We start from the raw sequence: 45,929 nt of genomic DNA on the forward strand, positions 1-45,929 counted from the left end.
ATTCGACAAATCGATCCATCTTCGCCTCCACGGGACATCTCCATGGATGCTTCCAGAATCAATCAGAGCCAAAACCGCAAGCCCGATCAGCTTCAAATCACCGCCGGCCATATGCGATTCGCCTGCCTCAAGGGGGGAGATCGATGCGTCGCCGGCATCGCCTCGCAGCCGCATGAGCGACGCTCACTCGCCCTGCGTGCGGCCGGATACGGGCGGCAAGCCGGCTTCCTCCGCACCGAATTCCGGCGTTTTCCGCGCCGCGACGACCCGTTGCGCCCGGCGGCGGCGCCAGGCGCGGCGCAGCGCCCGCCCCCTCACCTTGAGCCAGAAGCCGAGATCCTCGACGGTCTCGACCTGCCCCTCATAGATCTCGGCGAGCGCCGTGCGGAATTCCTGATAGCCGAAGCGCGCCTCGCCCTCGAGGCGACGCGTCACCACCATCCAGGCCGGCGAGATCAACAGCGTGATCGCCGTTACCGCAAGGGCGAGGCGATAGACGTCGCCGCCGATCGCCCGGGAGGCATAGGCCGCGGCCGCCAGCACGAAGGAGAATTCGCCGATCTGCGCCATCGAAAGGCCCGCCTCAACGGCGGTCTTGTGGGAAAGTCCGGCAAAGCGGATCAGCATGACGTTGAGGATGGTCTTTGCCAGCACCACGAAGATCGCCGCGATCAGCACCAGTTGCCAGTTCTCGGCGATATAGCCGAGATCGATCAGGAGGCCGATCGACAGGAAGAAGACGACGAGCAGGATCGACTGGATCGGCTCGACGACGTGGATCACCGGCGAGCGCAGCGTCGAGGCGCCGACGACGAGGCCGGCGATGAAGGCGCCATAGGCGGGCGACAGGCCGACAAGGCCGGAAATCGAGGCTGCCGCGAAGCAGAAGGCGATCGAGCCGAGGGCGAGGATCTCGACATTGCCCTCGACGGCCGCTGCAAAGGCCGGCTTCAGCTTCGGCCGGCGGCCGAGATACCAGAGCAGCCCGGCCAGCACCGCAACGGCCACCGCGATCTTCAGGATGAGGCTTGCCCAGGCGATCTCCTCGCTGCCACCGAGCGAGGTCGAGACCAGCAGCATCGGCACCACGGCGAGATCCTGGGCGATCAGCACGCCGACGGCGATCCGGCCGGGCTCGCCGCGCAATTCGCCGATCTCCTCCAGCATCTTCATGGCGACGACCGTCGAGGAAAGCGCGATGATGAAGCCGAGGATGATCGCCTCGGCATAGGTCGCGTCGGAGATCAGCTTCAGACCGAAGGTGATGACGAGGGCCGCCGCCAGCTGGCCGCCGGCGATTAGCAGCGCCGGCCGCAGCGTCGCGACGAAGGCCTTCAGCGACAGCTCCATGCCGATGAAGAACAGAAGCAGCAGCACGCCCATCTCGGCCAGCATCGTGACGTTCTCGTCGGAGGTCGAGACGAGACCGGCGCCTGAGGGGCCGAGCAGCACGCCGGCGAGGATGAAGCCGACCAGCGGCGGCTGCTTCAGCCGCATCAGCCCGAGCCCCGCCACGACGGCGACGAGGATGACGAAGGCAACGACGGTGAGGTCGCCGGCATGGCCGGCAGCGGTCTCTTCCACGGCAGCTCCAGACGGGGCGGGCATTGGCGATTCGCCATCACAGGCGACAACCTTGGTCGCGGTTTGTCGAGACCGGCGGCGGAATGATTTTTTGCGGCGTGCTGTCGAGGGCGATGCTCGCGGCAAGTCGCCGGGCCCGACGGAAAAACTTGCCCGCGGCACCGATCGTCAGACGCGCCGGATCCTTTTACCCGCGAAATTGCTTCACCATATGAAGTCTCAAGACGTTACGCCTCGTGACGGCCAGGTGAAGGAGGAGATAGTCAAGACATGAGCGCAACCTACGCCCATGCGGATGCTTTCAGGGAAGTCGATCACATTCGCCGCCTGCGGCGCGTGGCGCGGGTCGCGCGGCTGATGGATACGGCCATCCGCATCCCCGGCACCGGCATCAGTTTCGGTGGTGATTCGATCGTCGGCCTCGTTCCCGGCATCGGCGATGCCGCGACGGCGGCGGTATCGCTGTGGATCGTCAACGAAGCGCGGCGCCTCGGCATGCCGGCCCACAAGCTCGCCAAGATGCTGGCGAATGTCGGCGTGGACGTCTTCGGCGGCGCCGTCCCGCTGGTCGGCGACATTTTCGACGTGTTCTTCAAGGCCAATCGCCGCAACCTCGCGATGATCCTCGATCATTTCGGCGAGGACGGCCTCATCGACGATCGGGGCGACATCCACGAGATGAAGGACATCACGCCGAAGCGGAAGGCAGCGCGGTAGGCCTCAATCCGCCATCGTCTCGAGGCTGGCATAGCCCTCGGCCGCGTCGCCTTCGTCGAAGGGCGTCGTCACCTCGACGAAGGTGTCCGGATAAAAGCCGTTGAACCGCGTGCGCAGCGACAGCGAATAGGCGCCGATATGGCCGATCTCGATCCAGTCGCCGGTGTCGACGGTCTCCGGCAGCCAGAACGGCCGCGACAGGATGTCGACGGAATCGCAGGTGGCGCCGCAGACCTTGAAGGCGCCGATCTTCGACGGATCGCCATTGCGGTTCACCCGCGCCGGATCGGGAATGAAGCGTGCCGGCAGGGTGATCTTGCCGGTCCATGAATCCGACAGCGACGCCCAGATGCCGTCGTTGATGTAGAGCCTGCGGCCCTTGCGCAGGAGCACCCTGACGATCAGCGAGAAGGCCCTTGCGACGATCACCCGGCCGGGTTCGGCGACGAGCGGCAGATCGCCGAAGCCCCACTCGCCGATATCCGAGCGCAGCCGCGTCATGATTTCGGCAAAGCCCGGCATCTCCTTCTTCTTGCGCCGCGGGTCGTGGCCGTATTCGGCCGGAAAGCCGCCGCCGACATCGAGCCCGGCAAGCGGCACGTCGGCGCGGTTGCGCACCCAGTCGGCGGAGGCGAGCGCCCGCTCGTAGGTGTCCGGATCCTCGATCTGCGAGCCGACATGGAAGCAGAGGCCGACCTTGAATCCGATCTTGTGGCAGCGCTGCAGAAGTTCGACCGCATGGGCGGGCGCCGCACCGAACTTCTTCGACAATTCGTAGGCCGCGTGGCCCTTGGTCTGAATGCGGACGAACAGCGTCACCGTGCCCGGATCGATGTCGAGCGCCCGGACGATCCTCAAGATCTTCGCCACCTCGTCCTCGTGGTCGAGGGACAGCACGCGGATGCCATAGGTCTCGAGCGCCAGGCGGATGTCGGACTGGGCTTTTACCGGATGCATGTAGAGCATCTCGGCGTCGGGCCGGGCTTCCTTGACCGCGGCGAATTCCCCCGGCGAAGCGACGTCGAAGGTCGAGATACCCGCCTGCGCAAGGGTCTTCAGCACCATCGGCTCGCCATTGGTCTTCACCGCATAGGCCGTGCCGCCGGGAAAGGCCGAGACGAAGGCCTGCGCATCCCCGGCCAGAACGGCCGGCCGGAAGCAATAGACCGGCACGTCGGGGCGAAGGGTCAGGGCGGCGTCCTTCGCCGTCGGAAAGCTCTGCAATTCCGCGTCTCCCGCTGTTCTTGCGCGGCAGAACATGGTGCGCCGGGCGCGAAGGTCGAACCCTCGCCTCGTCAGCCGGGCTGACCGTTTCCGCTTGCCGGGGCAAAGCCGATGCGGCTACCCATGGATCGCAGCCTCGACCCCGCGCCTTCCGCAGCCAAGGACATCTTTTCATGCTCGACCGCCACCCGATCGCCGCCGCGTCGCTGAGAGACATCGTCGCCGCCGTATCCTCCGGGCGCTCGACGCCGGAGAGGGAGATCGCCGCGGCGAAGGAGCGGGTGGCGGCGGCGGACGGCGAGATCGGCGCCTTCCTGCGGCTCGCACCGGAGGCGAGCCTTGCGGCGGCGAGCGCCGCGAGCGGCCCGCTCGCCGGCGTCACCATCGGCGTCAAGGACATCTACGACACGCGGGACATGGCGACCGAACACGGCTCGCCGGTCTATCGCGGCTACCGGCCGGTGGCCGACGCCGCGCTGGTCTCGATGGCACGGCTCGCCGGGGCGGCCATCCTCGGCAAGACGACGACCACCGAATTTGCCAGCCTCGACCCGACCCCGACGCGCAACCCGCGCAATCTCTCCCATACGCCGGGCGGTTCGTCCTCCGGCTCGGCAGCCGCGGTCGCGGCCGGCATGGTGCCGCTCGCCTTCGGCTCGCAGACCGGCGGCTCGGTGATCCGTCCGGCCTCGTTCTGCGGCGTCGCCGGCTACAAGCCGAGCTTTCGGCTGTTGCCGACGGTCGGCATGAAGACGTTTTCCTATACGCTCGACACCGCCGGGCTCTTCGCCGCAACAGCCGGCGACCTTGCTGTCGCGGCGAAAGCGATCACCGGGCGGGACCTTGCGGCCCCGGTCCCCGCGGATGCGGCCGGGCTCACCGTCGGGCTCTACCGGTCCAGCGTCGACTTCGAGGTGCGCCCGGAGATGCTCGCCGCCGTCGAGGAGGCCGCACGGCTGATGGAGGGCGCCGGCGCCCGCATCGTCGAACTGGAGGAGCCCGCCGCCCTCGCCGAGGCCCGCGCCTCGCACGGCATCGTCCAGGGCTTCGAGGCGGTGATGGCGCTGTCGGACGAATATCGCAATCACCACGACGAGATCGGCCCGATGGTGGCAGCGATCCTCGACGACGCGGCAAGGCTCGAGCCGGCCGCCTATGACGCCGCCCGCCGCGCCGCCAGGGTCGGCCGCAAGGCGGCTTCGGCGCTGTTCGAGAGCGTCGATGTCATCCTCGCTCCCTCGGCGCTCGGCGCGGCACCCGTGACGCTCGCCTCGACCGGCGACGCGATGATGAACAAGCTGTGGACACTGACCGGCAACCCAGTCGTCAACGTCCCGGGTTTTGCCGGTGAAGAAGGATTGCCGCTCGGTGTCTCGGTGATTGCACGGTTCGGCCGCGACGCGCGGGCCCTCGCCATCGCCGCCCTGCTCCAAAATCTCGTAACGCCCCAATAATTTCTGGTTCTTGATGAATTGTCAGCGGTTTCGATCGGTGCTTCCTGTGCCAGATCGAGACCGCGGCCAGAAGAAATATTGTTGCGACTTCGCGGTTGCATCGCCTGTTATTCAGGCAATTCGGCACGCGGGCGGGCATTCGTGCCGCGCTGCAGCAACGATTGTGCTTGATGGCACGACGCCTTTCGCTAACCTGTCACAATCGATGCAACAGGGAGCCTGGAGCCTATGCAACTCACGCGTCCTCTCAACCTCATCATGGCCTGTGCAGCGTTTGCCTTCGTTGCAGCCCTGGTGGCCGGCTATCTGCCCTGAGACCGCGCAAATGCATTGGACCGGGTGATGGAACTCGCGGTCGTCGCGTCAGAATGCGACAGGAAGTGACATCGCCCGCAAACGGTTCTTGAAGACGGGACCGGGAGGATACGCAAAAGGCCGGGGGAGACCCGGCCTTTTGCTTGTCTGTGGTCGCGAGGCGCCGCCCGCTCTTTCGAATAGGCGCGACAGCGCTGGCGGCAGCGCCGCTCAGGCGGCTGCGGCGGGCGCGGCATCGCTCTGCGGCGCGGCGGCGCGCAGGCCGAGGATGTGGCAGATCGAATAGACGAGATCGGCCCGGTTCATCGTGTAGAAGTGGAAGTCCGAGAAGCCCCGCTTGGTCAGATCGAGGACCTGGTCGGCACAGAAGGCGGCGGCGACATGCGAGCGGGTCTGCTCGTCGGTCTCGAGCCCCTCGAAGCGCGCCGCAAGCCAGGCTGGAATGCTGGCGCCGGTGGCGCCGGCAAAGCGGGCGATCTTGGTGAAATCATGGATCGGCGCGATACCCGGGACGATGGGAATGTAGATTCCCGCCCTGCGGACGCGCTCGACATAGCGCTCGAAGACGTCGTTGTCGAAGAAGAACTGGGTGATGGCGCGGGTGGCGCCATTGTCGACCTTGCGCTTCAGAAGGTCGATGTCGGTGGCGAAATCCGGGCTCTCGGGATGCTTTTCCGGATAGGCCGAGACGGAAATCTCGAAATCGTCGATGGCCTTCAGGCCGGCGACCAGCTCGACCGCGTTGCGATAGCCGTCGGGCCGGGCGACATACTCGCCGCCGACGCCCGCCTGGCTGTCGCCGCGCAGCGCCACGAAATGCTTTACCCCGGTGTCGCGATACTGGCGGACCACCTCGTCCACCTCATCGCGGGAAGCATCGACGCAGGTCAGATGCGCCGCCGGAACGAGGCTGGTCTCCTTGAGCATCCGCTCGATGGTGTGGTGAGTGCGCTCGCGGGTGGAGCCACCGGCACCATAGGTCACCGACACGAAGGTCGGCTGCATGGGCGCGAGTCGCTCGATCGAGCGCCACAGCGTCTCCTCCATCTTCTCGGTCTTCGGCGGGAAGAATTCGAACGAGACCCCGATGCCCGAATTCGACAGGGCGTTGATCTGGCTCATGGCGGTGTTTCCTCAGCTGGTCATGGTATCGTGTGACGCCTCGGCGACGAGGACGCGCTGGTCCTCGGCGACGAGCATGGTGACGGTCAGTTCGCCGGCCTCCCCGGCCTTCGACTTCAGATGGACGAGCGAGCGGACCTCGAGCCCCGCCGCCTCGACATAGGAGGTCAGCGACGGGTCCGAGAAGCCGAGCCGCAGATGGGCGTATTCGCTTCTCAAGAATTCCAGCTCGTGCGGCGCAAAATCGATGATGACCAGCCGCCCGCCCGGGCTGAGAGCCGCCGCGGCCTCGCGCACGGCCCGGGCCGGATCGTCGAGATAATGCAGCACCTGATGGATGAGCACGAGGTCGAAGCCTCCCCGCTCGACCGGCAGATGATAGACGCTGCCGAGCCTGACGAGGGCGTTGGTCACCTTCGCCTCGTCGAGCTTGGCTCTTGCGACCGCCAGCATCTCCCGCGAAGAGTCGATCCCCACCGCCTTGACGCAGCGCGGGGCGAGCACCTCCAGCATCCGTCCGGTCCCGGTGCCGACATCGAGGAGCGTGTCGAAGCGGCGGCGGCCGAGCGCCTCGGCGAGCGCCGCCTCGACCTCGGCGTCGGAGACGTGCAGCGAGCGGATGCGGTCCCACTCCTCGGCATTGCGGGCGAAATAGTCGGCCGCCCGCGCGGCGCGCCTGGTGCGGACCTCTTCGAGGCGCTCGGCATCGCGGCTGAGCACCGGATCCTGCGGGTCGACCCAGCCGACCAGGGCGCGCATCACCGGCAGCGCCACCGGGTCGTCCGATGCCCGGAAGAACGCCCAGGAGCCCTCCTGGTAGCGGGCAATCAGCCCGGCCTCGGCGAGAAGCTTCAGATGGCGGGAAATCCGCGGCTGCGACTGGCCGAGAATCGTCGTAAGCTCGCTGACGGTCAGGTCGGCCGCCGCGAGGAGCACGAGGAGCCTCAGGCGCGTCGGTTCGGCGGCTGCGCGAAGCAGCTCGACGAAGCTCTCGAAGGGAAACTTGCTGACGTCCAACATGGCAAACTCAATCACGATATAAAGATATGTTTATGTCAGGTCGCCAGATTTTGCAAGGCAAATTCGCCGTCCCCGTCACTCAATTCGTCGGCTGGCGTTTCAGCACCGTCGGCATGGGCGACGCGGCATGGGCGAAAGGCTGCGGCTCCTGCCGCAGCGACACCGGCCAGGGAGCAATGTCCTGACCTCTCCCCTTTCGCGGCCGCCCCGCTCTGGAGAACAGAGCTTTTCCGGCCCCCTGCCCGGCCATGACGATGCCGGCCTCGTCTTCATCGGGCGGTTCCGCTCGGCCTTTTCGACGCGCGACGACTGTCCGAAGAACCGGCGCGCCGCCCTCGAGGCCGGATCGCCGGGCCGGCTCGAGGTCGACCGGCCCTGGCGCGAGGCGCTCGAAGGTCTGAACGCAGGCGACCACATCTTCTGCCTCAGCTGGCTGCATGGCGCGGCCCGCGATCTCGCCCTGCAGAAGCCGCGTCACGCCGAGACGGCCCGCGGCACCTTCTCGCTGCGCTCGCCGGTCCGGCCCAATCCGATCGGGCTGCATCTAGCCCGCATCGAATCCCTCGATGTCGAGGCGGGCATCGTGCTCCTCGACGCGATCGATGTCGTCGACGGAACACCGCTCCTCGACATCAAGCCCTATTTCGCTTCGGTCGACCGGCCGGAGGAAGGCTGAGCGGCAGGGATGGCGACGGAACGGCAGAGACGCATCGCCCGGGCGGTGACGGCGGCGATCCCGCGGGCCCCTTTTCTCGACGCCGAGGCGATCCGGGAGGCGGCGCGCTCGCGGCACATGCGCAGCCTGGCGCCGGAAGCCGCCGTCTGGCTCGCCGCCATCGCCCGCATCCGCCACGAATACACCGACTACGACGTGCTGATGGACGACGGCTACGACCGCGACGCCGCCCGCTTCTTCGTCATCGACGAGATCAACGCCGTGCTCGATCGCTGGGGCGCCCGCCGCCGGCTCGATCCCGACGTACCGGAGGCCGAGCTTGCGCATGGACCGGTGTCCGGCACCGATGACGAGGATGACGGGGACATCGAAGGGAGTGCCGGTTTCGGCGAATGAACTCGGTCGCGGCCGGTTCGCCTCCCGGTAAGAGAACAAGGGCCGACGGCGCTGTCAGGCGACGTTGGCCGCCATCGCCTGAACCATCTGGCGCGCCGGTTCGTGGCGCAGCGACACATGCCCGTGGAAACGGGCAAGATTGCCGCGGGATTTTTCGAGAAATGCGACGAAAGCCGAGATCTCCAGCGGGCGCGAGATGAAGAAGCCCTGGACATATTCGATGGCCGGCGACTTCTGCCGAAGCTGCTCGAGCCGTTCTTCGGTTTCGATCCCTTCGACGACGATGGCGCGGCCGGCTGCCTGGACCATCTCGATGGCGAGATCGAGCATCCGCGCCGCCACCGTCCCGTCGGGTGCCATGGCAAAGGCGCGATCGAGCTTGACGCCGTCGACAGAGAGATCGACGAGGTTCTTGATGTTGGAATAGCCGGTGCCGAAGTCGTCGATCAGCACGCGGATACCTGCCGCGCGGAGATGGTCGACCCGAGCCTGCATGCATCTGACGTCGATCTCCTCGCTCTCGACCAGTTCGGCCACGAGGATGAAGCGGTCCTCGCTTCCGTCGAAGACGCGGAACACCGTCGGCAGCCGCGGATCGTTGAGGTCGCTGGGAAAGATGTTGAAGGTCACGACCAGCGGAACGCCCTTCGGCACCGCTTCGGAGAGTTCGCGATAGGCGCGCTCGACCACCATGCGGGTGAATTCGAGCGTCATGGCGTTTTTCTCGACGATCGGAATGAAGGCATCGGGAAAGACGGTGCTTCCGTCGACGTCGCGCCACCTGGCGAGCACTTCGCAGGCGCCGATCTGGCCGGTCTTGAGGTCCATGATGGGCTGGTAGACGCAGCGCACGGTATCGGGACCGAGCGTGCGCAGGAAGCGCGCCTCGAACGACCAGCGGCGGGCGAGGCTCGACCGGGTCTGCGCCGATGCACCGATCGCCGCCAGCAAGGCGACGAACAGGATGCCCGGCACATAGTACCAATTGTCCGTGAAAAGCACCGTCAGCGAGGCGGTGCTGGCGACACAGACGACGCCGCCTTCGTAGCAGTCGATGGTCCTCAGCACGGGCGCCGTCGACCATAAGTCCACGTTCGGGGAAACGAGGTTCTCGCGATAGATGCCCTCGACCCCCTTGCGGTGCCAGTGACGACCCGCCCCGACCAGGACGAGCTCGCTTTCCAGCCAGTTGCGTTCGGTAAGGACGTCGTCCGACGGCGGCCAGAAGACCACGGCGAACTGGCCACGCCGGGCGATGGAGGCGGTGAAATCCCAAAAGCCGGCGATGTCGAGACTGCGATCGACCCAGACGTCGATCGGGGCCCCCTTCGGAGTAAAAGCCAGATCCGGTTTGCCGAGAGCGACGGGCCTGTCCAGCCGCCCACGGCTGACCGAACAGATGATCTTGTTGTTGCCATCAATGGCCATGAATTCGTTGAGGCCGTCGGGCAGCAGCGCCACCCGCCGCATCTCCGCCTGGAACTGCGGGCCGCAGAACCGCCCCGATGCCGCAGCGTTGAGTTGGCCGAAGGCTTTGACGATGGCAGTTTCCAGGGAAACGAACGGAGCCGTGGCCTGCTGGCTCTCGTCCTTCATCCGCGACTCTACGATGTGAAGGACCGCAAAGGCTGCACCAGCGCAGACCAGCAGGAAAGCTGCCAATCCCGCCATATACGCCGCAAAGCGCTGGCGCTCCGACGAGACGAAATTGACGATCAGCTTGGCCATGGCGGTGTCCTCATCAACGCTAAGGAGAACATGCAACCGTCAACGATCGATTAAAACAATCAAACGATCAAAGAACTAAGGCCCTCAAAGCAAAGCTATTTCCCGGCCCCGGAAGTCATTCGCTTTTTAGCGATCCGCTGTCAGATGGATTTGACAAGCACGCAGCCGATATTCGTAAGCTTTACTTGGCATCTCTAACGCGTCACCGGCGCATCGGGGCGAGCCATGCCGGACCAAACGAGAAAAGGCCCGCCCGGGGGAGGACCGGGCGAGCCTTTTAAAATCAGCAAACGTTTGGGAGGAGGTGTTTGCCTGAGGGGTGTGTCTCACAAACTGAGACCTGCAGCCAGAGCATCCGGCTCATGGCAGCCATGCAACAAGAGCAAGGACTTGCATCGCCCCCTGCCTTCAATCTTTACCGACAGCAGTGGCCCGAAATCGGCATAGACTTTCGGAACGATGATGCGCGTATCCAATGCGTCAAGGCGTCCCTGGCGCGCCCTGTCCGACGCGCGGTGCACCGACGTCCTCCTCCGCGACGGCGTCGCCCCAGGGTGACAGGATCTCCGTCGCGCCGGAATTGAGCCCGCCCATCGCCATGACACCCGCCGGACAGGCGAAGGCATAGGGGAAGACCGTTCGCGGCGCGCGGGCGACCCGGAAGCGCTCGTTCAGCTGCGAGAGCTCCTCCTCCGCGAAAGCCGCATCGGCGATCACCGTGTCGCCGCCGGACACGTCGATCCGCGGCGCGTGGAAGGCCGTGTCGAGATCGTCGCCCTCGGCCATCATCCGGTGGGCGAGCTGCGCCACGGCGGGCAGGATCTTGCGGCCGCCCGACGCACCGATGGCGAAGCGGGCTTGCGCCGCCGTTCCGACCGCCGCCTCGCCGATCACCGGGCAGACGTTCATCAGGCAACGCTTGCCGGCGGCGAGCGAATTGGGCTTTCCGGCTTCGGGATCGAACCACATGATGCCGTTGTTGAGGAGAAGGCCGGTGGAGGGCGAGACCACCCGCGAGCCGAACACCGACAGCAGCGTCTGGGTCATCGCCACCATGTTGCCATGGCGGTCGACGACCGAAAAATGCGTCGTCGAACCCGGCGCGAGCGGGCTCTCGTGGTCTCCCATGGTGGCGAGGCGATCGGCATAGGCGCCGGACAACGCCTCGGCCATGGCGGCAAGCCTTCCGGCGCGATCGGCCGGCTGGCTGCTTCTCGCCAGACGGGCGAACACGTCGACGATGGTCGGCCCGGCGGTCAGCCGGGGCGTCGCGTGAAGGCGCCCGCCAAAGGCGTCGATGGAGAGCGGCTCGCCAATCTCCGCCCGGTAGCTCGCGAGATCCTCATAGGCGAGCGATCCGCCCTTTTCGGCAACGTCCTGCGCCAGCGCCCGGGCAACGTCACCCTCGTGGAACTCGCGCGGCCCGTTGCGGGCGATCTGTTCCAGCGTGTCGGCCAATCGCGGCATCTTCAGGCGGATGTCGGTGAGCGCCGTCCAGCCGCCGATCGGCGCGAACACGCCGTCCTCGAGGAACAGCGCCGCGGCATCGGCGTCCTTTGCCAGCGATCGTGCAGCCGAGGCGATGTTGAGGGCCGCGTACCAGTCGACCTTCAGCCCCTCGCTGGCAAGGCCGGCCGCCGGCGCGACGAGATCGCGCCAGGCCATCCGGCCCCAGCGCTCGTGGGCGACGCCGATGCCATCGACGACGCCCGGCACTGCGACCGCCGTCGCACCCTCGATGTTGCGATCGTCCACCACCCGCCGCCAGGGGAAGAGATCGTCGGCGACGCCCTCGCCCGAAAGCGGGAAATCGCGCGGGTCGAGCCCGGCAGGGGCGCGCATGCCGTAGGTCACGGCATAGGGCCGGGCCTCGTCTGCCCGCCAGACCATCATCGCCCCGCCACCGGCCGGCCCGCTCATCCAGGGCTCGACCACGCCGATGGCGAAGGAGACGGCTGTCGCGGCGTCGATCGCATCGCCGCCGGCGGCAAGCACCTCGGCGCCGATTTCCGCGGCCCGGCGGTGCTGCGCCGCGACGATGCCGCCTCTGGAGACGCGCGCGGGCTTGGTGACGACGATGGAGCGGGAGAAGTTGTTCACGGGAAAGCTCTCCTTGAGGCGAGAGACGGGGTCAGGTTGCCCGACGCGGCGGCCGGGTCAGCCGATCGCATTGGCGACGTCGAGCAGCGAGGGGACGACCTCGCTCCGCAGGCGTTCGCGGGTCCAGAGCGTGCCGCTCACCGAGCAGTGGATCGCGGCGTTGACGCCGCCACCGCGGCCGACGGCGACGGCCACGGCGAGCTCGTTCATCTGCAGCTCGTCCTCGGCGATCGAGAAGCCGGTTTCGGCGGCGGACTCGACCAGCTCGGCGATCTTTCCGCGGTCCATCATCGTCGCCGGGGTGAAGCGGCGCAGCGGCCATTCCTCGACGCCGGTCGATCGCTCTGCAGGGCTGCGCCGGGCGAGCATCACCCGGCCGCTCGAGGTGTTGAGCGCCGGCACGCGCCGGCCGATGATCATCGCGGCATAGCTGGTGCGGGCGCTCGGCAGCCGTGCCGTATAGACGATGTCGGTACCATCGAGCCGGGCGAAGTTGATGGTCTCGCCGAGATGCTGGCGAAGATCAATCAGCCGCGGCATCGCCGTCTGCACCAGCTCGTCGGACCAGAGATAGGCGTTGGCGAGTTCGCTCATCCGGATCGACGGGCTGTAGCGGCGGGTCACCGGATCCTTGTCGAGATAGCCGAGCTCGTGGAACGTCGTCGTCAGCCGCTGCACCGTCGAGCGGTCGAAGCCGGTCTTTCGGGCAAGTTCCGTCAGCCCCATGCGTGGATGGTCCGGGTCGAAGGATTCCAGGAGCTTCATCGCCTTTTCCAGTGACCCGAGGAAGTGGCCGTTCCTGCGTCTCTGTCCGTCACCCATCATGCACTGCACACTCTTTGCCCGATAATGCCTGTTGACTAATTCGTAGTCGCGTTCTTACCATACCTCAATCCGCATTTTAGTAGCGCAGTGCGCTAAAGAGTGCGGATGTCCCCTGCGGCCCCGCCGCGCCTTACCGGAGACGCCTGCATGTCGATCTTTTCCCCTGCTTCCGCCTTCCGGCCCTCGCGGCTCGTCCGCTCGGCCCTCCTCGCTTCGGCGCTCGCCCTCGGCGCTCTCGCTGCCGGCCCGGCCGCAGCCCAGGAAATCCGGGCGGTGATGCATTCAGGCATCCGCGTGCTCGATCCGGTCATCACCACGGCGCACATCACCCGCAACCACGGCTACATGATCTACGACACCCTGCTCGGGATGGACGAGAACCTGAAGCCGCAACCGCAAATGGCAAGCTGGACGGTCTCCGACGACAAGCTGACCTACACCTTCACTTTGCGCGACGGGCTGAAATGGACCGACGGCAAGCCCGTCACCTCGGCCGACTGTGTCGCCTCGCTGAAGCGGTGGGGCGAGCGGGACGGCGGCGCGCAGCTGTTGTTCAAATATGTGAAGGGCCTCGAACCGAAGGACGACAAGACCTTCGTCATGACGCTGTCGCAGCCCTTCTCCTACGCCATCGAGCTGATGGCCAAGCCCTCCGGCCTGCCGACCTTCATCATGCCGGAGCGGGTCGCCAAGACGCCGTCGAGCGAATCCATCACCGACTACACCGGCTCCGGCCCCTTCAAGTTCGTCGAGAGCGAGTTCGAGCCTGGCGTCAGGGCCGTCTACGAGAAGAACGAGGACTACGTTCCCCGCAAGGAGCCGGCGAGCTGGACGGCCGGCGGCAAGGTGGTGAAGGTCGACAAGGTCACCTGGGTGGTGATGCCCGACGCCCAGACCGCGGTGAACGCCATCAATTCCGGCGAGATCGACTATCTCGAGCAGACGCCGACCGACCTTCTGCCGCTGCTCGAGGCCAATCCCGAGCTGACGGTGATGACGCTGACCGATCTCGGCTACCAGACGATGGGCCGGCTGAACTGGCTCTACCCGCCCTTCGACAAGGTCGAGATCCGTCGCGCCGCGATGGCCGCACTCGGCCAGGAGCCGATCCTCGCGGCCCTTGTCGGCAATCCCGACTACCAGTCGAAATGCGGCTCGATGTACGGCTGCAACACGCCCTACGCCACCGAGGCCGGCGACGAGTTGATCATGAAGGGCCCGCAGCCGGAAGTCGCCAAGAAGATGCTCGACGAGGCCGGTTACGACGGCACGCCGGTGGTCCTGATGCAGCCGACCGACGTCGGCTCGGTCGCGCCGCAGCCCGTCGTGGCCGCCCAGCTCCTGCGCCAGGCCGGCTTCACCGTCGACCTGCAACCGATGGACTGGCAGACCCTCGTCACCCGCCGGGCCAGCCAGTCCCCCGTCGCCCAGGGCGGTTGGAACATGTTCTTCACCAACTGGATCATTCCCGAGGTGTGGAGCCCGATCAACAATCCGATGCTCAACGGCGGCGGCAAGGAAGCGGCCTGGTTCGGCTGGCCGGACGATCCCGAACTCGACGAGATGCGGGTGAAATTCGCTGCCGCCGAGACGGAGGAAGAGCGCAAGACGATCGCTGCCGACATTCAGAAGCACGCCTACGATGTCGTGAACTACATCCCCGTCGGCGAGTACAAGATCCCGACGACGGTCTCCAAGAAACTGAGCGGCATCGTCAAGATGCCGGTGCCGGTGTTCTGGAACGTCGAAAAGTCCGAATAGGCAGGGCTTGATTCCTCCGGCGCTGCCGCCTTCCCGCGGCGGCGGCGGGCAGAATGCTCGGCGCCGCGCCAACCGACTTCATCGCCGCGAGGCAATTCTTCATGCTGGCCTATATCGCCCGCCGCATCCTGGCTTCGGTCCCCGTGCTCGTCGTCGTGGCGCTGTTCGTGTTCCTGCTCCTGCGCCTGACGCCGGGCGATCCGGCCGCCATCCTCGCCGGGGATATGGCGACGCCCGAGCAGCTCGAGCGCATCCGCGAGAGCCTCGGCCTGAACGAGCCCCTCGCCAGCCAGTTCCTCACCTGGATCGGCCAGCTTCTTTCCGGCGACTTCGGCCGCTCGCTGATCTCGCACACGCCGGTGCTGACGCTGATCGGCCAGCGGCTCGAACCGACGCTGAGCCTTGCCATCGTAACGATGCTGATCACCCTTCTCCTGTCGATCCCGATGGGTGTCGTCGCGGCCTGGCGCCATGGCAGCCTGACCGATAATGCGGTGATGGCGATGTCGGTCCTCGGCTTCTCGATCCCGGTCTTCGTGACCGGCTACATCCTCATCCAGATCTTCGCGATCGATCTGCGGCTATTTCCCGTCCAGGGCTTCAAGAGTATCGGCAGCGGCGTCGGGCCGTTCCTGTCGCGCATCGTGCTGCCCGCCTTCACCCTGGCGACGATCTACATCGCGCTGATCGCCCGGATGACCCGGGCGGCGATGCTGGAGGTTCTCGACGAAGACTATGTCCGCACCGCCCGGGCGAAAGGTCTCTCTGAGCGGGTCGTCCTGTTCCGCCACGCTTTGCGCAATGCCGCCGTGCCGATCCTCACCGTCGTCGGGACGGGGTTTGCCCTGATGATCTCCGGCGTCGTTGTCACCGAAAGCGTCTTCAACATTCCCGGCCTCGGCCGGCTCACCGTCGATGCGATCCTCGCGCGGGACTATCCGGTGATCCAGGCGCTGATCCTCCTCACCAGCGGCATCTACGTCGTCATCAACCTCCTCATCGACATCTCCTATGCCTTCATGGATCCGAGGATCCGCTACTGATGGAGAGGAGAGACGCCACCGCCGATGCGGCCGAGCCGGTGATCCGCCGCCAGTTCCTGCCGAAAGTCGCCCTGTCGGACCTGCGGCTCGCCCCGACGATCGCCGCCGTCTGTCTGGCCGTCATCGTCATCGCCGCGCTGCTCGCGCCGCTGATCGCGCCCTATGACCCGATCGCGATGAACCCGATGGAGCGCCTCGCCTCGGCCTCCCTCACCCACCCCTTCGGCACCGACGCCTACGGCCGCGATGTCTTCTCGCGCACCCTCTACGGCGCCCGCATGTCGCTGATCATCGGCGTCGGCGCCGCCCTCGTGGCGGTTCTCGTCGGCCTGCCGCTCGGGCTTCTCGCCGGTTTCTTCCGGCTGCTCGACGCGGTGCTGATGCGGGTCATGGACGGGCTGATGGCGATTCCGTCGATCCTGCTCGCCATCGCCGTCGTCTCGCTCGCCGGATCGAGCCTGTGGACCGTGCTCGTCGCGATCACCATCCCGGAGATCCCGCGGGTGGTGCGGCTGGTGCGCTCGGTGGTGCTGTCGGCCCGCGAGGAGCCCTATGTCGAGGCGGCGATCGCCGTCGGTTCGAGCCTGCCGAAGATCATGTGGCGGCACCTGATGCCCAACACCCTGGCCCCCCTCATCGTCCAGGCGACCTATGTCTGCGCCTCGGCGATCCTGACCGAGGCGATCCTCTCCTTCCTCGGCGCCGGCATCGGCACAGAGACCCCGTCCTGGGGCAACATCATGTCCGAGGGCCGGCTGTACTTCCAGCTGAAGCCGGGGCTGATCTTCTGGCCGGGCCTGTTCCTGTCCCTGTCGATCCTGGCGATCAACATCCTTGGCGATACGGCCCGCGACGTCCTCGATCCGCGGCTCGGCAAGAAGAGGGACGGCTGATGGGCGCGGCGCGGAACACCGACGCGGCCGCCGCGGCGGAAGGCGACGTCCTCGTCGTCGAGAACCTCGTCGTCGAGACCACCGGGCGAAACCCGGTGAGGATCATCGACGACGTCTCGCTCACCGTCGCGCCGGGCGAGACGGTGTGCCTCGTCGGCGAGAGCGGCTCCGGCAAGTCGGTGACCTCGCTCGCCACCATGGGCCTTTTGCCGAAGGGGGCGCTCGCCGCCCGCTCCGGGCGGATCCTCGTCGAGGGCGAGGACGTGCTTTCGGCGAGGCCGTCGCGGCTTCGCCAGATGCGCGCGACGCGCATGTCGATGATCTTCCAGGAGCCGATGACGGCGCTGAACCCGGTGCTCAGCGTCGAGGCGCAGCTCGACGAGGTGCTGTCCGCCCATGGCTCAATGAACGCCGCCGACCGCCGCAGCAGGATCCGCGAGATCCTCTCCCTCGTCCATCTGCCGGATGTCGAGCGGATGTGCGGCTCCTTCCCGCACCAGCTTTCCGGCGGCCAGCGCCAGCGGGTGATGATCGCCATGGCGCTGGTGCTGGAACCCAAGCTGCTGATCGCCGACGAACCGACCACCGCCCTCGACGTCACCACCCAGAAGCAGATCCTCAAGCTGATCGCCGAGATCCAAGAGCGGCTCGGCACCTCGGTGCTGTTCATCACCCACGACATGGGCGTCGTCGCCGACATCGCCGACCGGGTCTATGTCATGCGCCACGGCAAGCTGGTCGAATCCGGCCGCATCGACACCATCCTGACGAAGCCGGAGCGCGACTATACCCGCGACCTCCTCACCGCCGTCCCGGCGCTCAGCCCGCGCGCGGCGCGGCGGGCGACGTCGAAGGAGACCGTTCTCGAAACCTCCGAGCTCGGCATGGTCTACGGCCGCGCATCGCTGTTTCGAAAGCGCGAGGGCACGGTGGCCGCCGAGAAGGTCGATCTCCGGCTAACCCGCGGCCGCACGCTCGGCATCGTCGGCGAGAGCGGCTCCGGCAAGTCGACCGTGGCGCGCTGCGTCATGCGGCTGATCGACCCGACCTCGGGCAGCATCCGGCTGCGCGGCCAGGAGATCGCCGGGCTTTCGCGCAGCGCGCTGAGACCCTGGCGCAAGCGGATCCAGATGATCTTCCAGGATCCGAACCGCTCGCTCAATCCGCGGCTCACCGTCGGCGACAGCATCACCGAGGGGCCGATCAACTACGGGACCCCGAAGTCCGAGGCCCGCGAGCGTGCCCGCCAGCTCCTGCAGCTCGTCGGTCTGCCGGCCGACGCCATCGACCGGCATCCGCACCAGTTTTCCGGCGGCCAGCGCCAGCGGATCGCGATCGCCCGCGCTCTCGCCATGGAGCCGGACGTCCTCGTCGCCGACGAGGCGGTCTCCGCCCTCGACGTTTCGGTGCAGGCTCAGGTGCTCGATCTCCTCGACGACATCCAGAAGCGGCTCGGCGTGGCGCTGCTCTTCATTACCCACGATCTGAGGGTCGCGGCGCAGATCTGCGACGATGTCGCGGTGATGCAGCGCGGCAAGGTGGTCGAATACGGCCCGACCGCCGAAGTCCTCGGCAATCCGCAACAGGCCTATACCCGCGAGCTGATCGAAGCGGCCCCCGGGCGACACTGGGACTTTCCGAACTTTCGCCCGATGCCGGGCGCGGAAGCCCCGCTTCAGAACAGCCCCGGAGGTTGAAAGAAACCATGCAGCCCGCCTTTTCGCCGCGCATCGCCGTCGGCGGATTCATGCACGAGACCAACACATTCGCCCCGACGATGGCCGACCTGCCTGCCTTCGAGCATGGCGGCGGCTGGCCGGCCCTTTCCGAAGGCCCGGCGATGCTGGAGGCGACGCGCGACGTCAACATGGGCATCTGCGGCTTCGTCGAGGCGGCGGAGCAGCGCGGCTGGCGGCTCGTCCCGACACTGTGGTGCGCGGCGGTGCCCTCGGCCCACGTCACCGAGGACGCCTATGAGACGATTGCCGGGCGCATCGTTTCGGCGATCGCCGCCGCGGGCCCCCTCGACGGCGTCTATCTCGATCTCCACGGCGCCATGGTCGCCGAGCATCTGGAAGACGGCGAAGGCGAACTGCTCGTCCGGGTGAGGTCGCAGGTCGGGCCCGACGTGCCGATCGTCGCCAGCCTCGATCTCCATGGCAATGTGACGAGGATGATGGTCGAACAGGCCGACGCCCTCGTCGCCTATCGCACCTATCCGCATGTCGATATGGCCAAGACCGGCCGGCGCGCCGCGCAGCTGCTCGCTTGGCTGCTTGACGGCCGCCGCTATGCCAAGGCGTTCCGGCAGATCCCCTTCCTGATCCCGATCGCCTGGCAGTCGACCGACATGGAGCCGAACGCCTCGATCTACCAGGCGGTCGCGGAGCAGGAGGCCGGCCCCGTCGCATCGGTGTCGTTTCTCTGCGGCTTTCCGGCCGCCGACATCGCCGATTGCGGCCCCTCCGTCGTCGCCTATGCGGAAACCGAGGAGGCGGCGAAGGCGGCGGTCGATGCGATCGGCGAGAAGGTCTGTGCCGGGCGGCTCGCCTTTGCCGGCGCCACATACGATCCGCTCGACGCCGTCCGCGAGGCACAGCGCATGGCCGCGAAGGCTCGCAGACCGGTGGTCATCGCCGACACCCAGGACAATCCCGGGGCGGGAGGCGATTCCAACACGATGGGGATGCTGAAGGCGCTGATCGAGGCAGACGCCAAAGGCGCGGCGATCGGCGCGATCTTCGATCCTGCGGTCGCGAGGACCGCCCATGAAGCCGGCGTCGGCGCGACGATCGCCTGCGCCCTCGGAGGCGCCAAGGGCATCGAGGGCGACAGTCCCTATGCGGGCCTCTTCGAGGTCGTCGCCCTCTCCGACGGCGAGTTCGTCGCCCCGGGGCGGTTCTATGGCGGCGTCCGCATGCAGCTCGGCCCCTCGGCCTGTCTCAAGGTCGGCGGCATTTCCATCGTCGTCGTCAGCCGCAAGGCGCAGATGGCCGATCGCGAGATGTTCCGCTTTCTCGGCGTCGAGCCCGAGCGCCAGGCGATCCTGGTCGTCAAGAGTTCGGTGCATTTCAGGGCCGACTTCGCGCCGATCGCCGAGACCATCCTGGTCGCGACGGCGCCCGGCCCGATGCCGGTCTCGCCGGCTTCCCTACCCTTCACCCGGCTGCGGAGCGGCGTCGACCTGTCGCCGACAGGCCCCGCCTTCGTCTGACCGACACGCCCGGCGATGCCTCACAAGGCGCGCCGGCATAACCGCCACCAACGAGGACTGCGATGACCATCATTCCCGAAATCGCCAGCTTTTCGACCGACCTCACCGAAATCCGCCGCGATCTGCACGCCCATCCCGAGATCGGCTTCGAGGAGAAGCGCACCTCCGCGATCGTCGCCGAAAAGCTGCGCGCCTATGGTCTCGACGAGGTGCATGAGGCGGTCGGCGTCACCGGCGTCGTCGGCATCCTGCGCGGCACCGGCGGCGAAGGACGGACGATCGGGCTTCGCGCCGACATGGACGCGCTGCCGATGGAAGAGCAAACCAACCTGCCCTTCCGCTCGCAGAATCCCGGCGCCTTCCATGGCTGCGGCCATGACGGCCACACCACCATGCTGCTCGGCGCGGCCCGCTATCTCGCCGCCAACCGGGATTTTGCCGGGACTGCGATGTTCGTCTTCCAGCCGGCCGAGGAAGGCCTCGGCGGCGCCAGGGCCATGCTCGCCGACAAGCTGTTCGAGCGGTTCCCCTGCGACGAGATCTATGGCCTCCACAACAGCCCGATGCTGAACCTCGGCGAGGTCGGCATCTTCCCGGGCAAGGCGATGGCCGGGGCGAGCTTCTTCGACATCACCATCAAGGGCCGGGGCAGCCACGGCGCCCGGCCGCACGACTCCAGAGACCCGATCGTCATCGCGACGTCGCTGTCCCAGAGCCTGCAGTCGATCGTCAGCCGCAATGTCGATCCGATGCTGCCCGCGGTCCTTTCGATCACCAAGATCCACGCCGGCTCGGCCTATAACGTCGTTCCGGAAAGCGCCGAACTCGGCGGCACCGTCCGGTTCTTCGACGACGCGGTCGGCGAACTCGTCGCCCGCCGCATGCGCGAGATCTGCGCCGGCGCGGCGGCGATGTATCAGTGCGAGATCGACGTCGACATCCGCCCCATCTTTTCGGTGCTGGAGAACCACCCGGCCGAGACCGAGGAGATGCGGCTTGCCGCCGTCGACATCGTCGGCGAGGCCGGCGTGCTCACGGAGCCGACGCCGATGATGGGCAGCGAGGATTTCGCCGACATGCTGCTCGCCGTCCCCGGCGCCTATGCCTGGGTCGGCCATGGCGGCACCATGCCGCTGCACAATCCGGGATTCATCCTCGACGACGAGATCCTGCCGATCGGCGCCAGCCTGCTGGCCCGGGTGGTGGAGCGCCGGCTCTCCGCCTGAGACGGCCTGCCTTGCCTGCCAACCATCGCATGCATGAATGACGAGGAAGACTGATGGACGTGACCAAGGTTCCGCTCGACGCGGAAGAGATGATCAAGGGGCTCAAGCGCTGGGTCGAATGCGAGAGCCCGACCTACGACAAGCCTTCCGTCGACAGGATGGCAGCGCTCGCCGCCGATGACATGAAGGCGCTCGGCTTTTCCGTCGAGATCATCCCCGGCCCGGACGGCCTCGGCGATTGCGTCCGGGCGACGTTCCCGCATCCCAGGCAGGGCGAGCCGGGCGTCCTGATCAGCGGCCATATCGACACGGTGCATCCGCTCGGAACGCTGGAGAAGCTGCCGTTCCGGCGCGACGGCGACCTCTGCTGGGGCCCCGGCATCTGCGACATGAAGGGCGGCAACTACATCGCCATGAGCGCCGTCAAGGCGCTCGCCGAGATGGGCGTCGAGACGCCGCTGCCGGTGACGATCCTTCTGACCTCCGACGAGGAAATCGGCACGCCGGGTTGCCGCGCGATGATCGAGGCGGAGGCGGCGAAGAACAAATACGTCCTCGTTCCCGAGCCTGCCTGGGCGCGCAACACGGTGGTCACCGGGCGCTACGCCATTGCCCGCTACCACCTCACCGCCCTCGGCCGGCCGAGCCATGCCGGCGCGGCGCTGAAGGCCGGCCAGTCGGCGGTGAAGATGATGGCGAGAAAGCTCATCGAGATCGAGGACATGACCGACGACGACTGCACCTTCTCGGTCTCGGTCATGCATGGCGGCCAGTGGGTGAACTGCGTGCCGACGATCGCCCGGGCCGAATGCCTGTCGATGGCCAAGCGCCAGGAAGACCTCGACCGCGGCACCGGGAAGATCCTCGCCTTCAACCGGCAGGAGGCCGACGGCACCGGCTTCGTCGTCGAAAAGAGCGTCGTGCGTCCGGTCTGGGAGGCCAGCGCAGGGACGATGGAGCTTTACGAGCGGGCAAGGCGGCTCGGCAACGAGCTCGGCTTCGATCTCGCCCATGCCTCGGAGGGCGGCGGATCCGACGGCAACTTCACCGGCGCGATGGGGCTGCCGACGCTTGACGGCCTCGGTGTCGTCGGCCGCGACGTCCATACGCTGAACGAGCATATCGAGGTCTCGAGCCTCGCCTCGCGCGGCAAGCTGATTGCCGGGCTGCTCGCGGAACTCGGCGCGTGAGCCGACCTGATCTCCTCGCCGGGGCGCGGCCGTGACGCTTTCGGGCGGCACGTCGGAGGAGAAAGCAGCGAAGGGCGGCACCGCGTCGCCCTTCGCTGCCAATGGTTCGCTGCGCGCTCCGGCCGGCGAGGTTTCCGGGATCTGCGCCCTGCCGGCGACCGCGCTCGCCGCCGCGATCGCCAGCCGCAGCCTCTCTTCGGTCGAGGTCGTCGCGGCCTTTCTTGACCGGATCGAAAGCGTCAATCCGGCGCACAATGCCATCGTCTCGCTGCGGCCGAGAGAGGAGATCCTCGCCGAGGCCGAGGCTGTCGACCGGCGGATCGCTACAGGTGAGGCGCCGGGACCGCTCGCCGGCCTGCCCATCGCCATCAAGGACCTGTCGCCGACGAAGGGCCTTCGCACGACTTTCGGATCGCCGATCCACCGGGACGACGTGCCCGATGCCGACGGGCTGGCGACGGCCCGTGTCAGGGCGGCCGGGGCGATCGTCATCGGCAAGACCAACACGCCGGAATTCGGCCTCGGCTCTCACACGTTTAACGAGGTGTTCGGGGCGACCGGCAACGCCTTCGATCCGGCAAGAAGCGCCGGCGGCTCGTCAGGCGGCGCGGCCGTGGCGGTCGCCACCCGCATGCTGCCCCTCGCCGACGGCTCGGACATGGGCGGCTCGCTGCGCAACCCCGCCGCCTTCAACAACGTCTACGGCCTTCGACCGTCCTTCGGACGGGTGCCGAGCCTGCCGGCCGGCAATGTCTTCGAGGCTTCGCTCTCGACCGACGGGCCGATGGCGCGGACGATCGACGATCTGGCGCTGCTGCTCGCGGTCCAGTCCGGCGCCGATCCCCGTCAGCCGCTCTCCGCCGGTCTGCCAGACATCACCCGCGACAGGCTCCCGACCGACCGGCCCGTGAGGATCGGCTGGCTCGGCGACCTCGGCGGCCATCTCGCCACCGAAGCCGGTATCCTCGAGACCTGTTTGTCCGCCCTCAATACGCTTCCCGGCTGCGAGACCTCGCCAGCTAGCCTCGGCTTCGATCCCGAGCGTCTGTGGCAGAGCTTCGTCGTCCAGCGCCAGGCGGCGATTGCCGGCAAGCACGGGCCGCTCTTCGACGATCCGGCGACCCGCGATCTCCTGAAACCGGAACTCCAGTGGGAGATCGAAAACGGCAAGGCACTCTCCGCCCTTGCCCTCCATGTCGCCGGCGAGACGCGGACGGCATGGCACCTCTGCCTGCTCGACCTCTTCGGAAAATTCGACTTCCTCGCGCTCCCCGCAGCGCAGGTCTGGCCGTTTCCGATCGAATGGCGGTGGCCCCAGACGATCGCCGGCCGCCCGATGGACAGCTATCATCGCTGGATGGAATGCGTCGCCCCCGGCACCTTGTCCGGCTGCCCGGTGCTGGCGCTGCCGGCCGGCTTTTGCGACGGCCTGTCGACTGGCGTCCAGCTGATCGCCCCGCTCGGCCGCGAGGCCGATCTCCTCGCCCTTGCCCGTCGCCGCGAGCCGACCTGACCCAAGGCATTGTTTCATAACCGAAATGATAGGCTGGAGCCCGGCGGAAGTCCGCTACGGCAAGGCGCTGCCGGCCCATTGTCGACCGCTCGAGTCGGTCCAAGAGCCGGCGCCGCAGGGGTCGCGTAAGGCTTTACCATGATTGCCCTTTTTCTGCGCAAGCTCACTGAATGCCCTAACGCTTTGCAACCACTGCCATATCGATGACAAAATGCGCCTCTCTCTGCGGCACTGGGAGTCGCGCGCCGATGGCGCGCCCGGGACATGCCAAGGGACATTCTGCTGATGCGTGACGACAATGCCTCGCCGGACGAGCCGGGGACCTCGACCGATCGCAGCGGCCTCAGCCGCCGCTCCTTCCTGACCGCCGCCGCCGCGCTCGGCCTGCTGCCCGCCGGCGGCCGGGCCTTCGCCGAAGACAAGCTCCTCACCTTCGAGAAGCCCAGGGCCTTCTCCTTCGATCTGCTGGCCGATCAGGCGCGCCGGATGGCGATGCAGCCTTATATCGAGACGAAGTCGCGCGATCCGAAGGTGCTCGACCAGATCGACTTCGACGCCCATTGGAAGATCAAGTACCGGCCGGAAGCGACCCTCGAAGTCGCCGACGGATCGGCGCCGGTGCGGCTGTTCCATCTCGGCCGCTATTTCCAGCTTCCCGTCGGGATCCACGTGGTCGACGGCGACAAGTCCAGGGAGCTGCGATACGACCCTGTGGTCTTCGAGATGCCGGAGGACAGCCCCGCCCGCAAGCTGCCGAAGGACATCGGCTATGCCGGCCTCAGGGTGATGGCGCCCGATCAGAAGACCGACTGGCTGGCATTCCTCGGCGCCGCCTATTTCCGTTCCGCGGGCGAGCTCAACCAGTACGGCCTTTCGGCCCGCGCCCTGGCGATCGACGTCGCCATGCCGACGCCGGAAGAATTCCCGCGCTTCACCGACTACTATCTGGAGCGCTCGACGACGCCGGGGCACGAACTCGTCATCACCTGCCTGATCGACTCGCCGCGCATGACCGGCGTCTTCCGCATGGACGTCGGCAAGCACGGCCCCGTGGTGATGGACATCGACAGCCGCTTCTTCGCCCGCGACAAGATCGACCGGGTGGGGCTGGCACCGCTGACCTCGATGTTCTGGTTTTCCGAGACCGACCGGCCGGACCGGATCGACTGGCGGCCGGAGGTTCACGACAGCGACGGGCTGGCGCTGTGGACCGGCTCCAACGAGCGCATCTGGCGGCCGCTCAACAACCCGCCGATGGTCCGCACATCGAGCTTCGCCGACAGGGGTCCGAAGGGCTTCGGCCTTTTGCAGCGCGACCGCTCCTTCGCCAACTACCAGGACGACGGCGTCTTCTACGAGAAGCGGCCGACGGTCTGGATCGAGCCGAAGGGCGACTGGGGCGCCGGCGAGGTGCAACTCGTCGAGATCCCGACGGACGACGAGATCCACGACAACATCGTCGTCTACTGGGTGTCGGAAAAGCCGGTCGGGCGAGGTGACGAGATCCCCCTCTCCTATCGCCTCACCTGGTCGAAGGACGAGCCCCATCCTGCCGAGGTCAGCACGGTGACGGCCACCCGCATCGGCCGCGGCGGCATTCCCGGCCAGCCCCGACCGAAGGGCGTCATGAAATTCGCCATCGACTTCGACGGCGGCTACGTCGCCAAGCTCGATCGCGACGCCAAGGGCGTCGAGGCGGTGGTCAATGCGTCCCGCGGCGAATTGTCGAACATCGAGTGCTATTCGGTGAAGATCGGCACCGCCTGGCGGATGACCTTCGACATCAAGGCCGACGATCCCGAGCCCGTCGACCTCAGGGCCTATCTGAAATCCGGCGACCAGACCCTGACGGAAACCTGGCTCTACCAGTTCCTTCCCGAACCGGATTCGGCGGCCTGACCGGTCCGGGTCGACCTGCCACTTGCAAGACGGGGCGCCGGGCCGCCGGCGCTCCGTCATCTAAATCCGGCGGCTGGATGCGTCGCCCTACCGCCGCGCCGGACGCCTCACGCCCGGCTCAAGACGATGTGACCGGCGCCATCAACCCTTTCTTTACGCTCCCGCCAATCATTCCTCTCCCCGCCCTGCTGCGCGCCTGCGATGACAACGGCAGGTTAAAGAAGTTTCCCTTAGCATTCCTGCCGTTTCCGGAAGCAGGCCGCCGAACGACGGGCTCTGCCCGCAGCCTTCGCGGCACCGGACGGAACCGAGGGGAGCTGCATGCATCCGATCGCCATTCTCGGGGCCGGCATCGCCGGCCTGACCGCCGCCGCCGAACTCAAGCGCCGCGGCCTTCCCGTGGTGGTCTACGAGGCCGGCACGAAGGTCGGCGGGATGATGGCTTCCTTCAAGGATCCGGCCGGCTTCACCTATGATTTCGGCGCGCATTTCGTGAACAACCGGCTGGCGAAGGCGCTCGGCGCCGCCGACATCTGCCGGCCGGTGAAACACTATGGCGAGGCGGTGCATCTTGCCGGCACCTCCTACGGCTACCCCTTCGGGCTCATGCGCTCGCCGCGCTTCGTCCGCGGCGCGGTGGCAAGCCGCCTGCGCCATCACGAGCTTCGCACCGCCGAGGACTGGTTCCGCCACCACTATGGCGACGCCCTGGCCGAGGCGGTGGCGATCCCGATCGCCGAAGCCTGGTCCGGCACGCCGGCGAGCGAACTTGCCCCTTCCGTCGGCGAGAAGATGTCGAACGGCGCGCTGAAGACCCTCTATCTCAAGGCCGCCGCCCGGCTGACGGGCCGCGCGGTCTGCATCGGCTACTCCCACGAGCGGCCGGAAAATGCCGGCGTCTACCACGTCTATCCCGAGGGCGGCATTTCGCGGCTGCTGCAGCCGACCCTCGATGCCGTGTCGCATCTGGTGAGGCTCGAATCGCCGGTCGAAAAGATCCTCGTCGAGGACGGCGCGGTGCGCGGCCTTCGCGTCAATGGCGAGACGATCGAAGCTTCGGCGGTGATCTCGACGGCGCCGGTTCATGTCCTGCCGAAGCTCGTCGAAGGATCGGACGCGCTCGATCATCTCGCCCGCTTCCGCTACCGGCCGATGATCTTCGTCAACCTGCACTTTGAGGGCCGGGGCCATCTGCCGGATACGATGCTGTGGGTGCCGCGGCGCGACGTGCCGTTCTTCCGGCTGACCGAGACGCCGATCTCGATGCCGTGGCTGGCACCCGATGGCAAGACGCTGATCACCTTCGACATCGGCTGCGCCGTCGGCGACGCCCTCTGGACCATGTCGGACGACAAGCTCGCCGAGCTCTGCCTCGACGGCATTGCGGAACTCTATCCGCAGCTGCGCGGCAAATATCTCGGCGCCGGCGGCATCATGAAGACGCCGATTTCCTATCCGGTCTACCGCCTCGACTACGAGGCTGAGCGGCAGCGCTTCGCCCGCTCCTCCGGCATCGACGGCCTCTACTCGATCGGCCGCAACGGCGAGTTCGCCCATATCCTGATGGAAGACGTCCACTGCCGCACCCTGAGGCGGATGGACGCGGTTGCGGATTATGTCTGCCCGCCCTCTTCCACCGACACGGCGGTCGCCGAGCTGAAACGCATGGGTCGGCGGCTGGCCGAGGCGGACGGGGGCGTCGGGACGAAGGCGGCCTGAGCGGCGAGGCTCGGGGTCGGGGCTTGTGGCGGCTTGCTCCGGCTGTCATGACGCTGTCATGACGGGACGGGTACTCCAAGGATCGAGCCGGCGTCCGTTAGCCGACGCCGATCCGCAATCGACCTTCGAGAGCTTTTCCATGATCCGCAAAGCCGGCCTCATCGCCATCTCGCTCGCCGCCATCTTCGCGGCAGCCCCGGCCCTCGCACAGGAGGGCAAGCTGGTGCTCTACACCAGCCAGCCGAACGAGGACGCCCAGGCGACCGTCGATGCCTTCGAGAAGAAGTATCCCGGCGTCGAGGTCGAATGGGTGCGCGACGGCACCACCAAGGTGATGGCCAAGCTGCAGGCGGAATTCTCCGCCGGCAACCCGCAGCCCGACGTGCTGCTGATCGCCGACAGCGTGACCATGGCCGGGCTGAAGCGCGACGGCCGGCTGATGTCCTACGAGGGCGCCGACACGACCGGCTTCGAGGACGGCCTCTACGACAAGGACAAGGCCTATTTCTCGACCAAGCTGATCACCACCGGCCTCGTCAACAACACCCGCGCCGAGATGACCCCGTCGTCCTGGAAGGACCTCACCAAGCCCGAGGCGAAGGGCCAGGTGACGATGCCGAGCCCGCTGACCTCCGGCGCAGCGCTCGTCCATCTCGCCACCATCACCCAGAACCCCGACCTCGGCTGGGACTATGTCGAGGCGCTGGCCAAGAACGGCGCGACGGCCGCCGGCGGCAATGGCGGCATCCTCAAGGCGGTGGCCGGCGGCCAGAAGGCCTATGGCGTGATCGTCGACTACCTGCCGATCCGCGAGGCCGAGAAGGGCTCGCCGGTCAACTTCGTCTTCCCGACCGAAGGCGTCTCCGCGGTGACCGAGCCGGTGGCGATCCTGAAGACCGCCAAGAACCCGGACGCCGCCAAGGCCTTCGTCGACTTTCTCCTCTCCGAGGACGGCCAGAGGCTCGCCGCCAAGCAGGGCTATCTGCCGGCCCGCGAAGGCGTCGCGCCGCCCGAGGGCTTTCCCTCCCGCGACAAGATCAAGCTAATGGCCTTCGACGCCGACAAGGCGCTGGCCGACGAGGAAGCGAACAAGAAGCGCTTCGCCGAGATCTTCGGCGGCTGACAGCTTGCCGACATTCCCGAGGCAAAGACCGGACGGCGAGGGCCTGGCTCTCGCCGTTCTCGTTGTCGCCGTCACCCTCGTCTCGGTGCTGCCCATCGCCCGCCTGCTTCTCGAGGCGGTCGCGCCGGGCGGACGCTTCGACCTTTCCAATCTCGGCTCGGTGCTCGCCGCCGCATCGACCTGGCGTGCCACCTGGCACTCGCTGGTGACCTCGCTTGCCGGGACGGCGATCTCGCTCGTCCTCGGCACGGCCTTCGCGCTCGCGGTGGCGCTCACCGACATCCGGGCGAAGGCGGCGCTGGTCTTTGCGTTCCTGCTGCCTCTGATGATCCCGCCGCAGGTGACGGCGCTCTCCTGGGCGCAGCTTGCCGGCCCGTCGAGCCCGATGCTGATCACCCTCGGTCTCGCGCCGCCGCTCGGCGCGCCGAACCCGCTCTACAGCGCCGAGGGGATCATCCTCCTCCTCGGCATCCAGCACGCGCCGCTGGTCTTCCTGGCGGTGCGCGCCGGGCTGCGGGGCCTGCCACGGGAGATGATCGAGGCGGCGCGGGCCTGCGGCGCCGGGCGGCTCTTCGTTCTGTGCACCATCGTCCTGCCGATGATGACCCCGGCGCTGGTCGCCGGTGCGGCGCTGGCCTTCGTCTCGGCGATCGGCAACTTCGGCATTCCGGCGCTGCTCGGGATCCCCGCCGGCTATACCGTCCTACCCGCCTTGATCTATCAGCGGCTGGCGAGCTTCGGCCCGTCGATCATCTCCGACGTCGCGGTTCTCTCTATCCTCGTCGGCGGCCTTGCCTTTCTCGGCTTCGCGCTGCAGTCGCTGCTGATCGGCAAACGCGACTTCAGAAGCGTCGGCGCGCCATCGGCGGCGCTGCGGTACCGTCTAGGGAAAGCACGGCTGCCGGTGGAGCTCGCCGCCTGGGGCGTCATCGTCGTCATTCTCGTCGTGCCGCTCGTCGCCCTCGTCGCGACGTCCCTCGTCAGCGCCTACGGCGTCCCGCTCAACGAAAAGACGATGACGCTCGGCAACTATGCCGAGGTGCTGTTTCGCCAAGACGCAACGGTGCGGGCCTTCCGCAACTCGTTCTTCCTTGCCGCCGGCGCGTCGCTCCTTCTGATGCTCCTCGCCGTCCCCTTCGCGGCGATGATCGTCTGGCGCGGCGGCAGGCTCCTGAAGGCTTTGGCGATGCTCGCCGAGGTGCCCTACGCCCTGCCGGGCATCGTCCTCGGCATCGCGGCGATCCTGATCTTCATCAGGCCGCTGCCGATCCTGGAGGTCAGCCTCTACAACACCATCTGGATCATCTTCTTCGCCTATCTCGCGCGCTTCCTGACGCTGTCGCTGCGGCCCGTCGTCGGCGCGGTGCAGCAACTCGATCGCGGGCTTGACGAGGCGGCGCGGATGACCGGCGCCGGCTATCTCTTCCGGCTGCGCACGGTGCTCTTTCCGCTGCTCGCGCCGGCGGCCGCCGCGGGCGCGGTGCTGACCTTCATGACCAGCTTCAACGAGCTGACGGTCTCGGCGCTGCTCTGGTCGGCGGGCAACGAGACCCTCGGCGTCGTGGTCTTCAATCTCGACGACGGCGGCTATACGGTGCTCGCCTCGGCGGTCGCGGTGGTGACCGTCGCGGCGATCCTGGCGATCATGGGCGTGACGGCGCTGTTCGGCAGCCGGCTGCCCCGCGGCGTATTGCCCTGGACGGACTGATTGTATCGAGAGCCGGAGGCTTCTCCGTTCAAGGCGAGCCCTCAGGCCGCCTCGGCAAGGCTCTTCGTCGTCGCAGCCGCCGATGGCAGCACCCAGCCGTCGCGAACCACCACCCGCACGATGTCGCCGATGGCGATGCGCTCGGCCGACGTCACCGGGAGAAGCACGCCCGGCGCCATGTCCGGCTCGATCTCGTAGAGCGTGTGGGCGCCCTTGAAGACCGCCTTGCGGACCTTCGCCGCAAAGCCACCGTCGCCGAGCGCCAGGCCTTCCGGTTTCAGCGCGAGGCGCGCGGCGCCGGAGGATGGCGCACCGCCAGCCGCCCGCACCAGCGCCTCGCTGCCATGGAGGGACACCCGGGAGCGCCCGTCGCCTGCCCGCCCGAGCGCCATGCAGTCGACGACATGGCCGTTGCCGACGAAGCGGGCGACGCCCTCCCCCGCAGGCTCGGCATAGAGGGTCGCGGGATCCGCCACCTGCAGGATGCGGCCTTTTTCCATCACCGCGATCCGATCGGCCATCGCCATCGCCTCGGCCTGATCATGGGTGACATAGACCATCGTCGCGCCGGTCCGCGCGTGGAAGGCGCGAAACGTCTCCTCCATTGCGGCCCTCAGATGCACGTCGAGATTGGCGAGCGGCTCGTCGAGCAGGATGACGTCGGGGTCCATGGCGAGGCAGCGGGCAAGCGCCACGCGCTGGCGCTGGCCGCCGGAAAGCTCGGCCGGGCGCCGCGCCTCGAAGCCGGAGAGCTCGACGGCCGCCAGCGCCTCGCCGACCTTGCGGGCCATCTCCGCCTTGCCGAGCCCGCGCACCCTCAGCGCATAGCCGACATTCTCGGCAACGGTCATGTGCGGCCAGAGCGCGTAGGACTGGAAGACGATGGCAACGTTGCGCTTCTCGGGCGGGACATGCATTCCTTCGCCGGCGACGAGCTGCTCGCCGAAGCGGATCGCGCCGGCGCTGAGCGTCTCGAAACCGGCGATCAGCCGCAGGAGCGTGGTCTTGCCGCAGCCGGACGGCCCGAGGAGAGCGACGAATTCGCCTTCCGCGATCTCGAGCGATACGTCGTCGACCGCCGCGGTGCCGTCGAAACGTTTCGTCGCCCCGGCGATGCTGATGGCCGTCATGTCTCGATCGTCTCCGCCGGCGTCAGAACAGACCTTCGATCTCGCCGTTGTCGTTGAGATAGATCGATTCGGCCGCCGGCTGCGAGGGCAGGCCCGGCATGGTCATGATCTGCCCGCAGATGGCGACGACGAAGCCGGCGCCCGCAGAGAGCCGCACCTCGCGCACATGGACGGAAAAGTCCGCCGGCGCGCCACGCTTCGTCGGGTCGGTGGAGAAGGAATACTGCGTCTTCGCCATGCAGACCGGCAGATTGCCGTAGCCGGCCTCCTGCCAGGCGGAAAGCTGGTCGCGGACCGACTGGTCGGCCGTGACCTCGGCGCCGCGATAGATCTTCTTCACGACCGTCTCGATCTTTTCGAAGAGGCCCATCTCGTCGGGATAGATCGGCTGGAAATCGGCCGTGCCGCCGTCGGCAAGTTCGACCACCTTCTCGGCAAGGCCGGTGATCCCGGCCGATCCCTCCGCCCAGTGGCGGCAGACGATCGCCTCGGCGCCGAGGGTCGCGACGTAGTCCTTCACGGCGGCGATCTCGGCTTCGGTGTCGGCGGAGAAATGATTGATCGCGACGACGACCGGCACGCCGAAGCCTTTGACGTTCTCGACGTGGCGGCCGAGATTGGCGCAGCCGGCCTTCACCGCCTCGACATTCTCGGCGCCAAGATCGGCCTTGGCGACGCCGCCATTCATCTTCATCGCCCGGACGGTGGCGACGACGACGGCCGCTGCCGGCTTGAGGCCCGCCTTGCGGCACTTGATGTCGAAGAACTTCTCGGCCCCGAGATCGGCGCCGAAGCCCGCCTCGGTGACGACATAGTCGGCGAGCTTCAGCGCGGCCTTCGTTGCGACCACCGAATTGCAGCCATGGGCGATATTGGCGAAGGGGCCGCCATGGACGAAGGCCGGGTTGTTCTCCAGAGTCTGGACGAGGTTCGGCTGGATCGCATCCTTCAGGAGAACCGCCATCGCGCCATCGGCCTTGAGGTCTCTGGCGGTCACTGGCGTCTTGTCGCGACGGTAGGCGACGATGATGTCGCCGAGGCGTTTTTCGAGATCCTTCAGGTCATTCGACAAACACAGGATCGCCATGACCTCGGAGGCGACGGTGATGTCGAAGCCGGTCTCACGGGGGAAGCCATTGGCGACGCCGCCGAGCGAAGCGGTGATCTGGCGCAGCGCCCGGTCGTTCATGTCGAGCACCCGCCGCCAGGTGACCCGGCGGGAATCGATCTGCAGCTCGTTGCCCCAGTAGATGTGGTTGTCGATCATCGCCGAGAGCAGGTTGTGCGCCGTGGTGATCGCGTGGAAGTCGCCGGTGAAATGGAGGTTCATGTCCTCCATCGGCACCACCTGGGCATAGCCGCCGCCGGCGGCCCCGCCCTTGACGCCGAAGCAGGGTCCGAGCGAGGCCTCGCGGATGCAGATCAGCGCGTTCTTGCCGATGCGGTTGAGCCCGTCGCCGAGGCCGACGGTGGTCGTCGTCTTGCCCTCGCCGGCCGGCGTCGGATTGACGGCGGTGACGAGGATCAGCTTGCCGTCGGGCCGGCTTTCGAGGCTGTTCAGGAAAGGCGCGGAAATCTTCGCCTTGTCGTGGCCATAGGGAACGATGTCCTCTTCGGACATGCCGAGGCGCGCGGCGATCTCCTTGATCGGCTTCTTGGTCGCGGCGCGGGCGATGGCGATGTCGGAGTTGAATTCGCTCAAGGCTTTCTCCCTACAGTCAATCTTTTGGCGCCAGCATACGCAAGGTGCCGAACCATTGCCACCGTGCGGGCGCCGGGAAATCCGGCAACGGCGGCGCGGTCGATCGTCGAAGGGAAAAGTCAGGGGCGCCGACGAGACGAAAAGAAAAGCCCGGCGTGGGAGGAGATCGCCGAGCTTTTCTTCTACTCGTATCTGCGGAACGCGACATCAGGAGGCAATGCGAATTCCGCTGCCTGCTGCCGGGTCGGAAAATGCGGCCACACCACATGGGAGGAAAGGGCGGACCGCCTCGTCATCCTTGCCCGACTCACACAAGCTACCACAGTTTCCATGGTCTTGCTGTGTCCTCGTTGCTACGACTCCATGGCGATGAGGCTGGCGTTGCCTCCGGCTGCGGCAGTATTGACCGATATCACCTGCTCCCGTGCGAAACGGGCCAGGTAGTTCGGTCCGCCTGCCTTCGGCCCCGTCCCGGAAAGGCCAGATCCGCCAAAGGGTTGCGAGCCTACAATCGCGCCGATGATATTCCGGTTCACATACAGGTTACCAACGGTTAGCCGTGCAATGACTTTGTTCGCGGTCTCGTTGATCCGGCTATGCACGCCGAGGGTCAGGCCGTAGCCCGTCGCCTCGATGGCATCGAGGATCTTGCCGAAGTCCTTTGTCTTCCAGCGCACGACATGCAGGATCGGGCCGAACACCTCGCGGTCGAGCGCCTCCGGCCGATCGAGCTCGACGACATGGGGCGCGAAATAGTGCCCCTTGCCGGATAGCCCCTCGGGCACCTTGCCGCGATAGCGGATCGTCTGTTCGGCCTCCATGCGCCGGACATGCTCCTGCAGCATGGCGAGCTGCTCGCCGTCGATCACCGGACCGATGTCGGTGGCAAGCTCGCGCGGATCGCCGACGGTCAGTTCCTTCGCGGCGCCGACGATCATTTCGAGGATACGGTCGCCGACGTCCTCCTGCAGGAACAGCAGCCGGAGCGCCGAACAGCGCTGGCCGGCGGAGCGGAAGGCCGACATCACCACGTCGTCGGCGACCTGCTCGGGCAGTGCGGTGGCGTCGGCGATCAGCGCGTTGATGCCGCCGGTCTCGGCAATCAGCGGCGCGATCGGCGCGTTGCGGGCGGCGAGCGCCCGGTTGATCGCAAAGGCGGTCTCGGTCGAGCCGGTGAAGGCGACGAGCGCCGTCAGATCGTGGGAGGTGAGCGCCGCGCCGGTCTCGCCGTCGCCAGGCGCCAGATAGAGGTGCTCCTTGGCAAACCCGGCCCGGTGGAGGAGCTCGACGGCCCTGGCGGCGATCAGCGGGGTCTGCTCCGCCGGCTTACCGATGACGACGTTGCCGGCAGCAAGCGCCGCGGCGACCTGGCCGGTGAAGATCGCCAGCGGGAAGTTCCACGGCGAGATCGCCACGGCGACGCCGCGCGAGCGATAGGTCAGGCGGTTCTCTTCGCCCGTCGGCCCCGGCAGGTTCACCGGCTCGCCGAACAGCCGCATCGCCTCGTCGGCATAGAAGCGCAGAAAGTCCACCGCTTCGCGCACTTCGGCGATGGCATCGTCGAGGGTCTTGCCGCCCTCCGCCGCAAGGATCGCCAGAAGCTCGGCCTCGTGGCTCTCGAAAAGGCCCGCCGCCTTGCGCAGCATTTCCGCCCGCCGCGCCGCCGGCACCGCCTCGGCAGCCGTGACATGCCGCGCCGCCTCGCCGACGAGCGCCGTCGCGGCCTCGGCGGAGAGATGGTGGCTCGTCCCGAGCACGGTCCCGTCGACCGGCGAGACGATCTCCACCGGCTCGGCCCCCTTCTTCGCCGCCTCCGCCTCGCAGCGGGCCGCAAGTCCGGTCACGGCGGCGCGGCCGCGCTCGGAAATCAGGCTGGCCAGCGCCTTGCGGTCGCCGCTCTCGACGCCGGCGGAGTTCTTGCGCGGCGAGAACAGATCCTTCGGCAGGCCGATCTTCGGATGGCGCGCCGGGCCCTCCGCCAGCACCGACCGCGGCCGGACCAGAAGATCGTCGACCGGCACGTCCTCGTCGCCCACCATCGCCACGAAGGAGGAGTTGGCGCCGTTTTCGAGGAGCCGGCGGACGAGATAGGCGAGAAGGTCGCGATAGCCGCCGACGGGGGCGTAGATCCGGCAGGCGATCGGCGGCTTCGGCCCGCCCCGCCGCAGCGTCTCGTAGAGCGCCTCGCCCATGCCGTGCAGGCGCTGGAACTCGAAGCCGGTGGCGTCGCTGCCGGCCATTTCGAGGATGGTTGCGACGGTCAGCGCGTTGTGGGTGGCAAATTGCGGATAGATCCGCGCCCGCCGGTCGAGCAGCGCCTTGGAGCAGACGAGATAGGCCAGATCCGTCGCCGGCTTGCGGGTGTAGACCGGATAGCCGTCGAGCCCCTTTTCCTGGGCGTGCTTGATCTCGGTGTCCCAATAGGCGCCCTTGACGAGGCGCACCATCATCCGGATCCCGGCGGCGCCGCAAAGCGCGTCGATATGGTCGATGACCGCGACGGCGCGCTTCTGATAGGCCTGGACGGCGAGGCCGAAGCCCTCCCAACCCTTGAAGTCGAAGCGCTTCACCAGCGCGTCGATGACGTCGAGGGAGATCTCCAGCCGCTCGGCCTCCTCCGCATCGATGGTCAGGTTGAGGTCGTAGCCGCGTGCCATCTCGGCAAGGGCCTCGACCTTCGGCAGAAGTTCGGCGATGACCCGCTCGTGCTGCAGCGGATGATAGCGCGGATGCAGGGCCGACAGCTTCACCGAGATGCCCGGCCGGTCCGGCAGCTTCTTGTTGCCGGCCTTGCGGCCGATCTTCTCGATGGCATTGGCGTAGGAGCGATAATAGCGCTCGGCGTCCTCCATCGTGCGGGCGCCCTCGCCCAGCATGTCGTAGGAGTGGCGATAGCCCTTCGCCTCGAAGCCCCGCGCCCGTTCCAGCGCGTCGTCGATGGTCTCGCCGAGGACGAAGTGCCGGCCGAGAAAGCGCATGGCCTGCCGCGTCGCCTGGCGCACCGCCGGGCCACCGAGCCGCTTGACGAGGCCGGACATGACGCCCTGCGGCGTCTCGTTCGGCCGGATGATCCGCGCCGAGATGCCGAGTGCCCAGGCCGAGGCCGCCGTCATCAGGCGGTCCTCGCCGCCCTCGTGATGGGCCCAGTCGCCGGCGCCGATCTTCTCCTCGATCAGCCGGTCCTGCGTCGCCGCGTCGGGCACGCGCAGAAGCGCCTCGGCGAGGATCATCAGGGCGAGGCCTTCGCGGCTCGACAGGCCGTATTCGCGCAGGAAATCCTCGACACCGCCGATGCCGCCCGCCGCCTTGCGGATGCCGACGATCAGACCGCGGGCCCGGGCATCGACCTTGTCGTCGTCGACGGGCCAGCGGTCGGAGGCCTTCAGTAGCGCGGAGACCGCCGCCTGATCGTCCGGCGCGAAGGGCGCGGCGAAAGGCGCAGGGAAGTGTCCAGCGTCGACTGACCGGGCGGTGCTGGTCTCGGCGGGCATGGCAGTCTCCAGGGCACGAGGGAGCAACTTTGGCTTTAAACCTGAAAGACTAGGGAGGATTGGATGCCGCCGCAACGTGAGACTTTCGGCCAATGGGCCTCGACCGACATGCCGATCGCGTCTCACCTCGCGGGCGGAACTTCGCTCCTGCCCGCCGGCGCCGGCTTGCCCGCTGAGCCCGCCTCGTCGCCGTCGAGGATCGCCTCGATCTCCGGATAGAACCACTTGCGGCCGGGATAGCCCTCGAGCCGGCCGATCTCGTGGCCGTCTTCGCCGATGAGGACGAAAGTCGGCGTGAACACCGCCGGCGTCAGGCCGGCGATGCCGCCGGTGCGATCGTCATAGATGTTCACCCGGCGGAGCGGCGCGACCCTACCAATGCGGCTCTGGGGGTAATCCGGTGCGATCTCGGCATCGAACTTGCGGCAGAACGGGCAGCCCGGCTGCTCGAACATCAGGAGTTCGTCGGCCCAGGATGCGGCGGGCCGGCAGGTCAGCGCCAGGACAAGCGCCAAGAGAAAAGCGGCGGCCATTGCCAGCCGCCGCCCGAAGATCGTCCGATTTCGCGCCGTCGCCATGCAAGGGATCATAGGGCCCGGACGAAAGAACGCGACGCGACGTTTCGCCCGGCTGCGAAAAGCGCGCCGGGCGAGGTCGCTGGCAAGCCTCAGCTGTAAATGTCCATCACCTCATTAAGGAGCGCGATGGCCTCTTCCTTCGGACGCTGGAAGGAATTGCGGCCGATGATCGAGCCATTGCCGCCGCCTTCGCGGATGGCGCGGACCTCTTCGAGAAGCTCCGAGGTGTTCTTCGCCGCCCCGCCGGAGAAGACGACGACGCGCTTGCCGTTGAAGGCGGCCTGCATGACATGCTTGACCCGGCCGGCCATGCTGGCGCTGTCGACCGGATATTTCTCGTAGGTCGACTTCGCCGCATCGAGATCGATGTGCGAGGTCGGCAGCTTCACCTTGATGATCGTCGCCCCCATCAGCGCCGCCATGTGCGCGGCATAGGCGATGATGTCCGTGCCGGTCTCGCCGTCCTTGGTCACCTTGCCGCCGCGCGGATAGGACCAGACGACCGAGATCAGCCCGCGCGACTTGGCGTAGTGGCTGATCTCGCGCAGCTCCTCGATCATCTCGTAGGAGCACTCCGACCCCGGATAGATGGTGAAGCCGACGCCGATGCAGCCGAGGCGCATCGCATCGTCGACGGTGCCGGTGAGGGCCTGGTCGTTGTTCGAGACCAGCGAATTGCCGCTGTTGACCTTGAGGATCAGCGGCACCTCGCCGGCGAAGGTGTCGGCGCCCTGCTCGAGCAGGCCGAGCGGCGCGGCATAGCCGGAGACGCCGGATTCGATCGCCAGCTCGTAGAGGTAATGCGGATCGTAGGCGGCCGGGTTCGGCGCGAAGGAGCGGGCCGGCCCGTGCTCGAAGCCCTGATCGACCGGCAGGATCACCATCCGCCCGGTGCCGCCGAGGCGGCCGTGCATCAGGAGCCGGGAGAGATTGCTCTTCAGTCCCGGAGTCTCGCCTTCGTACCAGGAGAGAATTTTCCGTACGACCTCGGTTCTGAGCATGATTTGGGTGTCCTTCGGCAAACGACAGGAATGGCGCATCGAGCAGGGATGCTTGCCGTTTCTTTTGTAGGCATATCGGTGTGACGTCCAGACGGGCCGTCTTGCACCAATCGATTAAAACCGCCGATCGCGGCCAAAGATCGAAAAAACTTTTTGATCGCAGGCTCGCCGCCTGCGCTTTGACGAGCGGCGATGCGCCCCGGCCACCTGTCGGACGTTGGGGCAATCTGCAGGAACCGGCGTTGCGCCGGCGGGCTCGAACGCTACTTCGCGGCGCGGCGGCTTTTTCGGGTTGAAGCCGACATTTCGCTTTTATTTGACACGGAAACCGTCTAGCGCGGCGCCAACCAGAACCCTCACCCGAGCCCCGTCACCGGGGCCGGACACGCGCCGTTTCCCCGCGCCCAAGGAGTTGATAGCCAAGATGGCCGACAGCCAGCATCAGGTTCACGCCAAGATTTCCGGCCCGGTCGTGATGATCGGCTTCGGCTCGATCGGCAAGGGCACGCTGCCGTTGATCGAGCGGCATTTCGATTTCGACCGCAGCCGCTTCGTCGTCATCGATCCTGACGATTCGGATCGCGCGCTGCTCGACGAGCGCGGCATCCGCTTCGTCCACGAGGCGGTGACGCGCAAGAACTACGAGGAGCTTCTCACCCCGCTTCTCACCGAGGGCGAAGGCCAGGGCTTCTGCGTCAACCTTTCGGTCGACACCGGCTCGCTCGATCTCATCAAGCTCTGCCGCAAGCTCGGCGTTCTCTACATCGACACCGTCGTCGAGCCGTGGCTCGGCTTCTATTTCGACAAGAACATGTCGAATGCCGAGCGCACCAACTACGCGCTGCGCGAGACGGTCCGGAAGGAAAAGAAGAAGAGCCCCGGCGGCACCACGGCGGTCTCCTGCTGCGGCGCCAATCCCGGCATGGTCTCCTGGTTCGTCAAGAAGGCGCTGGTCGACATCGCCCGCGACACCGGCATGGAGTTCGACGAGCCGGGTTTCGACGATCGCGAGGGCTGGGCCAAGCTGATGAAGAAGGCGGGCGTCAAGGGCGTCCACATCGCCGAGCGCGACACCCAGCGGGCCAAGCACCCCAAGCCGATGAACGTGTTCTGGAACACCTGGTCGGTCGAGGGCTTCCTGTCGGAGGGCATGCAGCCCTCGGAGCTCGGCTGGGGCACCCACGAGAAGTGGATGCCGAAGAACGCCCATCGCCACAAGAAGGGCTGCCAGGCGGCGATCTTCCTCGAGCAGCCGGGCGCCAACACCCGCGTCCGCTCGTGGTGCCCGACCCCCGGCCCGCAATACGGCTTCCTGGTGACGCACAACGAGTCGATCTCGATCGCCGACTACTTCACCCATCGCAACAAGGACGGCGAAGTCACCTTCCGGCCGACCTCGCACTACGCCTATCATCCGGCGAACGATGCGGTCCTGTCGCTGCACGAGCTGTTCGGCGCTGCCGGCAAGATCCAGCCGGAGCTGCACGTCCTCGACGAGAACGAGATCGTCGACGGCATCGACGAGCTCGGCGTGCTGCTCTACGGCCACGAGAAGAACGCCTACTGGTACGGCTCGCAGCTCTCCATCGAAGAGACCCGCCAGCTCGCCCCCTATCAGAACGCCACCGGCCTGCAGGTGACCTCGGCCGTCCTCGCCGGCATGGTCTGGGCGCTGGAGAACCCCGAGGCCGGCATCGTCGAGGCCGACGAGATGGACTACAAGCGCTGCCTGGAAGTCCAGACGCCCTATCTCGGTCCGGTGAAGGGCTATTACACCAGCTGGACGCCGCTGGTAGACCGGCCGGGCCTCTTCCCGGAGGACATCGACGAGAAAGACCCCTGGCAGTTCAAGAACATCCTCGTTCGCTGACCCCGCGGCATGCGGGGCGTGGCCTTCACGCCTCGCCGGGCTCCCTATTCAGGGGAAAAGCGCCGCTCGGCGGCATTTTCCCTTGACCCTCGGGGCGTCCCGTTCTGAAACACTTCCGGGTTGTCGCAAGCCGGCCCGCATCGCAAAAAAAGACGTCCCACGGCCCATAAACGAGGATGAGTTGATGCGCACACGCGAAACGGCAGTCGCTGTCACCCTGATCGCCCTGGCGCTCGGCGCCTGCACCAGCGGCGGCCCCCGCGCCTCCGTCGCGCCGCGCCAGCAGGGCATCGAGGGGCACTGGAATGCCATCGGCGGACCGGTCGCCTACAGCGCCACCTTCAACAACGGCCGTTTCGCATCGATCGAGCAGGGCACCGGCGGCGTATTGGCGACCGGCACCTATTCGCAGCTCGGCCCCGGTCAGATCAACATCCTCTACACCTCGCGCACGACCAATCAGCAGCAGTCGGCGAACTGCAACCTCGTGCAGTCGAACCGTCTCGCCTGTGCCGCATCCAACGGCACGCGCTTCGAGTTTTCCCGCGCCTGAGGCGGCAATGTCGGGACCGGCCCGGCCGGGCCGGCGGAAATGGAATGTTGCTGATCGACCGTCCGGCGCCAAGCCGGGCGGTCTTTTCGTCGAATGCGTTGTCTTCGACGCATTCAAATAAAGCTGCAAACCCCTATATCGAAACCGCCAACGGCTGGACCTTGAGGCGCCACCCGAACGGGTAAGCGCGATCGGGCGCCAGGCGCGCCCCCGTGGTCCGGCGACGATTTCAACACCGAGAGCGCGACGGAACGAGATTTGCCCGTCATCGCGCTTCATGATTCTGTTTGCGCATGATCTTCTCTGGAAACCGGCTGCCGCTTTTCAGGATCATGCTCCAGTTCGGGACTTGCGAATGAACGCCCTCACCAAGACGGTCGCCGAGCGGTCGACTGGCCCCCTTCCGGAAGGCCACCCCCCGGTCAAGGCTGCCAAGATCGGCGTCCTCCTCGTCAATCTCGGCACGCCCGACGGCACCGACTTCAAGCCGATGCGCCGCTATCTGAAGGAATTTCTCTCCGACAAGCGCGTCATCGAGTGGCCGCGCATCGCCTGGTACCCGATCCTCTACGGCATCGTCCTGAACACCCGGCCGAAGAAGTCCGGCGCCGCCTATGCCGAGATCTGGAACACCGAGCGCAACGAGTCGCCGCTCAGAACCTTCACGCGGGCGCAAGGGGAAAAGCTCGCCGTCCGCCTCGCCGGCCACGGCGAGGTCGTCGTCGACTGGGCGATGCGCTACGGCAGGCCGTCGATCGCCGAACGCGCCGACTATCTGATGGAAAAGGGCTGCGACCGCATCCTGGTGTTCCCGCTCTATCCGCAATATTCGGCATCCACCACGGCTACCGTGAACGACAAGTTTTTCGAACACATGATGGCCCAGCGCTGGATGCCGGCGGTGCGCACCGTGCCGGCCTATCACGACGAACCGGTGTATATCGACGCCCTCGCCCGCTCGATCGAGAGCCATCTCGCCACCCTCGATTTCGAGCCGGAACACGTCATCGCCTCCTATCACGGCATTCCGCAGAGCTATTTCAGGAAGGGCGACCCCTATCACTGCCACTGCCAGAAGACCTCGCGGCTCCTCAACGAACGGCTCGGCTGGCCGAAGGGCCGGCTGGTCACCACCTTCCAGTCCCGCTTCGGCCCGGAGGAATGGCTGCAGCCCTATACCGACAAGACGGTCGAGAAGCTCGCGAAGGAGGGGGTGAAGTCGATCGCCGTCCTCAATCCCGGCTTCGTCTCCGATTGCCTCGAAACGCTGGAGGAGATCGCCGGCGAGGCGGGCGAGATCTTCCACGAGGCGGGCGGCGAGAATTTCTCGCACATTCCCTGCCTCAATGATTCCGATCCCGGCATGGACGTCATCGAGGCGATGGTGCGCCGGGAACTGCGCGGCTGGCTGGACTGACGAGGTCACCACCGTGCTGCCACGCGGCCCATGCGTCATCCGACTGTAAAATAAGCTGATTAATGATCCGAGCTGGTTCCCGACCGGCTCGGCCACCGGACCGGATCGGCTGAACCGTGGCGCCAGTCAGATTCGGGAGACGTCGGTTCATGTCGGCAGAAGTTCAAGCTGAGAATACGGGGGCCGGTTCGCCCTTCGACCTGACGCGGCTCGGGCTCGTCTTCGTCGTCCTGCTGGTCGGAGTGACCGCCTATTTCATCTACTGGGCCTTCGGCTACACCGAGGGACACTTTCCGACGATTCTGGTGCTGGCGACGCTGTTCGGCGTCTTCATGGCCTTCAACATCGGCGGCAACGACGTCGCCAACTCCTTCGGCACCAGCGTCGGCGCCGGCACGCTGACGATCCAGCAGGCGCTGGCGATCGCCGCGATCTTCGAGGTCTCCGGCGCGGTCATCGCCGGCGGCAGCGTCACCGACACGATCCGCGACGGCATCGTCGATCTGTCCCGGATCGCGGTCGAGCCGGCCGATTTCATCTACATCATGATGTCGGCGCTGATCGCCGCGGCGCTGTGGCTGATGTTCGCCTCGAACAGAGGCTGGCCGGTCTCGACCACCCATTCGATCGTCGGCGCCATCGTCGGCTCCTCGATCACCCTCGGCATCCTGTCGAGCGGCTCCGACACCGCCTTCTCGCTCGTCCAGTGGGGCAAGGTCGGCCAGATCGTGATTTCCTGGGTGCTGTCGCCGGCGCTCGGCGGCATCATCGCCTATTTCCTGTTCCGCGAGATCAAGAAGCACGTCCTCGCCTATAACGAGGCGGCCGAGCAGAAGCTCGAGGAGATCCGCCAGGAAAAGCGCGAGCACGCCCGCAGGCACAAGGAAGCCTTCGAGCGCCTGTCGGAGATCCAGCAGATCTCCTACACCCACACCATGGCACGCGACGCCCACATCATGGCGGACCGCGACTTCGAACCGGAAGACCTCGAATCCGACTATTTCCGCGGCCTCCAGAAGTTCGAGCGCCAGCGCAAGGAGCTGCATCCCCACCGGGCGATCGAGAGCTTCGTCCCGCCGATCGCCGCCGTCGGCGCGATGGTGATCGCCGGCATGCTGCTGTCCAAGGGGCTCGGCAATCTGAAGCTCGACCTCAGCCTGCTGCAGGACGGGTTGATCCTCGCCATGGTCGGCGCCATCGTCTGGATCGCCGTCTATGTCTTCGCCCGGGCGCTGAAGGAGCGCCAGCTCGGCCGCGCGACTTTCCTCCTGTTCTCCTGGATGCAGGTCTTCACCGCGGCGGGCTTTGCCTTCAGCCACGGCTCCAACGACATCGCCAACGCCATCGGCCCCTTCGCGGCGATCCTCGACGTCCTGCGCACCGGCAATGTCGGCCAGAACGCCCCGGTCCCGACGATCGCCATGGTCACCTTCGGCGTCGCGCTGATCGCCGGCCTCTGGTTCATCGGCAAGAACGTCATCCAGACCGTCGGCCACAATCTGACGACCATCCACCCGGCCTCGGGCTTTTCGGCGGAGCTTTCCGCCTCGGCCGTGGTGCTGCTCGCCTCGATCCTCGGCCTGCCGGTTTCGAGCACGCACATCCTGATCGGCTCGGTGCTCGGCATCGGCCTCGTCAACAACTACACCAACTGGAACCTGATGAAGCCGATCGCCTTCGCCTGGGTGGTTACCCTGCCGGTCGCGGCGGTGCTCGCCGCCATCGGCTTCGTGGCGCTCAGGGCGGTGTTCTGACCCTCCATTCCCGCGGCGCACCACGCGCCGGAGCGACATTGCGGATCTCGAAAGCGCCGGCGTCCATCGCCGGCGCTTGCGTTCGGCAGGAATGACGCGATAGTCAGCCGGGGCCTTCTGCATCCGCCGCCCGGCCGAGAGGCAGGCGGCCCTTGGAGTTCGGCATGTTCACATCCGCCAGCATTCTTCTGATCGTCGTCCTGTTTTTCGGCGTCATCGTCCTGACGTCGACGATCAAGATCGTCCCGCAGGGCTACAATTACACCGTCGAGAATTTCGGCCGCTACACCCGCACGCTGGAGCCCGGCCTTTCCATCCTCGTGCCCTTCATCGAGCGCGTCGGACGCAAGATGAACATGATGGAGCAAGTGCTCGACGTGCCGACCCAGGAGGTCATCACCCGCGACAACGCGTCCGTCGCGGCGGACGGCGTCGCCTTCTACCAGATCCTCGACGCCAAGGCGGCCGCCTACGAGGTGTCCGGGCTCGACAACGCCATCCTCAATCTCGTGATGACCAATCTTCGCTCGGTCATGGGATCGATGGACCTCGACGACCTTCTGTCGAACCGCGACACCATCTCGGAGAAGATCCTGCGCGTCGTCGATCAGGCCTCCCACTCCTGGGGCATCAAGATCACCCGCATCGAGATCAAGGACATCAATCCACCGAAGAACCTCGTCGACGCCATGGCAAGGCAGATGATGGCCGAGCGCGAGAAGCGCGCCGAGATCCTCGAGGCGGAAGGCTCGCGCAACGCCGCGATCCTTCGGGCCGAGGGCGAGAAGCAGAGCCAGATCCTGCAGGCCGAGGGCAAGCGCGAGGCCGCCTATCGCGAGGCCGAGGCGCGCGAGCGGCTGGCCGAGGCGGAAGCGACGGCGACGCGGCTCGTCTCGGAGGCGATCTCGGCGGGCGACGTCCAGGCGATCAACTACTTCGTCGCCCAGAAATACACCGAGGCGCTGGGCAAGCTCGCCACGGCGCCGAACCAGCGTGTCGTGCTGATGCCGCTCGAAGCCTCGTCGCTGATCGGCTCGGTCTCCGGCATCGCCGAGATCGCGCGGGCCGCCTTCGGCGCGGATGCCGGGCCGACGGTGCCGCCCTCGCCGCCCCGTCCGCGCCAGGGCCGCCCGGGCTTCAGGGTGCCGGACAGCGGCTCGGCGCCGGCCGAGTGACCTGACATGGACGCGCTTTTCGAGACGCTCGTCGACTATGGCTGGTGGATCGCCGGCCTGGTCCTCCTGATCCTCGAGGTGGTGCTCCCCGGCGTCTACCTCGTCTTCTTCGGCATCGCGGCGCTGATCGTCGGCACCAACGCCTTCTTCCTCGGCGGCACCGGCTGGTTCGGCTGGCCGCAGCAGGTGATCGCCTTCGTCGTCGTCTCGGCGGTCTGCCTCTATCTCGGCCGGCGCTGGTACGGCACCCGGCCGGAGATCGACGAGGCCTCGCCGATCAACCGGCGCACCAGCCGGCTGATCGGCCGCGAGGCGCGGCTCTCCGAGGCGATCGTCGACGGAAGAGGTCGGATCGCCATCGAGGACAGCTGGTGGAGCGTCTCCGGACCTGACCTGCCCCAAGGCGCCCGGGTGCGGGTGACCGGCGCCGACGGCGCCGTGCTGGCGGTCGAGCCGCTGGAGTGAACGAGGGCACCGCGCTGCCTTTCCGGCTTGGGCAGGTGTCGAACGCTCCCGCATCGTCCCGGCGGATCGCTCGAAGCCCCGCACCGCCGGCGACGCTTCGATCTCCCCGCTTGCGGGGGAAATGAGTGGCAACCCTGACGGGGGTATGGCGCCCGCGTCGGGACATGTCGGCGCCCGTCGCGCCCCCCTCTGCCTGCCGGCATCTCCCCCTCAAGGGGGCAGGCGAATCGCATATGGCCGGCGGTGATTTGAAGCTGATCGGGCTTGCGGTTTTGGCTCTGATTGATTCTGGAAGCATCCATGGAGATGTCCCGTGGAGGCGAAGATGGATCGATTTGTCGAA

34 protein-coding genes are annotated in these 45,929 nt (G+C 66.9%); 22 read left to right on the top strand and 12 right to left on the bottom strand.

The window, feature by feature from the left end:
• Positions 1 to 183 precede the first annotated feature (183 nt).
• A complete protein-coding gene (locus E3C22_RS23435; RefSeq protein WP_245515164.1) occupies positions 184 to 1,584 on the bottom strand; it encodes a cation:proton antiporter in 1,401 nt (466 codons plus the stop codon).
• A 270-nt stretch (positions 1,585 to 1,854) separates the two neighbouring features.
• On the opposite strand from E3C22_RS23435, the gene E3C22_RS23440 reads away from it, so the two are divergent.
• Positions 1,855 to 2,301 carry a DUF4112 domain-containing protein gene (locus E3C22_RS23440; RefSeq protein ID WP_134764316.1) on the top strand — a complete coding sequence of 149 codons (447 nt, stop codon included), beginning with the start codon at positions 1,855 to 1,857 and terminating at the stop codon, positions 2,299 to 2,301.
• A 3-nt stretch (positions 2,302 to 2,304) separates the two neighbouring features.
• Here the strand turns inward: E3C22_RS23440 and E3C22_RS23445 are convergent, their stop codons facing one another.
• Positions 2,305 to 3,525, bottom strand: a complete 1,221-nt coding sequence (locus E3C22_RS23445; protein WP_134764317.1) for an alanine racemase — start codon at positions 3,523 to 3,525, stop codon at positions 2,305 to 2,307.
• A 173-nt stretch (positions 3,526 to 3,698) separates the two neighbouring features.
• Here E3C22_RS23445 and E3C22_RS23450 point away from each other — a divergent pair, with 173 nt between their 5' ends.
• The gene (locus E3C22_RS23450) at positions 3,699 to 4,979 is read left to right on the top strand and encodes an amidase (protein ID WP_134764318.1); all 1,281 of its coding nucleotides are present in this window, start codon (positions 3,699 to 3,701) and stop codon (positions 4,977 to 4,979) included.
• 525 nt (positions 4,980 to 5,504) lie between these two features.
• On the opposite strand, the gene metF is transcribed toward E3C22_RS23450, so the two are convergent.
• The gene (gene metF, locus E3C22_RS23455; RefSeq protein WP_134764319.1) at positions 5,505 to 6,416 is read right to left on the bottom strand and encodes a methylenetetrahydrofolate reductase [NAD(P)H]; all 912 of its coding nucleotides are present in this window, start codon (positions 6,414 to 6,416) and stop codon (positions 5,505 to 5,507) included.
• Between the two features lie 12 nt (positions 6,417 to 6,428).
• Positions 6,429 to 7,436: an ArsR/SmtB family transcription factor gene (locus tag E3C22_RS23460; RefSeq protein ID WP_134764320.1), complete on the bottom strand. Its 1,008-nt coding sequence runs from the start codon at positions 7,434 to 7,436 to the stop codon at positions 6,429 to 6,431.
• 127 nt (positions 7,437 to 7,563) lie between these two features.
• On the opposite strand from E3C22_RS23460, the gene E3C22_RS23465 reads away from it, so the two are divergent.
• Complete coding sequence (locus E3C22_RS23465; RefSeq protein ID WP_134764321.1) at positions 7,564 to 8,112, top strand: SAM-dependent methyltransferase; 549 nt, start codon at positions 7,564 to 7,566, stop codon at positions 8,110 to 8,112.
• Positions 8,113 to 8,121: 9 nt separating this feature from the next.
• Positions 8,122 to 8,508: a DUF2293 domain-containing protein gene (locus E3C22_RS23470; RefSeq protein ID WP_134764322.1), complete on the top strand. Its 387-nt coding sequence runs from the start codon at positions 8,122 to 8,124 to the stop codon at positions 8,506 to 8,508.
• Between the two features lie 54 nt (positions 8,509 to 8,562).
• Here the strand turns inward: E3C22_RS23470 and E3C22_RS23475 are convergent, their stop codons facing one another.
• The 3 genes from E3C22_RS23475 to E3C22_RS23485 form a co-directional block, all read right to left on the bottom strand.
• Complete coding sequence (locus E3C22_RS23475; protein ID WP_134764323.1) at positions 8,563 to 10,236, bottom strand: EAL domain-containing protein; 1,674 nt, start codon at positions 10,234 to 10,236, stop codon at positions 8,563 to 8,565.
• 480 nt (positions 10,237 to 10,716) lie between these two features.
• Positions 10,717 to 12,336, bottom strand: coding sequence for a gamma-glutamyltransferase (locus E3C22_RS23480; RefSeq protein WP_134764324.1), 1,620 nt, complete (start codon positions 12,334 to 12,336; stop codon positions 10,717 to 10,719).
• A gap of 57 nt (positions 12,337 to 12,393) precedes the next feature.
• Entirely contained in the window at positions 12,394 to 13,161 is a 768-nt protein-coding gene (locus tag E3C22_RS23485; RefSeq protein WP_134764325.1) for an IclR family transcriptional regulator, read from the bottom strand.
• A gap of 147 nt (positions 13,162 to 13,308) precedes the next feature.
• On the opposite strand from E3C22_RS23485, the gene E3C22_RS23490 reads away from it, so the two are divergent.
• The 12 genes from E3C22_RS23490 to E3C22_RS23545 all read left to right on the top strand — a co-directional run bounded on the left by E3C22_RS23490 (position 13,309) and on the right by E3C22_RS23545 (position 30,450).
• On the top strand, positions 13,309 to 14,922 hold the full coding sequence (locus E3C22_RS23490) for an ABC transporter substrate-binding protein (protein WP_134764326.1): 1,614 nt from the start codon (positions 13,309 to 13,311) through the stop codon (positions 14,920 to 14,922).
• Between the two features lie 101 nt (positions 14,923 to 15,023).
• Positions 15,024 to 15,965 carry an ABC transporter permease gene (locus E3C22_RS23495; protein ID WP_134764346.1) on the top strand — a complete coding sequence of 314 codons (942 nt, stop codon included), beginning with the start codon at positions 15,024 to 15,026 and terminating at the stop codon, positions 15,963 to 15,965.
• Positions 15,965 to 16,858 carry an ABC transporter permease gene (locus E3C22_RS23500; RefSeq protein WP_134764327.1) on the top strand — a complete coding sequence of 298 codons (894 nt, stop codon included), beginning with the start codon at positions 15,965 to 15,967 and terminating at the stop codon, positions 16,856 to 16,858. The genes E3C22_RS23495 and E3C22_RS23500 overlap by 1 nt, the downstream gene beginning before the upstream one ends.
• Positions 16,858 to 18,555: an ABC transporter ATP-binding protein gene (locus E3C22_RS23505; RefSeq protein WP_134764328.1), complete on the top strand. Its 1,698-nt coding sequence runs from the start codon at positions 16,858 to 16,860 to the stop codon at positions 18,553 to 18,555. The genes E3C22_RS23500 and E3C22_RS23505 overlap by 1 nt, the downstream gene beginning before the upstream one ends.
• An 8-nt stretch (positions 18,556 to 18,563) precedes the next feature.
• A complete protein-coding gene (locus tag E3C22_RS23510) occupies positions 18,564 to 20,072 on the top strand; it encodes a M81 family metallopeptidase (protein WP_134764329.1) in 1,509 nt (502 codons plus the stop codon).
• 62 nt (positions 20,073 to 20,134) lie between these two features.
• On the top strand, positions 20,135 to 21,298 hold the full coding sequence (locus E3C22_RS23515; RefSeq protein ID WP_134764330.1) for a M20 aminoacylase family protein: 1,164 nt from the start codon (positions 20,135 to 20,137) through the stop codon (positions 21,296 to 21,298).
• Positions 21,299 to 21,351: 53 nt separating this feature from the next.
• The gene (locus E3C22_RS23520; protein ID WP_134764331.1) at positions 21,352 to 22,488 is read left to right on the top strand and encodes a M20/M25/M40 family metallo-hydrolase; all 1,137 of its coding nucleotides are present in this window, start codon (positions 21,352 to 21,354) and stop codon (positions 22,486 to 22,488) included.
• A gap of 31 nt (positions 22,489 to 22,519) precedes the next feature.
• Positions 22,520 to 24,001, top strand: a complete 1,482-nt coding sequence (locus E3C22_RS23525; protein ID WP_134764332.1) for an amidase — start codon at positions 22,520 to 22,522, stop codon at positions 23,999 to 24,001.
• A gap of 285 nt (positions 24,002 to 24,286) precedes the next feature.
• Complete coding sequence (locus E3C22_RS23530; RefSeq protein ID WP_134764333.1) at positions 24,287 to 25,900, top strand: OpgD/OpgG family glucan biosynthesis protein; 1,614 nt, start codon at positions 24,287 to 24,289, stop codon at positions 25,898 to 25,900.
• A gap of 321 nt (positions 25,901 to 26,221) precedes the next feature.
• Entirely contained in the window at positions 26,222 to 27,619 is a 1,398-nt protein-coding gene (locus E3C22_RS23535; RefSeq protein ID WP_134764334.1) for a protoporphyrinogen/coproporphyrinogen oxidase, read from the top strand.
• 139 nt (positions 27,620 to 27,758) lie between these two features.
• Entirely contained in the window at positions 27,759 to 28,742 is a 984-nt protein-coding gene (locus E3C22_RS23540; protein ID WP_134764335.1) for an ABC transporter substrate-binding protein, read from the top strand.
• A 4-nt stretch (positions 28,743 to 28,746) separates the two neighbouring features.
• A complete protein-coding gene (locus E3C22_RS23545; protein WP_245515166.1) occupies positions 28,747 to 30,450 on the top strand; it encodes an ABC transporter permease in 1,704 nt (567 codons plus the stop codon).
• A 41-nt stretch (positions 30,451 to 30,491) separates the two neighbouring features.
• On the opposite strand, the gene E3C22_RS23550 is transcribed toward E3C22_RS23545, so the two are convergent.
• The 5 genes from E3C22_RS23550 to E3C22_RS23570 all read right to left on the bottom strand — a co-directional run bounded on the left by E3C22_RS23550 (position 30,492) and on the right by E3C22_RS23570 (position 38,352).
• The gene (locus tag E3C22_RS23550; RefSeq protein WP_134764336.1) at positions 30,492 to 31,580 is read right to left on the bottom strand and encodes an ABC transporter ATP-binding protein; all 1,089 of its coding nucleotides are present in this window, start codon (positions 31,578 to 31,580) and stop codon (positions 30,492 to 30,494) included.
• Between the two features lie 22 nt (positions 31,581 to 31,602).
• On the bottom strand, positions 31,603 to 33,282 hold the full coding sequence (locus tag E3C22_RS23555) for a formate--tetrahydrofolate ligase (RefSeq protein ID WP_134764337.1): 1,680 nt from the start codon (positions 33,280 to 33,282) through the stop codon (positions 31,603 to 31,605).
• 353 nt (positions 33,283 to 33,635) lie between these two features.
• Complete coding sequence (gene putA / locus E3C22_RS23560) at positions 33,636 to 36,773, bottom strand: bifunctional proline dehydrogenase/L-glutamate gamma-semialdehyde dehydrogenase PutA (RefSeq protein ID WP_134764338.1); 3,138 nt, start codon at positions 36,771 to 36,773, stop codon at positions 33,636 to 33,638.
• Positions 36,774 to 36,895: 122 nt separating this feature from the next.
• Entirely contained in the window at positions 36,896 to 37,351 is a 456-nt protein-coding gene (locus tag E3C22_RS23565; RefSeq protein ID WP_245515167.1) for a thioredoxin family protein, read from the bottom strand.
• A gap of 89 nt (positions 37,352 to 37,440) precedes the next feature.
• Entirely contained in the window at positions 37,441 to 38,352 is a 912-nt protein-coding gene (locus tag E3C22_RS23570; protein ID WP_134764339.1) for a class I fructose-bisphosphate aldolase, read from the bottom strand.
• A 424-nt stretch (positions 38,353 to 38,776) separates the two neighbouring features.
• Between E3C22_RS23570 and E3C22_RS23575 the strand changes: the two genes are divergently transcribed.
• The 6 genes from E3C22_RS23575 to E3C22_RS23600 all read left to right on the top strand — a co-directional run bounded on the left by E3C22_RS23575 (position 38,777) and on the right by E3C22_RS23600 (position 45,586).
• Positions 38,777 to 40,222 (top strand): homospermidine synthase, encoded by a 1,446-nt coding sequence (locus E3C22_RS23575; RefSeq protein ID WP_134764340.1) that lies wholly within the window; start codon positions 38,777 to 38,779, stop codon positions 40,220 to 40,222.
• Between the two features lie 184 nt (positions 40,223 to 40,406).
• Positions 40,407 to 40,775: an Omp10 family outer membrane lipoprotein gene (locus tag E3C22_RS23580; RefSeq protein ID WP_134764341.1), complete on the top strand. Its 369-nt coding sequence runs from the start codon at positions 40,407 to 40,409 to the stop codon at positions 40,773 to 40,775.
• Positions 40,776 to 41,130: 355 nt separating this feature from the next.
• A complete protein-coding gene (hemH, locus tag E3C22_RS23585; RefSeq protein WP_134764342.1) occupies positions 41,131 to 42,192 on the top strand; it encodes a ferrochelatase in 1,062 nt (353 codons plus the stop codon).
• Positions 42,193 to 42,341: 149 nt separating this feature from the next.
• Positions 42,342 to 43,946 (top strand): inorganic phosphate transporter, encoded by a 1,605-nt coding sequence (locus tag E3C22_RS23590; protein WP_134764343.1) that lies wholly within the window; start codon positions 42,342 to 42,344, stop codon positions 43,944 to 43,946.
• A 164-nt stretch (positions 43,947 to 44,110) separates the two neighbouring features.
• Positions 44,111 to 45,121 (top strand): SPFH domain-containing protein, encoded by a 1,011-nt coding sequence (locus E3C22_RS23595; RefSeq protein WP_134764344.1) that lies wholly within the window; start codon positions 44,111 to 44,113, stop codon positions 45,119 to 45,121.
• 6 nt (positions 45,122 to 45,127) lie between these two features.
• On the top strand, positions 45,128 to 45,586 hold the full coding sequence (locus E3C22_RS23600; protein ID WP_134764345.1) for an NfeD family protein: 459 nt from the start codon (positions 45,128 to 45,130) through the stop codon (positions 45,584 to 45,586).
• The last annotated feature ends 343 nt before the right edge of the window (positions 45,587 to 45,929 follow it).

It is taken from the genome of Jiella endophytica (genome assembly GCF_004519335.1).
GTDB lineage: Bacteria > Pseudomonadota > Alphaproteobacteria > Rhizobiales > Rhizobiaceae > Jiella > Jiella endophytica.

Coding starts and splice junctions, on each gene's coding strand:
- E3C22_RS23500 (WP_134764327.1), top strand. CDS start 15,965: ATGGAGAGGAGAGACGCCACCGCCGATGCGGCCGAGCCGGTGATCCGC.
- E3C22_RS23550 (WP_134764336.1), bottom strand. CDS start 31,580: ATGACGGCCATCAGCATCGCCGGGGCGACGAAACGTTTCGACGGCACC.
- E3C22_RS23535 (WP_134764334.1), top strand. CDS start 26,222: ATGCATCCGATCGCCATTCTCGGGGCCGGCATCGCCGGCCTGACCGCC.
- E3C22_RS23595 (WP_134764344.1), top strand. CDS start 44,111: ATGTTCACATCCGCCAGCATTCTTCTGATCGTCGTCCTGTTTTTCGGC.
- E3C22_RS23465 (WP_134764321.1), top strand. CDS start 7,564: ATGGGCGAAAGGCTGCGGCTCCTGCCGCAGCGACACCGGCCAGGGAGC.
- metF (WP_134764319.1), bottom strand. CDS start 6,416: ATGAGCCAGATCAACGCCCTGTCGAATTCGGGCATCGGGGTCTCGTTC.
- E3C22_RS23505 (WP_134764328.1), top strand. CDS start 16,858: ATGGGCGCGGCGCGGAACACCGACGCGGCCGCCGCGGCGGAAGGCGAC.
- E3C22_RS23600 (WP_134764345.1), top strand. CDS start 45,128: ATGGACGCGCTTTTCGAGACGCTCGTCGACTATGGCTGGTGGATCGCC.
- E3C22_RS23515 (WP_134764330.1), top strand. CDS start 20,135: ATGACCATCATTCCCGAAATCGCCAGCTTTTCGACCGACCTCACCGAA.
- E3C22_RS23580 (WP_134764341.1), top strand. CDS start 40,407: ATGCGCACACGCGAAACGGCAGTCGCTGTCACCCTGATCGCCCTGGCG.
- E3C22_RS23470 (WP_134764322.1), top strand. CDS start 8,122: ATGGCGACGGAACGGCAGAGACGCATCGCCCGGGCGGTGACGGCGGCG.
- E3C22_RS23485 (WP_134764325.1), bottom strand. CDS start 13,161: ATGATGGGTGACGGACAGAGACGCAGGAACGGCCACTTCCTCGGGTCA.
- E3C22_RS23565 (WP_245515167.1), bottom strand. CDS start 37,351: ATGGCGACGGCGCGAAATCGGACGATCTTCGGGCGGCGGCTGGCAATG.
- hemH (WP_134764342.1), top strand. CDS start 41,131: ATGAACGCCCTCACCAAGACGGTCGCCGAGCGGTCGACTGGCCCCCTT.
- E3C22_RS23450 (WP_134764318.1), top strand. CDS start 3,699: ATGCTCGACCGCCACCCGATCGCCGCCGCGTCGCTGAGAGACATCGTC.
- E3C22_RS23575 (WP_134764340.1), top strand. CDS start 38,777: ATGGCCGACAGCCAGCATCAGGTTCACGCCAAGATTTCCGGCCCGGTC.
- E3C22_RS23510 (WP_134764329.1), top strand. CDS start 18,564: ATGCAGCCCGCCTTTTCGCCGCGCATCGCCGTCGGCGGATTCATGCAC.
- putA (WP_134764338.1), bottom strand. CDS start 36,773: ATGCCCGCCGAGACCAGCACCGCCCGGTCAGTCGACGCTGGACACTTC.
- E3C22_RS23440 (WP_134764316.1), top strand. CDS start 1,855: ATGAGCGCAACCTACGCCCATGCGGATGCTTTCAGGGAAGTCGATCAC.
- E3C22_RS23490 (WP_134764326.1), top strand. CDS start 13,309: ATGTCGATCTTTTCCCCTGCTTCCGCCTTCCGGCCCTCGCGGCTCGTC.
- E3C22_RS23540 (WP_134764335.1), top strand. CDS start 27,759: ATGATCCGCAAAGCCGGCCTCATCGCCATCTCGCTCGCCGCCATCTTC.
- E3C22_RS23530 (WP_134764333.1), top strand. CDS start 24,287: ATGCGTGACGACAATGCCTCGCCGGACGAGCCGGGGACCTCGACCGAT.
- E3C22_RS23460 (WP_134764320.1), bottom strand. CDS start 7,436: ATGTTGGACGTCAGCAAGTTTCCCTTCGAGAGCTTCGTCGAGCTGCTT.
- E3C22_RS23475 (WP_134764323.1), bottom strand. CDS start 10,236: ATGGCCAAGCTGATCGTCAATTTCGTCTCGTCGGAGCGCCAGCGCTTT.
- E3C22_RS23570 (WP_134764339.1), bottom strand. CDS start 38,352: ATGCTCAGAACCGAGGTCGTACGGAAAATTCTCTCCTGGTACGAAGGC.
- E3C22_RS23520 (WP_134764331.1), top strand. CDS start 21,352: ATGGACGTGACCAAGGTTCCGCTCGACGCGGAAGAGATGATCAAGGGG.
- E3C22_RS23590 (WP_134764343.1), top strand. CDS start 42,342: ATGTCGGCAGAAGTTCAAGCTGAGAATACGGGGGCCGGTTCGCCCTTC.
- E3C22_RS23495 (WP_134764346.1), top strand. CDS start 15,024: ATGCTGGCCTATATCGCCCGCCGCATCCTGGCTTCGGTCCCCGTGCTC.